The following is a 57671-nucleotide window of genomic DNA, read 5'->3' as shown; positions in this document are numbered from 1 at the left end:
AACCCGACTACTGTCTCTCCTACAGTCATCCCCAGATGCGGCCAAAGACTGCCGCTGACCATGTCATCCCAAATTTGCCGGAACACTTTCGTCGGGTAGCTGAAGAGCAGTTCATCAATCCAGCCCAGCCTGGCCCCCGCTTCCCAGAGCACAAAGAACAGGATCAGGATACTGCTTCTTACGATCAGAACCTGAGTCTTGCGGCGCAGCTTCTTCTTCCTGTAGTCCGCATGCTTTTGTTCCAGCCAAAGTGCACGGGAGGCCGCCACTTCTGCGGGCAATTCCGTCTTCACACGCCTTCCCTCCCTGCCAGCTCCATTTCCTTCCACACTTCATGAAAAAGCTCCGCGAATCCGGGCAAGTCCCGCGCATACAGCGGCGGGGTACTGCGGATGGCTTCCGGAACCTGAAAAATCCTGCGGATCCTTCCCGGATTCCGCTGGAGCAGAATGACCCGGCTGCTGACGGCGATTGCCTCAGACAGGTCGTGAGTAACCAGAATGGCCGTTGTTCCCCGGCGCATCAGCGTCTCCGAGACCAGATCCTCCAGCTGCAGCTTAATCTGGTAATCCAGCGCGGAGAACGGTTCATCCAGCAGCAGCAGGCTGGGATCTGTCGCCAGCGTCCGCACCAGAGCGACGCGCTGGCGCATTCCGCCCGAGAGCTGAGCCGGAAAGGCAAGCTCCTTGCCCGCAAGCCCCATATCGGCCAGCAGCTGCAGGGTTTTGCTGCGCGACGCTTCATCCAGCCTTCCGGTCAGCTCCAGGCCAAGCAGTGCATTATCCTGAATGCTCCTCCAGGGAAACAGATAATCCTGCTGCAGCATATAGCCTACTTCAGGAGACGGCCCAGCCGCAGAGCGTCCGCTGAGCAGAACTTCGCCCCGCGAGGGCCGCAGCAGCCCGGCAATGATCGACAGCAGCGTCGTCTTGCCGCAGCCGCTGGGCCCGACGAGGCTGACGAACTCACCCTGGCCCACGCTGAGATTGAAATCCTCGATCGCAAGCGAAGCCTCGCGGTCTCCCAGATAGGCGTGCGTGATTTCCTTCAACTCCACTACTGGAAGCATATCAGCCCTCCTAAAAGTTTTGCGTAAAAATCACATCTTCGATTCTTCTTTGCAGCAAAACTCGCTTCGGAAGCATCAACTTAGTTTGTGAGCATTACTTCTCACGATTCTGCATCGAACAAACTAGCTTCGTAAGCATCACAACCCTACTTAATGCTGCTCTCCGCTTTTTCAGCAAAAGTGTTATCAACAATCTTACCCGAAGGGACACGTTCCTTCAGCTCACCGGCGTTGTCGATCACATCAAGCAGATTGTTCCATTCTTTATCATCAATAACCGGGTTTACCGCATAAGTGTCCTGTTCTTTATAGCGGCTGATGGCGGAGACGACAATATTACGGTCCGTTTTATCAAAATAAGGCATAACCGCATCAGCGATTTCTTCCGCGCTATGATCCTTCACCCACAATTGTGCACGCTGGATGGCATTGGTGAATTTCTGCACTGTGTCTTTGTTTTTGCTGATGTAGCTCTCCTTGGACATGAACACGGTATACGGGAGATAACCGCTCTCTACGCCAAATGAAGCGACAACCTGGCCCCTTCCTTCACTCTCGAAGATCGATGCCTGCGGTTCAAACAGCTGTACATAATCCCCTGTCCCGGAAGCAAAAGCACCGGCAATATTGGCAAAATCAATATTCTGAATCAGCGTCAGATCACTGGCAGTATCAATCCCCTTGTTCAGGAGGGTAAATGCGCCGGCCATTTGCGGCATGCCGCCTTGCCTTTGACCCAGGAAAGTTGACCCTTTGACTTTGTCCCATGTGAAAGTACTGTCCGGTGTACGTGCAAATAAGAATGTTCCATCCCGCTGCGTGAGCTGGGCAAAATTAATCACAGGGTCATCCGCCCCCTGCTGATACACATAAATCGAAGTTTCCGAACCGACAAGCGCTACATCTATAGCTCCGGAGAGCAGTGCCGTCATCGTTTTATCCCCGCCCGGTATGGTCTGCAGCTCCACATCCAGCCCTTCATCCTTGAAGAAATTCTGGGACAACGCCACATACTCCGGCGCATAGAACACGGAGCGGGTAACCTCACCGATCTTCACCTTCACTACAGCCGAATCACCGCCACACCCGGCGAGTACTGTGAAACACGTGACAATCATCATGAGCGACAATGACAGTTTTTTCTTGAGATTCATCTTCATTCTCCTTTCTTCCCGGGTCTTTCGCCCTTGCTCTATGCATATGCGGTTGCCCGCCGAAAGGTTAAAGACCTGTATTGCTATCGTTTGCACAAAAAATCCGCGTTATCTAAAGCGATTTGAATATTTTTTCGGCAGTTTTTTCGGATAAGGATTAATCCAATGCTCATATCAGACAATAAAACAGACTAAATCAAAGCATTTAAGCGATAAATCCAGATTTCTATGGTCAAAACCGATCCTATGGATGTTTATCACAATATTCAGCTTGTGCAAACGTTTTACCAAAAGTGGAATTTCCAATAAGATGTAACAATAAAGCGCTTACGAATTTACATATTTTAATGAAGCAAAATATCCTGAATGCCTGAAAGGAGTTTTAATTCTATGTCTCGTTCTTCATCAGTTATGCTAACAACCCGTATACTGCATGCCTTAGCAATCACTGGTCTGGCTGCGGTGCTGCTGGCCGGTTGCAGCAGTACTGAGAGCACAGGCGGAAATCATGCTGCGGGTGTCTCATCGTCACAACCTTCCTCCCCCGTTCACAGTACAGAACCGCAATCAGGGGCAGGGATACAGAACAACAGCGCTGTACAACCTGGCGCTAATCCGAAGGCAGCTGTAGACGAGCAGCCTTCCACCGTATTTTATGAAATATTCGTCCGCTCCTTCTACGATTCAGACGGGGATGGTATCGGTGATCTGCAGGGGATCACGGAGAAACTGGATTATTTGAATGACGGCGACCCGGGGACCCATGAGGATCTCGGTGTAGGAGGAATATGGCTGATGCCGGTTAATCCCTCGCCCAGCTATCACGGTTATGATGTAACCGATTACCGGAGTATTAACCCGGACTATGGAACGCTCGAAGATATGCAGACACTGATCAAGGAGGCACATAAACGGGGCATCAAGGTAATTATGGATCTGGTAGTGAACCATACGTCCAAGGCTCATCCCTGGTTTGTGGATTCAGCCAGGAATCCAGGCAGCCCATACCGCAGCTGGTATATCTGGGCCGAAGATCAGAACCGCCCGGTAAATGGAACCAGTGCTGCCGGCAGCGGCAGTCCGTGGCATGCTCTGCGGGGAAGCCATTATATGGGGACTTTCTGGGAGGGAATGCCGGATCTCAACTTCGATAATCCTGAGGTCCGCCGGGAAATGAAGAGCATCGGTACCTATTGGCTGGAACAAGGCGTCGACGGGTTCCGTCTGGATGCTGCAAAACATATTTATGAGGATCTTCTTTCGGACAAAAGTACGGCGACAACAGCCAAGAATGTAGCCTGGTGGCAGGAATTCCGCACAGCCATGAACGGGGTGAATCCGCAGGCTTATATCGTGGGTGAGGTCTGGGAGAATTCCACTGTATCCGTAGGGGCCTATCTAGATCAGGCCTTCAATTCCGGATTTAACTTCGGGCTTGCTGAAACGCTGGTCCATTCGGCTCAAACGGAGAAGGACAGCGGAGCCGCGTTCACCCTGGAACGGACATACAAACTGTATTCGCAAATCTCAGGCGGTGCTTTCACAGATGCGATTTTCCTGACCAATCATGATCAGAACAGGGTCATGAGCCAGCTTGAGAATCAGCCAGATCATGCCGCAATGGCGGCAGCCATGCTGCTGACCCTGCCGGGTAATCCATTTATCTATTATGGGGAAGAGATCGGACTGCTGGGTGTGAAGCCGGATGAAGGCATCCGCGAGCCCATGAAATGGACGCCGGACGGACTGGATACAGGTCAGACTTCGTGGGAGCCGGGCAGCAATAACGCTGCGAATCCCGGGGCCGATGTAGAGAGCCAGCAAAAGCGCAGGGATTCACTGCTGGTGCGCTACCGCGAGCTTATTCAGCTGCGGGAAGAGGTGCCGGCCCTGCGAGACGGGGACATACGTGATTACCCTTCCGGGAACGGGGGAATTATGGCTTATGAACGGATAACCGCCGGACAGCAGGTCCTTGTTATTCATAACTTAACGGGATCGGCACAGACGATGCAGCTTCATAGCGGAACTGGAGGCATTACATACGCTGGTATCCTCCGGTCAGTTGGCGGCAAGGCTGCACTCGGCAGCGGCAGACTCACACTTCCTGCTTACACAACAGTTATTCTGGAGTAAAAATCGGAGTAGAATGCATGACCCACTCATAAAAGGCGCAGCACAGCTCCGCCTTCGTGAGCGGGGCGGCGATCAGATAGTCCCGCGCGGGCTCGGAGCTCATCCGCAGGAGCCAGCCGCCAGAAGCGTTCTCAAAATATGAAGCCTGCTGAAGGCTCCAGCCGCTGCCGGCACGGGAGCATAACCGCAGTTCTCCGGTCATTTCCGGGCCCAACATAACCTTGGCCAGTTCAGTTGAACTGGCCAAATCACCTGTTTCCTCCCCCAGGTACTCAGCCAGCATACACAAACTGCAGGACCCTGCTTGTTGTTTAATCTCCTCATACCTGCTTCTGGACAGGAAGAGTGCCGGAACAGACACCATGCGGGTCTCTGCATATTCAAAGCAATTAAAAAGATAATAACAGGCCCGCTTCATCTCACTTGGCTCCTTCAATTCATAACCGAAGGGGTCTTCTTCCAGTATACCGGTAACAACTATTTTATCTTTATGTATTTGCATGCATACATCCTGCGAAGATTCGCCTTCCATGTACTTCACCCTGCATATTCCAACTGCACCAGAGACGGTCTGCAGAATATCCGCCACCACTTTCCGCTCTGTTTCACCGGGGAACAGAAACTGTGCTAAACAGATTACATCATGAGTTTTCACATCCATATATCCTTCCCTATTCCCATAAATCTGAAATTTATTGTCAATGAGTGGCTTTCAAAAAACGGTAAAACTATAAAACTTGCAATCTTTATGTTATCATAAGCTAATTTTAAGGTAAAATTAAGAAATGCAGGGTAAGATCAATACCATGAAATACTTTTAGCGAGGTGATTTCAAAATGAGAATGCTCATCACATTTCAGAACAAGCTTGTACCAGTATATTTCACAACAGAAAACAAACAGCCTACCCAAAAAGTACTTCGACTGCTTAACAGCACACTGGAGCTCAAAATTCAAAAGGGAAAAAACGCCCTGCAGAAATGTTTGAATTCTCTGATCAGTATCGAAATTAAAGGCTCAGAAGCTATATTGCACAGTTATAGTGAAAATGATTCACTGGCTTTATCCCTCTATTAATAGAGGGATATTTTTTTGCCGGAATATATGCATGATACAGCCCCGGAGAACACCATACAAAAAAGCACACGCCTGCAGTCCAGGAATGTGCCCTCTTTATATAATGCGTGTTATCTGTATGATCAGGGTATGCTTTGCCTCAGCCAATCCTGAGATTCCGTTTCTCTTCTTTCTCTGCCTTTTGAATCCGCAGCTTGAACAACTTCACCAGGTTGCGCCGGGTATGCTCTTCGTGACAGTTGTCCAATTTCTTAATTATGAAACGGTCAATGGACATGTCAATCGCTCCTTTGGAATGGGATCAGAATCCCGTTGTAGGGAGAGGAAATCATTTCCTTGTCTCCTTGTAACACCTATATAACCGGGTCCCGGATGGCTTAAACCAGCCAATATCACTGCTGCAAACAGCTGCGAAATTAGTCTTACTACATATTGACGGTTCTTCTGCGATTGGATTCCTTCAACAGGAGATATGGTATCTTTGCAAAAAACAGCCTGTTTGTGTCGGCAAAATAAAAATTTTATCCGACGGATATTTACAAACAATTTATTAAATGCTATATTATCTATAGTTAATATTAAATATATATTTAAGGAGAAATCATAATGTCTAATGTCCTGTTTATCAAAGCAAATAACCGCCCAGCCGAGCAATCTGTAAGTGTTCAGCTCTATAATGAGTTCCTGGCGAGCTACAAAGAATCTCATCCGCAGGATGAAGTTACTGAACTGGATTTGTTCGCTGAACAACTGCCTTACTACGATAACACGCTGATCACTGGCGTATACAAAGCAGCACAAGGCTTCGAGGCAACTCCTGAAGAAGCTGCCGGCGCCGCTCTTGTTAAGAAATATCTGGACCAGTTCCTGGCCGCTGACAAAGTGGTATTCGCCTTCCCGCTCTGGAACATGACTGTTCCGGCTGTACTGCACACTTATATCGATTACCTGAACCAGGCCGGCACAACCTTCAAGTACACTGCTGAAGGTCCTGTAGGATTGTTGACAGGCAAAAAAGCAGCTGTACTGAACGCCAGAGGCGGCGTGTACTCCGAAGGCCCGGCAGCAAGTGCTGAAATGGCTGTTAACTTCATCATGGGTAACCTGAACTTCTGGGGCTTCAAGGAAACTACACAAGTTATCGTTGAAGGACACAACCAGAACCCGCAGAAATCCGCTGAAATTATCGCTACCGGTCTGCAACTGGCAAAAACTGCAGCTGCATCGTTCTAATCCGCCAGCGTTAAAAGTCCGGTTTCACCTTTAGAGCTCCGCACTTTTATCAGGCATCTGCTGTAACATCAACCGGACTTTTATTTATATATAGTTCCGCCGGTGCATCCTCCGGGAAACCGCCGGACCCTACAGGAAAAAGCCCTGCAGCTGCTATGGTCAGCTGCAGGGCTTTTTTTGTGCTCCGGAGAGTCTTAATACTCTTCCAATACCCGCTGCCAGCTGTTGCCTTTGGCACGCGGAGGTGTGCTTTTGGAGGAGGCAGCTACGGTTTTGCGCTTCTGCTTCACTTCCTTGCTGTTCTGGAACTGCAGTTCCTTCTGCGTCTTGCGGTAATTGAGCAGCCGTTTCTCATCCAGTACACCGCTTGCTACTGCCTCAAGCACCGCGCAGCCTTCCTCCCGAACATGGCTGCAATCACTGAAGCGGCAATCTGCCGCGAGCGAGCTGATGTCACCGAAGGCCAGATCCAGGCCTCCCTCATCTTCCCACAGCTGCAGCTCACGCATCCCCGGCGTATCGACAATGATGCCGCCGTCCGGCAGGACAAACAGCTCACGGTGTGTAGTCGTATGCCGCCCGCGGCTGTCCCCTTCCCGGATATCCTGGGTTAGCTGCAGATTCTGTCCGCTGAGCCAGTTGACCATCGTTGATTTGCCGCAGCCGGAGGAACCGGTCAGGGCTACGGTCTGACCGCGGCCAATATAAGGCAGCAGCTCCTCCCTCCCATCGCCGAGCAGCGCACTGACCGCATGTACAGCTACCCCGGGAGCCGCCTGCTGCATCTCGGCAATTTTCTCCGCCGCATCGGCACAGAGATCTGCCTTGGTCAGCAGAATCACCGGATTCGCCCCGCTGTTCCAGGCCATAATCAGATACCGCTCCATCCGCCGCACATTGAAATCATCGTTCAAGGCGCTGACCAGGAACAGGGTATCGACGTTGGAGGCAACGATTTGTTCCTCTTGCGTCACCCCTGCCACCTTGCGCGAAATTACGCTGCGGCGGGGCAAGACGCCATGAATCACGGCATGCTCCCCGCCGTCCTGCATGGCCAGAGCCACCCAGTCGCCAACCGCCGGATAATCACCGGACCCTGTCAAGGTATGTCTGAGCTTGCCGGATAACTCTCCCCAGATCTCGCCCGTGCTTGCGATGACCCGGTACTTGCTGCCGAAATCACCGACAATCCGGCCCGGCTCAAGTACCCTGGCCTCGAGCTGCTGCAGCTTCTCTGTCCACTTATTTTTCCATTCTTCATTCCAGCCATACTGTTCTATATTCATTCATTTCCTCCTGGTAATTGTTTATGCTGAATATAAGAGTTAACTTAAAGCTCATTCGTCACTGCGGAGAAGATTTGGGCTTCCGGCCGCTGTTGTCCCCAGATTTCTTGATTTAAACCGCTGTTAGCGGTAGAAATCCGGTGACAAAGGCGGACGCTATCGCTCCTACAGCTCCAAATTTCCCCTCCGATCCTTTGTACTTTTTGTTTTATCTTTTATCCAGCTTGTTTGCTTTGCCTACCCTCTTAATCATTCACGTGTATTTCCGGGAGTTTGTACCCCTTCCAATCCTTTTAGCACAGCAGCATCATTGACAGCATGCAACATATAGTGGCTGCTGTTTCAACAAAAAAACCGACGGAACCCAAAGGTTCCGGCGGCGGAATCCAAACAAAAAGCTGAAGCACTCCCCTCGTACAAAGAGAGCTGCCTCAGGTTTCTGTGCGTGCCGCAGACCAGGATATATTCAAGCGCATGAATATACATCTGGCTATGCACGCAAAAAAGCCGCCGGAACCGATACGGTTCCCGGCGGCTCTAAAAGGCATGTTAGAGCTTACCTGCTAAGCTGGGAATCTTATTCCACAGCCGCTGTTCCCGGAAGACACGTATCCACAACAGTTGCAACTGATCCTGATAACACGGTATAAACTGTCATTTGACATCGTCTCCTTCCGAACTAATATGCTGTTATGATAAACGCGCTGCCAGCTGTTTGTCAACAGGCACTCTTGAATTTTTTAACAAAATCTAATTAAATAATGCCTTCAAGCTCATTCAGCTCATGAATGGTGGCAATCGGCTGCACGTTCAGCGACTCATCCCAGGCATGGTTACGCTTCAGCCAGATGGTATCCATTCCGGCCCGGACTGCCCCCCAGATATCATTCACCGGATGGTCTCCTATGAACAGGGTCTGGTCAGCGGTTGAACCCAGGCGTTCCAAGGCCAGCCGGTAAATCTGCGGGTCCGGTTTGCTGATTCCGACTTCACCGGAAATTACGATGGTACGGAAATAGGGGCGCAGGCCGAGCAGATCAATTTTGCCATATTGAATATCCCTGCTGCCATTCGTTACCAGTCCCAGCGGATAGCCGCGGCCTTGGCAATATTCCAGTGTCTCCACTGCATGCTTCATGATTGCCCCGTGGTGTATATAGGTTTCGTCGTAGTATTTCCGGATGTCCTCTGCCGACCGCACTGTCTGCCAAGGGAGAACCTCGCTTAGTTCTGCAAAAAAGCCATCCTTATCACGGTAGCCGTCAGCATCTCTGATTATCATATCTTCAACCACCCGGCCGGCTTCATCCTCATTCAGGTGTCCGAGAAAATCCTGTACAAATTTCATACTGAAGCTGCGGAAGGTCTGATCACGGTCCATCAGCGTATTGTCGAGGTCAAACAGTAAGGCTTGTACTTCCTTCATTCTTTCGTTCCCCTTATTTCATCAATTTCAATGATTCCCACACCAGAAATTCATTGTACTATGCACCGGGGAACAAAGAAAAGACCATTCTGTTAAGAAGAACAAACGCTTCTTTCACAGGATGGCCTCTATTTTCAGATCAGGTCCGGGACGCTTAAGATTCAAAATGCTCTGCGCGATGCGTAAGCATCATTTCCTCTTCCGTAATGTAAAGCGGGAACGGCGGCGTTTCCTTGAGATAACGTTCCGTGGAGAGCAGCCGGTAATGAACTTCTGGCAGCCAGGCATCTTCAAGCAGCGGGAGCTTGCCCGTGTCACTGATATAGTTATCTACAGCCGACTGCACCATGTCGAGATAATACGGTACCAGCTTGTCAGCTTCCTCAAAGATTTCAAAGGTTTCGCGGGACATATAGAACTTCTGTTGCGGGACCCCGCCCAAATATCGTTTAAGCCGGTTTAGATCAATACTTTTATCTTCCATAATCAGAGCAGTGCGGTTAATCGGCGCAGGCATATCTTCTTCAAATTGCCTAACAGCCTGCTTGATCTGCGGCAAGGTAACGGTGAGATGAACAGACGGCATATTTTTTTTGGCGCGTTTGAATATCATACTGAAAGTCTCCTTTCGAAGTTTATGTCAGATAACGCTTACAATTCCATTTTATTCGTTATTCAAACATTTAATCAGCAGATTCGAACTTGTCACACAAAATCCCCATTTATTAGATCATTATTTGACATTTTCCCAGTGAGTCCACAACTCCGGCGGATTCAGCTCATACTTCTCGTTCTCCCGGTACATGAATTGATGCATAATGAACTCCCGGCGGATCGTCGCATAATCCTCGTGAAACGGCTTGATGAATTCATTGATCTCTTTTTCGGAATAGACTACACCCGGCTCCAGCTTCTCCACCATATACTGCAGGGCGATCAGCTTCTTCTTATACTGTGCGGGAATCTGCCGCAGGCGTCCGTCCTTGGCAAAAAAATTACGCAGCACCGATTCCTTCAGGCTGCTCTCAGGCGACTCTTCCTCCATCTCTTCCACCCCCTTCGCAAAAATAAATTTCAGCGAGGCCTCTGAGCCCGCCTGAATAAACTCAGGATTCAGCTTGAAATATACGGTATTCTTGTCTCTGCGCTCCATGATCAGCGCAGCTTCGCGCAGTTTGGCGGCATGATGGGTAACGGTGGGCTGTGACAGGTTCAGCTTCTCGGCCAGCGCATGCCCGTGAACCTCGCCTTTGGACAAAAGCAGCAGAATCCGCAGCCGGGTCGGATCGGACAACGCTTTATGGTAAGCAACAATTTTATCTAACTGCATCGGAACACACTCCTATAGACATTTGAACATTCATAAACTCTGTTGTATGAAAATACATACCTTATCTGCTGCATTGCGTTTAGATATATATCTAATTATATACCTTTTTCAACGTTTGAGCAATGCTCTTGTTACTGGAAACACCGGGGAATGGCAAAAATCTAAAATATAAGGTACCATTTACTGAAAAGAATACTTACCCGAAAGGATGCAGCTATTATGAAAGACGTAATTATTATCGGTGCGGGTCCCTGCGGACTGTCTGCAGCTATAGAATGCCAGCGCCAGGGGCTCTCCAGTCTGATCATTGAAAAGAACTTTATTGTCCATTCTATCTACCTGTATCCGACGAATATGCAGTTCTTCAGTACAACCCCGCTGCTTGAAATCGGAGATGTGCCCTTCACCTCCCCGAACGACAAGCCATACCGCCATGAAGCCCTGGTCTATTACCGCCGCGCTGCCGCGCAGCATGGCCTCGATATCGCCGCCTATGAGGAGGCACTGTCCGTTCTGCCGCAGGAGGATGGCAGCTTCATCGTACATACACGCAACAAGCGCGGAGAAGAGCAGCACCATAGCGCCGCGAATGTAGTCATTTCAACCGGTTATTTCGACCAGCCGAATATGATCGGGATTCCCGGGGAAGAGCTATCCAAAGTAACCCATTATTTCGGTGAAGCCCATCCGTATTCCGGCATGAAGGTTGCCGTCATCGGGGGAAGCAACTCGGCGGTTGATGCCGCTCTGGAGCTCATCCGGGTCGGTGCCAAGGTGGATATGGTCTACCGTGGAAGCAGTATTTCGGAGAATATTAAGCCATGGGTGCGTCCGATTTTTGAGAGCATGGTCCAGAAAGGGAATATTACTCTTCATCTGGAGTCACGGGTAACGGAAATCACCCCGTCTTCTGCAGTGGTCACGGCAGGCAGCGGGGAGACACGCATCCTTGATAATGACTTCGTCCTTGCCATGACCGGCTTCCGTCCGAGCAGAACCCTTTTATCCTCGGCAGGTGTGCTAATGGACGATTCCCTCGATAAACCTGCCTTCAACCCTTCTACGATGGAGAGCAATATTCCCGGTATCTATGTCGCTGGCGTTATCGCCTCCGGACGGAATGCCAATGAGGTATTCATCGAGAGCGGTCGGGGGCACGGCAAACTGATTGCCGATCATATTATGAGCAAAAGGCTTTCTTAGAGAAGGAGTGCTTCTAAGCTATGGATATGACCTCGTTACTGCTGCTGGGTCTGGCCGCACTGGGGGTTATCAGCAGCAATTCTCCGGTCACGATTGCCATGGTCGTTCTGCTGCTGATCCGGGTGCTGGGCCTGCAGCAGGCTTTTCCCTGGCTGGAGAAATACGGGCTTACCGTTGGCATCATCATCCTCACCATCGGAGTGATGACACCGCTGGCCAGCGGTAAAATCTCGCTGCAGACGATCGGGCAATCGTTCCTGCACTGGAAATCGCTGGCCGCAATCGGCATCGGGATTCTCGTCGCCTATCTCGGCGGACGCGGCGCAGTGCTTATGGGCAGCCAGCCGACCATTGTGGCCGGGCTGCTGATTGGCACCGTCATCGGCGTCGCTTTTTTCAAAGGTGTGCCGGTAGGCCCGCTGATAGCGGCCGGCATCCTGTCGCTGCTGATTGGACGGATCTGAACCCCGCCGCAAAGATGAAACAGGCTGCATCTTCACCTAATCGGGTGAGTATGCAGCCTGTTTGTTGTCCTGCCTAATAAGTTGACGCCCTGCTGGCGCTTGGAGACCCTGTTAACCATCCAGCCGCTGCACATTGAACAGGCGGGCGTAGCTGCCCTCCACCGCCATCAGCTGTTCATGGGTTCCGCGTTCAGTAACGGCCCCGTTCTCCAGCACAACAATCTGATCGGCATAGGTTATGGTAGACAGTCTGTGCGCCACAATCAGTGTGGTCCGTTCTGAGGAGAGGGCCTGCAGCGACTGCTGAATCAGATGCTCTGATTCAAGATCCAGCGCCGAGGTGGCTTCGTCCAGAATCAGCACTTTGGGGTCCTTCAGGAATACCCGCGCTATCGCCACTCTCTGCTTCTGGCCTCCGGACAGCTTCACTCCGCGCTCTCCCACCTCCGTATCATAGCCTTCCGGCAGCTGCATGATGAAATCATGCGCATTAGCTGACACCGCCGCTGCAATGACCTCCTGCTCCCCTGCCTGCGGATTGCCGAACAGAATATTATCCCGCACGGAGCCGCTGAACAGGAAGTTATCCTGCAGCACCATGCCCACTGCCTTGCGCAGACTCTCCTGGGTCAGCCCTCTGATATCCTGCCCGTCCATCCGCAGGCTGCCTTCACTGATATCGTAGAACCGCGGAATCAGGCTTATCAGCGAGGACTTGCCGCCTCCGCTCATCCCGACAAAAGCCACCGTCTGCCCCGGAGCAATACGCAGATTGATATTGCGCAGCACCCACTCGTTCTCATCGTTATACTTGAACCATACTCCGCTGAATTCAATCTCTCCTGCGGGTGCCAGCAGCGGCTTCGCCCCCGGGGCGTCTACGATATCATAAGGCTCGTTCATCAGCTCCATCACCCGCTCCAGCGAAGCAGAAGCCTGGGTCAGCACAGTCGAGGAATTAATCAGCCGGCGAAGCGGTGCATACATGCGGTCCAGGTATCCGAAGAAGGCTACGAAGGTTCCCAGAGTCAGATTACCCTGGATCACCTGATATCCCCCATATCCAATGACGAGCAGCGGCGCGATATCCGTCAAGGTGTTGATAATCGCGAAGGTAAAAGCGTTCCAGCGCGTTTGCGCCATCGCTTTTTCCAGAAATCGGCCGTTAATGTCCTTGAACTGCTGCTGGTCCACCCGTTCCATGGTGAAGCTGCGGATCACCGCAATCCCCTGAATCCGTTCATGCAGATAGCCCTGAATGACCGCGAGCGCCTGGGACCGGTCCTTGGTGAGCACCTTAAGCCGCTTATAGAGGGTATTCACAGCAATGCCGTACAACGGCAGAATCGCAATCGAGACCAGCGCCAGCACCGGATTCAGGTAGAACATGAACCCGAGTGCAAAAAGCAGCGTGAACATGTCCAGCCAGACATTCATCATTCCGACCTCAACCAGATTCTTCGACTGCTCCACATCGTTAATAAATCTGGAGATCGCCTCGCCCACTTTGGTATTCTGGTAATAACGCAGCGACAGGCGCTGCATATGTCCATACAGCTTATTGCGCATATCGAAGAGGATCTTACTTGTAATCAGCTGGGCAAAATACTGGCGGTAATACTCTACCGGACCTCTGATAATCACGAACAGCACAAATGCGCCGCTGAGCACGATCATCAGCTTGGACACCCGGTCAGCAATGGTTAACGCAGGATTGCCCAGCAGATCATCTACTACATACTTCAAAATCATCGGCAGCGTCAGCGGAATACTGAATTTGATCATCCCGATAATTAATGTGAGCACAATCCATTTCATGTAAGGCCGTACGAAGGTATAATAAGATTTCCATTGTTTCACAGCCTTTTACGCCCTTTCCCGTTAATTGGTTTATCCGGACACTGTTGACATTTGCGCTCCGCAGTGTTTTTATAATTTTATTAGTTACGATCGCAGTACCTGAAATCCAGGAGGATAATGATGCCCAGACAATTTGTGACGGAAGCCGTCATGATGGCGATTTACGGCCAGCTTCTCGCACCGCGGAGCCCTGTAGAATATATAGTGCCTTACACTACTATTATGGAATTGTACGAACTACGGGACAGTGATGAGCCGGTGATGAGCCACGCTGACGATGACCAGCATGTGAAGCTGAGAATCCGCGAGCTGATCAACTATTTCGAGGAACCGCTCAATTCCAAGAAGATCAACCGCTGCCTCAATGTCCCGTGGGCCAAAAGCTCCGGCATTCTGCTCGGCGGACAGGCGCAGATTACCATCATCAACAGCCTCGACAACGCTTCCTACGGGGAAACCTTTGATCCGATCGAGACGGAGCTGCTGCTGGCCTCCCAGCGTGAGCAGGTACCGATTCTCACCGACCAGTTCGAGCTGATTCAGCGTATCATCGAAGGCGGAGTGCCGGTACAGGTGTTTGATATTGATGATTTCGAGTTCGCGATGGAAGAAGAAACATTCCGCAGCTCACCCTGAAGCCGCAGCAGCTGATGTAGGCAGAATGCCTAGCCGCTATGCGTTCTCACGTAAAATCCCTTGCCACTTGGCAAGGGATTTTGACATCTTTCACCGTAACGGGGCCTGCACCAATTCCTCACTTCCGGGTTATTCCTTTACCCCTCCGGCGACCGGCACAGGCTCATACTTATACTCGATATCATCCTCAGCCTCCGAATAGACAATCGACAGGCTATACCCCTCCATGTACCACAGATCCTGCTCTTCCATATAGAAAATAAGGCTTCCCTGCTCGAACTGAACAGCGGGACGGCCCGGCGGTTCTGTAGCTATTCCCAGCGAGAATCCGGGATGCAGACCGCCCCCTGAGCTATACCGGGGAAACAAACGGACATACGCTCCATTCTGGAGGCTCAGCTCTCTCTTGAACCAGGCGGCAGCTTCCGGGCTAATTAACATGTTCATCTCTCCACTCCTCCCGCATATCTCAAGTCTACTGACAAAACACAATACTCCAAATGACTTAAGTATATTTTATCATACAGCTTATTCGCAATTTGTTCAAAATTACATTTGACAATCCTTGAAGGGGGATGATAAACTCGGAACATAACGAAGCGTCTTCAAGTTATTACCAAATCAAAGAAAGGGTGAGCGCGGTGTTTACTATTGTTCCAGCATATTTCCTAACTATTGTCGGCAAATCCACACAACTGAATACCGAAGCAGCCCGAGTAATGGATAATTCCTGAGTATCATGCGTGTTACGCGTACCGTATGAATTCAGGCTAAGCAATTCTCTTCCATGTCTCTGTGCTGCGACAAGCACCGTGGACATGATAGTCGTAAATGACAGGCGTATCATCCGTTTTCGGATGGTACGCTTTTTTGCATGCTTTGAGAGAGTTATCCATTGTCCTGAAGCTCCACAATTTCCTTACCAAGCCGGCAAACAACATTCTCAACACGAAAGGAAGGGATTTCCCTTGTTCTCCGTTCTCCGCGATCTCGGCTGGTTCTTCCGCCGGGAAAAAAGGCGCTATGCTATAGGCCTTATACTGCTAATTGTGGTAGGTGTGCTTGAATTGCTGCCTCCCCGTCTCCTCGGTAACGCCATCGACGATATTGTCAGCGGCGCCATTACTGCAGGTTCACTAATGAAATATATAGGCATGATCGTGCTCATGCTGCTGGTAATTTACTGGATCACCTACATATGGATGCACAAGCTGTTCGGAGGTTCAAACCTGGTGGAGCGCCTGCTGCGCTCGCGCTTCATGAATCATCTCATGACGATGACACCGGCCTTCTTCGAGCGCAACCGCACCGGTGATCTGATGGCCCGGGCCACCAATGATATCCGTGCGGTATCAGCTACCGTAGGCTTTGGTATGCTGACCCTCGTCGATTCGACAGTCTATCTGACAGTAGTGCTGTTCGCCATGGGGTTCCTGGTCAGCTGGAAGCTGACACTTGCCGCAGTTATCCCGCTTCCGCTGATCGCGATAGCTATGGTCTTTTACGGCAAAGCCATTCACGACCGCTACAGTCTGGCGCAGGATGCTTTCGGTGACATGAACGATCAGGTGCTCGAATCCGTATCCGGTATCCGCGTTATCCGTGCCTATGTGCAGGAACGCCAGGATGAGAAGCGTTTCTCTGATATCACCGAAGATGTATACCGCAAGAATATGGCCGTAGCCCGGGTCGATGCTTTCTTCGAGCCGACGATCCGCTTTTGCGTAGGCCTCAGTTATATTATTGCACTGACCTACGGAATCTATCTGGTTTTCCGCAATCAGATCACACTTGGAGATCTTGTCTCCTTCAATATGTATCTCGGCATGATTGTCTGGCCGATGTTCGCCATCGGCGAGCTGATTAACATTATGCAGCGCGGCGGCGCCTCGCTGGAGCGGATCGATGAGACACTGCATGCCAAACCTGATGTGCAGGATGTTCCTCATCCCACCCCGGTAGAACATCCGTCATCTATTGAACTGAAGGATGTGACCTTCCGGTATCCTACCTCAACCATCGACAACCTGAGCGGAGTCAGCCTTTCCTTGTCGCAGGGCCAGACACTCGGGGTGGTTGGACGGACCGGCAGCGGCAAATCGACCCTGCTGAAACAGCTGCTGCATGAATATCCGACCGGCCAGGGTGAGATATTGATCTCAGGTGTTCCGATCGGGCAGATTGCCCTGGATCAGCTGCACAGCTGGATGGGCTATGTGCCGCAGGAGCAGATTCTGTTCTCCAAATCGGTACGCGAGAACATCCAGTTCGGCCATTCGGGAGCCGGCGATGAGCTCATTATGCAGGCTATAACGGCTGCAGCATTCCAAAATGATCTCGGCACCTTGTCCGACGGGCTCGACACGATGGTTGGCGAACGCGGTGTTTCCCTGTCCGGAGGACAGAAGCAGCGGGTCTCAATCTCCAGAGCCTTCATCTCTAATCCGGATATTCTGATTCTGGATGATGCACTGTCTGCTGTTGACGCGCGGACAGAAGCCAAGATCATCGAGAACATCCGTGAAGAGCGCAGCGGTAAAACCACGCTCATCTCCACCCACCGCCTCTCGGCTATTGAACACGCCGATCTGATCGTGGTGCTTGACGGAGGACATATTACGGAGCGGGGTACCCACCAGGAGCTGCTTGAACTGAACGGCTGGTACCGTGAGCAGTTCGACCGTCAGCAGGTTGAGAATAACCTGACGAATGAATAACCCGAAAATAAGTTACAACGTGCATATATCCATTATAATGTTCTGAAATATAGGAGGTGTCACCGTTGACACAGAGTACAGGCAAACGTCTGCTGCAGTACGCACTGACTGCCAAAAAAACATTCATAGCAGCCCTTCTGCTCCTCACCATCGGGGTAGCGGCTGAGCTGGCGGGGCCTTTCATCGCCAAGAGTATGATTGACAATCACCTGCTCGCGATTGAGAAGCCTTATTTCGAGACTGCTTCGCCTGAAGATGCTGCTGAATATAACAACAACTATTACAAGCGCGGTGACCGGTTTGCCGCAGATGAAGTCAAAGGCCAGGAAATCCGCCTGCTTCAGGCTGGCAGAAGCTTCTATTTCATTAATGAAGCTGTAGCCCAGACTGAAGGCGAACGGAGTTTCTCGGACGGGAACCTGCGCATCCAATATGGCGACCAGGCGACGGTCTATCCGGCCGTCAGACTGTCGGCTGATGACCTGTTTTCATTTTACAAACCAGAGTTCCCCGGGATTTATAAACTGGTCGCTCTATACGCCATGTTCCTGGTCATCTCCATAATTGCGGAGTTCGGCAAAACCTACTGGCTGCAATCATCAGCTAACCAGGTCATCCGCAAGCTGCGGACGGACGTGTATGCGCATATCCAGCGCCTCCCGGTGCATTTCTTCGATAATCTGCCTGCGGGCAAGGTGGTGTCCCGGGTCACCAATGATACGGAAGCGGTCAAGGATCTGTTCATTGCTGTATTGTCCAACTTCGCAACAGGGATTATTAATATTACAGGTGTATATGTTGCCCTCTTCCTATTGGACGTGAAGCTGGGTCTTGTCAGCTTGTTCATCGTGCCGATTATCATTGTCTGGATTGTGCTCTACCGCAAGATTGCAACGAAATACAATACGATCATCCGCTCACGCCTTAGCGAGATCAATGCCATTATCAATGAATCCATTCAAGGGATGTCCATAATCCGGATCTTCCGCCGCCAGAAGCAGAGTAGTGCGGAATTCGAACAGCTGAATGATGATTATCTGAAATACCAGAACAAAATGCTTAACCTGAATGCCTTCACGTCCCACAACCTGGTGAACTCCCTGCGCAGTCTCTCCTTCGTGCTCGTGCTGTGGTATTTCGGCTTCGGCAGTCTTGACGGTTCAACCTTCGTCTCCCTGGGCGTCCTTTACGCCTTCGTCGATGTACTGGGACGGATGTTCCAGCCGATTACAGGGATGGTCAACCAGCTGGCGAACCTCGACAGCTCGATGGTATCCGCAGGGCGCGTCTTCACGCTGATGGATGAGCCTGGAGAGCCGGTAACCGACGGTTCGATGCCGCGTTATAAAGGTGATGTTGTCTTCAAGGATGTATCCTTCGCCTACAAAAAAGACTTCGTCCTGCGCGATATCTCCTTCGAGGCGCGTCCGGGCGAGACTGTCGCTCTGGTCGGTCATACCGGCTCGGGCAAAAGCTCGATCATCAATCTGCTGTTCCGCTTCTATGATCCGCAAGCCGGAAGCATCACTATTGACGGCCAGGAGGTTAAGGATCTGCCGAAACAGTGGCTGCGCAGCCATATGGGCATTGTGCTGCAGGACCCTTACCTCTTCACCGGAACGATTGCCTCGAATGTCAGTCTCGGGGATGAGCGCATCAGCCGGGAACGTGTAGAGCGTGCCTTGCGTGAAGTAGGGGCTGACAAATTGCTGTCCCATCTGCCGCAAGGCTTCGACGAACCGGTAATTGAGAAAGGCAGCACATTGTCCGCCGGCCAGCGGCAGCTGATCTCCTTCGCCAGAGCGTTATCGTTCGATCCGGCGATCCTGATTCTGGATGAAGCGACCTCCAACATCGATACCGAAACGGAGAGCATCATCCAGCAGGCGCTGGAGGTGCTGAAGAAGGGCCGGACTACATTCATCATTGCCCACCGGCTGTCCACCATCCGCAGCGCAGACCAGATTCTGGTGCTGCACCGGGGTGAGATTGTTGAACGGGGCAGCCATGATGAGCTGATGGCACTTGGCGGACGTTACTTCCGCATGTATCAGCTTCAGCTGGGTGCCGGTGCCGGTAACGGTGCGGAGGCACCGGCCTCAGGCGCTGTCTCCTCTTCTACTTCCGCTGCCGGACTGCGTCCGTCACTGGAGCAGATTTAATCTTTGAGGATCAGCCAGCCTCTCTGCTGTTCACAAGCCCTCCTGATGCTGTAGAAGCTTCAGGGGGGTTCTTTCGCTTGAGTTCAGAACATTTGTTCCGTATAATGGAAAGCAATACATACGGATGGGGTGAAGGACTTGATGACCTATAGTCTGAGCAAGCGGCAAGCCCGGCTGTTCCTGCTGCGTCACCAGCGGCTGGTCACGGGAGGACTGAAGGAGGGCAAGATGAGCATCCACGAGTTCGTCCGCCACGTGGGCTGTATCCAATATGATCCGCTCAGCATCGCCGGACATAATCATGAGCTTGTGCTACAGGCCAGACTCCCGGGATTCCGGCCGGAAATGGCCACGGAGCTGCTCTATAAGGACAGGCTGCTGATTGACGGCTGGGACAAGAATATGTCGATCTACTGCACAGAGGACTGGCCTTATTTCCAGAGGCGCAGAGAAGCCGCCGCCAGGCATCAGGACAATGAAGCTATGGCTCCCATGGTCACCCATGTCCGTGAGGAGCTGAACTCGCGGGGTCCGCTCTCTTCGCTCGATCTGGAGAGCAAAGAGAAGATCGACTGGTCCTGGGCTCCGGCGAGACTATCCCGGGCAGCGATGGAGAGCATGTATTTCTGGGGAGAGCTATCCATTCACCACCGGGTGCATACCCGCCGTTATTATGATTATACGGCTAAGCTGCTGCCGGCCGGACTGCTCAGTGCAAGCGATCCGAATGTAACTATGGATCAGCACTATGACTGGTATGTGCTGCGACGGATCGGCAGCATCGGGCTGCAATGGAACAAATCCGGGGACGGCTGGCTCGGAATCTCCGGCCTGAAGAGCAAGGAGCGGACAGCAGCCGTGCAGCGCCTGCTGCTAAGCGATAAGCTCCGGGAGGTACGGGTCAAGGGCATCAAGCTCCCGCTGTATATGCGGACAATAGATGCCCCGGAGCTGGAAGCGGTACTGCGGCTGGATGACGCCGCTGATACAGGCACTGGCACACAAGAGATTACATTCGCAGCGGCGCTGGCTCCGCTCGACAACCTGCTGTGGGACAGAGAGCTGATCCGCCAGCTGTTCGGCTTCCATTACCGCTGGGAGGTATACAAGCCGGTGCTTGAGCGGGAATACGGTTATTACGTACTTCCCCTTCTATATGGCGACCGCTTTATCGCCCGGCTTGAACCGGTGATGGATAAGAAGAGCGGAATTCTTACCATTGTCCGCTGGTGGTGGGAAACCGGAGAATCGCTTGTTCCGGGCATGCTTCCCGCGCTCGTCAAGGCTCTTACTTCACTTGCCCGATCAACCGGAGCGTCCGCTATCCGGTTTGCGCCGGAAACTGTCCAGTCCTGCGGGCTGCAGGAGCTGGAATCCGCGCTGTCCTCTCCACAATAACCGCACAACATAAAGAGACTCCTCTTATCCGCAGGGTTTTTCTGCGTAAAGAGTGAGTCTCTTTGGTATGAACTGATAGGATGGCGTTACTTGATATGCTCTTCTTCAAGACCCAGCTTGCTGTACATCTCTGTACAATAGCCCTGCAGCTTAATCTCCAGTCTGCTTGCCTTGTTCTTAAACCGTTTCAATTCGCGGATCATATGGGCCCGTCCCGCCGGAGTGAACGTTTCCTGAATCCGTTCCTTGAAATAATCATGGACAATGTGGTTGCGTTCTTTCCATACTGCCTGAAGCTGGCTCGTTTCTTCCTCCGAGAATGGAAAGTGATGCTGGATTTCTTTGATGAGCTGGCCGAGTGAATTGCTAAGCTTGCGTTGATACAATTCTGATATCTCTGCGTCGGTTGGCGTTTTGCCCTGTGACAGCTTGGTCAGCAGCAGCAGATTAGTCAATTGCTGCTCCAGCGCCTGGCAATAATATACAGCCAGCCCGAAATAAGCAAATAGCTCTTTGGATTGTTCACTCTCCGGTACTTGTGTATCCTTCATCTTTCCTCCCGTTCCTGATCTGTTTATTAGCTCATGTTATTTTGTTATAGTCCATGCGGCCGGAGCGGTAAATGTAGAATCCGGTCAGCAATATTATGTATACCAGCGCGTGGGCATAGGCGCCAAGCAGGGTCGGCACCGGCAGCGTATCCGCATTCATCATTGCATCCATCACCGGAAATACAGGCGGCAGCAGCACCGGAACAACGGGTCCGGGCACCAGCTCAGCAACCTTGCTGGCGCTGATGGACAGAATGATGGTGATCAGCATCAAGCCGGCGGCGTAGCTGGTTCTGGACACCCACGAGGACTGCAGGTACAGGGAGACCGCAATACCCAACATACCAAGTAGAGCATGTCCGGTAAAAGCAAGCAGGATCCGGTCCAGCCCGGCCGGTTCATTGAAACTCCCGGTCAACACCGGATAGATGACAATGAAGAGGTCCAGCAGCAAGGTGAGCAGACCCAATGTAAGTATACCGCCGATACTGTAGCGGCGGGTACTGCGGAGCTGGACGATAACCACCTGTTTCTGTACCGCATGCTCATGATTCAGAAAGCTTAACCCCAGCCAGCAGCAGGCTACAAATAGAAAGACTGCTGTAGCGGAGTAGCTGTTCATTACAGGATTAGGCTTATAGGAATACAAAATTAACACGGCTATAATAATGCCGGCAACCGGACCGAAATACCGCTGGGAGACACTGTAGCTGCGCAAAAAATATCCGATGAGAGCCTTCACCCGCGTCCACTCCCGTTCTCTTCCTTCGGGTCCATCCACTCTGTTATACCGCTTAAGCCCCCGAGACGTTCAACCGAAACAATTGAACCGCCTGCTGCAAGAATCTGCTGCAGGCAAGTATCCGACATCTTCTGGTCTACAGTCAATCCTGTACAGGCTGCACCTGCAGAATCCGGCACTGACAGCATATGGAGCACTCCAGGCAACGCCTTCACCGCCTGTTGTTCCACTGACGGAAGGTCTGTGTATACGATATGTACTGACGGCACCGCCCGCAGGCTCTCTGCTCCATGGATTGTCCGGATGATCCGCCCTTCCTGCAGCACATACACGGCATCCGCCAGAGCTTCAACGGTCTGGGGCTCGTGTACGGAGAAGACCAGTCCCGTCCCTTCCGACTTCAGCTCCTGCAGCAGTTCGGTCAGAGTATGCTGTGCCGGAAGATCCAGCCCAGACATAGGCTCGTCCAGGAGCAGAAGCTGCGGGCGGATCAGCAGGCTCTGGATCAGATTGACCTTCTGCAGCATGCCCTTGGAGAAGCCTGCCAAGGGGTGGCTGCGGGACGCTCCCAGCTTAAAGATATCCAGAAGTTCGCTCACCCGCGATACCGCTGCCGCCCGGGAGAGCCCGGCAATACGGCCCATGTCGTGCAGATAATCTTCTGCTGTTAATTTCAGTCCCGGAAACGCTTCGGGCGCATAACCCGTAGTCAGCCCTTGACGGCCGTATGTAAGTTCACCGGAGGACAGCCTCAGCAGTCCCGCGAGAATGGAGAGCAGTGTACTCTTGCCGGAGCCGTTCCGGCCGATGAGCGCCGTGGCCGTGCCAGGGCGGACAATCATCGATATTTCATGAAGAACCGGGCGGCCTCCATACCGCTTGGCTCCCCTTGTGAGTGTAATAAGCGGCGGTGCATCCGCATCTTCCGGCATACGAATTCTGTCTGTACTCTGAAGGAACATTCGCTTAAAGCCTCCTTCAATTTACGCTAGGGCAAAGGCCGCATGGAATTGCAGCCAAAGTTCTTTATTTACTACATTCGCCGGAAGCCTCCTTTTCTCCTTTTGGATTTCGCAGATTACTGAATATCGGATACAAAAAAGCCAGAACCGTGCAGAATGATTCCCGCACTTGTCTGGCCCCTGCTTTTATATAAGGAAGTGCTTAAATCTGTATTATGCGTATACCTCAACAGCTCCGCTTACCAGTCTGCAGGCCATTGCCGCACTGCGGCAGGCATCGATGCATTTCTGGCAGTGTATATGCTCATGTCTGCTGCTCGCATCCGCACAGCGCTCACAGATATCAGCACATAACCGGAGAATCTCCACCACGAACGGGCTCTGCCGGGTCATTGCCTGGATGGCGAAAGAACACATGTCAGCACATTCGCGGTCAAGCTGGATGGTCTCCCTTAGTGCTGCCAAATCATATTCTTTCAGGCTTGAGACATAGCTATAGTTACAGGCATCCATACATTTCATACAAGCATCAATGCATTCCTGATATTGAATTCGGGTCATAGCCTTAAACCTCCTGCAATTATTATAGGGTATGCCTATGTATTAACCTGCAAGAAAAGGAACGAACCAATCCCCCGGCTTCAGGGGAAGGTATTACAGGCTTCTTTTGACGGCAGCCGGTCTTGCCAGCAGACGTTTCTCCAACCGCAGAAGTTCCGTGCGCAGTTCGCTGGAGGAGAAATGTTCACCGATAAATACGGCAACATCAGGCACTTCGCCCTGGGGGGTGATTTTCATGAAATCCGCTTCCCTGTAGGCATATTGAAACAGAAACCGGCTGGAGGTATCGTTAAAGGATACAATTCCCTTAGCCCGGTACACATCACGCGGCAAGTCCTTAACAAACCGTTCGAAGGCCTCGCTGTTCACGGAATTCTTGAAATAATGCGTGTACGCCATCACATGATCATGCGAAGCATGCATCTGCCTGGCATCTCCATCCTGTTCACTATGCTCATTCTCTTCTGTTACACCACGTTCTTCCGAATAGACTCCACCGATATTGCCGAGCAGGGCTTCCGGCTCCAGCTCACAGCGTACAGCGGGCATTATCTCTGCATACGCATTCCATTTGCGCAGCACAACCGTGATCTCTTCAGCCTCTTCTGCACTGATCCGGTCTGTCTTATTCAGAATAAGCACGGATGCGCAGCGGATCTGCTCCTGCATGAGGCGGTAGGTAGCCCCCTGCTGGGAACGGTACAGCTCCAGGAGATGGGCGGCATCGACCACAGTAATCAGGCCTTTAAGCTCTACCTGCTGATACAGTGAGGTTTCAGTAACCGCATCGACAATCTCCAGCGGATTAGCTGCGCCTGTCGCTTCAATGACGACTACATCCGGTGATTCTTTTTTGACCAGAGTGGTCAGTTCTGTACTTAAATCGCCCCTGCTTGTGCAGCAGATACACCCGCCCAGCATCTCGGCCATCGGCACAGACTGCTCTACCAGCAGACCATCCAGATTAACCTCGCCAAGCTCGTTCATGATGACCGCTGGCCGGAGTCCTTGCATCTTCCAGTGCTCCAGCAGCCGTTGCAGTAATGTAGTCTTGCCGCTGCCGAGAAATCCCGACAATATATAAACTGGTAATGACTGTTCCAAGTTTAATCGCTCCCCGCAAAAATCAGTTATGGTAGCGAGTGTACTACAATGACCGCCTCTGTGCAAGACACAGGCCCCTTCCGGCGCTTCTGCCTGTCCGGCACGAACTTGTCTTTGCTTCCTTCATCCCCTATCATGGGGGTTATAAAGCGTTCATTACAGACAAAAGGAGCTGGTTCGCATGACATCCGTAGAAGAACACCGGCGTGAAGCCCCCGATTCAGTAGCTTGTTATATCATTACGGTCTCAGACACCCGGACCCTGGAGACGGACACCGGCGGCCCGCTGATCCAGAATATGCTGGAGGAAGCGGGATACACCGTTACCGGCCGTACGATCGTCAAGGATGATTATGAGGATATCCGCGAACTGGTCTACAAAAGCTCCGTCCATTCCGGCATTGAAGCCGTACTGCTGACTGGAGGGACAGGCATTTCGCCCCGTGATACAACTTATGAGGCGGTTGCTTCACTGCTCGACAAATCGCTTCCGGGTTTCGGGGAGATTTTCCGGCTGCTTAGCTTCACAGAGGATATCGGCTCTGCCGCCATGCTTAGCCGGGCTATTGCCGGCACGATCGGCAGTACGGCAGTATTCTCGATGCCAGGCTCCACTGGTGCAATCAGGCTTGCCATGGAACGGCTGATCCTTCCCGAACTGCGCCATGTCATGCGTGAAATCTACAAACGTTCCTGATCTAGTGTACCGGATAGTCATACGCCCATTTATCGGGAATATGGACAAATGAACAAGCAGGCCCTTGTACAGCGCGTATACTGGCATAAGTCCAACCGCGAAGGAGCTGAATGTAATGAGAAATTGTCCGAAATGCCCTGTCCAGACGGTTACTGACCCTACTGAGGTTGTCTATGAAGATTACTATCATCCGCAGGTAGTCCAGGTTATCCATCATGTCGAAGTCGTCAGACGCCACCACTGTGTTCCGGTTCCTCAGCATATCTACACTTATTCCGTCCGGGATGAAATGTGCGGTATTTCCGGAATTATGCGCGGCAGAAGAAGATAGAACTCTCATACTATAACGTTAACTGTAAAAGGCAGACCTGCCCACCGCGTTTCTATTTGAAGCGCGCGGGCTGGTCTGCCTTTTTTGAGCTGGTCCTGAATGGCCTACGGTGAACGGATGCCTATCTTTTTAATGGGCGTGTGTACCCAGGTGCTCCAGAAGTCCGCTAAACAGGTCCTTTACCTTCTTCGAATACTTCCCCTTCTCTTTACCCATGGAGGTATACACCAGAGAAGTATTGTCCTTGTTATAGACCTCTGTTCTCGCCCCGGACGTCTCCGCCAGCTCTATACCGCCGTACCAATCCGTAATCCGGCTCACCCGCTCAGGGCGGCTGGTGAATACATGCAGCGTGATATTCTGCGCGGGCTGGTTGTTGATCAGGTACTGATAGCTTGTATTTCCGCGGTTGTCTTCGGTGAACTTCTCATCGGTCAGCGCAAGCTGTTCATTGGCAAAAGCCCGCCGCATCGCCTTGCGGAACCGGCCGTCCAGCCCTTTTCCCTGCGAGTAAGCCAGCATTGACCCGTCCTGATACGCTTGCATCGTATAGCTTCCCGCTTCCTTCTTGTTCTGCTCCCCGGAGCAGCCTGCGAGCAGTGTTCCTGCAGTCAATACCGCAGCCAGCATACCTGCTAATCGGCGCTTCATAACTATTCCCCCTTCACAAACACTCAGATTCTTCCTGTTGGGTATAGGATGGCTGAGTACGTGAAAAGTATGCAAAGAGCCGATTGTCTTACCGCAAATTGCTGGAATGATTCCGTGCACCGGGAGATCAACGAACTGGCGGGTCCGTATGCACATCGGTATCAGGAGCTGAAGCAGCCCACCGTGTGAAGGTTACCTGAAATCCGGGCCGGGTTGGAGCACACAGGAAGGGTCCTGCCTGCTTACCGGTCACATACGGAAAACGGGCGACCCGGATCGTCCTCCAGGGATGATTCTCCGTTCTGGCTCTGAGGATTACGGCATCCTTCATCCGCGAAGCCCGGAGGGTGATCACCTCACCCGTCCATTCCGGAACAGGTGACAACGACCAGTCGGAGTAGCCATCGGTCACAACGGCGCCCACATGCGGAATACCATCATTCAGCTCAATGCCGGCTTTGATCCAGACTTCCTCACTATGCCACAGCATAATGCCTGCCTGATCATATAGCTCTGTGAACCCGTCCAGCGAAAAGCTGACCTCCATAGCTTCCGCATCCTCCCAGGGTGCGAGCAAGGCGTGCCCGTTGTCATGCTGGAAGCCGTACATCGTTTTTTGCCAATAATCACTGCCTTCTGCAGCTTCCGCCACAAGTGCTCCTGCTACTACTTTGCTGGACACAGGCTCATTACTCCATACTCCATCCTGCCACGCTACTATTCTCATTACAGGCTCACCTCTTCTTTCCGTTTTTTCATCATACTGTTGATCTGCTCAGAGCTTAGAATCATAACAATAATATACCCGATCATCACCAGCGGAAGAATCATAAAGCTGCTGCGCGCCGCCACCCAGCCCAGAAGCGGGGGCAGAAAAGCTCCGCCGGTGTAGGCCAGAGCCATCTGATAGCCCATAATCTTCTGGGAGTTCGCTTGTCCGAACCGGGCCGGTGTCTCATGCAGCATACAGGGAAAGATCGGTGCCGACCCCAGTCCAATCAGGATAAATGCAACCAGTGAAAAGACCGCCGGAAGCGGTAAAGCCAGCACCAGCGCACCCAGCATGGATATTGCCAGGCCGCCGCGGATGAGCTCCTTGTTGCTGAACCGGAAGGTAATAAACCCGGTAATCAGCCGCCCGGCCGTAATTCCGCCGTAATACAATGACACCCAACCAGCTGCAGTTGCTGCTGAAACATCCTTGACATTAACCAGGTAGCTGCTGCCCCAGAGTCCTACCGTGGCTTCCACTCCACAATAGAACAGGAAGGTAATCATCGCCAGCTTCACGCCTTTGATCCGCAGCACATTGCCGGAAGCAGCCTCCGCTGCCATTACCGTCTCTGGCTCGTCCCGGACGTTCTCAGCCTGCGGACTGCTGCTCTTGCCTGCCCTTTTCCATAGCGGCAGACTGGTGAACAGCAGCACCACAAGCGCAAACTGGATCATGCTGACAGTGAAGTATCCCGTTCTCCAGGAATCACCGCCTGCGATATAACGCGACATAATGATCGGTCCGAGCATCGCCCCGATGCCCCAGAAGCAGTGCAGCCAGCTCATATGATGCGCCTTATAGTGGGTAGCCACATAATTGTTCAGCCCTGTATCGATAGAACCTGCACCCAGCCCCAGCGGCAAGGCCAGCACAGCCAGCCAAATTACAGAAGAAGAGTAAGAGAAGCCGAGCAAGGCCAGCGCCGTCACAGCCACGCTGATAAAAGTAACCATCCCCGTACCCAGCCGTTTCAGCACGGCACTGCTGGCTAAACTAGAAATAATCGTCCCCGCAACTACAATCATGGAGAGCAGCCCCGCCGTCTCAACCGGAGCGCCATAATCCAACCTCATGATCGGCCAGGCCGCTCCCAGCATGGAGTCCGGCAGACCTAAGCTGATAAATGCCATATAAATAATGATCAAGAATACCGTTGCCATCTCTTCCCCGCCTAACCTTCTATTTTAGTCAAATACAGTCTTTGTTCCAAAGTGCCCAGCGTCTGCACAATCATGCCCTGAATATAGTCAGCAGCGAAATCGTCTGACATTCTCACCCTTGGAATTGCAGGATAAGGCAGCGAGGCGCCGCATTTCTTCTCCACGGATTGAAGATGCTCCTCCTTCAGGAAGCTGCCGTACAGCACAACAACATCCGGATTCAGCACACTGCTAACAGCAGCTGACAGTTTGGCAATCGCATCCGTAAGTGCCTCAAAGGAAGCAATCAGTCCGCCGTCTCCCCAGGCAATACCGAGCGGAATGTTGGCTACCTCTCCGGCGAAGCCGCGTTTCCCCTTATACAGCTTGCCTCCTATAAATATACCGGCTCCCGGAGCGAAGCGATCCGGAAAATACAAATAGACAACTGAAGCTGTCTCCTCCTTCATCCTTCGGCAATAGCCAATCACGGCAGCGTTGACATCGTTCTCGATCACTACAGGTTTGCCGTACCGCTGCCGGAAATGCTCTGCCACCGGAACACCGCGCAAGGCTTCGTAATCGGATACAACCATTAGGCCTTCTACTTCCGCACCCGGCAGGCCCAGACCGATAGCCTGTATCAGGGGATACATCTGCAGCGAGCTGTCAATCACCGCTTCAAAGGCCGCCAGATCGACGCCTGAGACCGCTGTATTATCCTCAAACAGTGTACGTCCGGTCAGCGTAACAACCGTTCTGTGAATGTAGATCACATCCTGCTCTTCATGCGTGAACAGAATCAGTGCCAAGGCATACTCGTCATTGTATATGTATTGCTGTGCAGGCCTCCCTCCGCTGGAGGACACCTGTGCTCCAGCCAGCACCTCATTCTGCGCTTCCAATAGCTGCAGCACAGTGCCCACTGTAACGACACTAAGGCCGCTAACTCCGGCAATCTGCCGTTTGGTTGCCTGCCCGTGTTCCTTCAGCACCTGCCGCACCAGGTTCATATTCACTTCGCGAATGACTAACGCATTGCCGCCAATCTTCTGCATCTGCTTTCACCTCGTTATAATAATACTTTAATAAAGAGTTTTAATAAATAGTTATTTTGAAAAAAATTATTGAAATGTTGAAATAGCCCGGCAGAGAATCTCTGCCGGGCGGGAATGAATGATGGCTAATTATAGTGGTGCTTAGGTTAAGGCTTACAAATCAGGATGCTCATGTTTCGCTTTGAGACGGCTCCAGCGGCGCTGTACTTCATTCTCGAAGCTGCGCAGCGCAGGTTCGTTCTCCGGCTTCAGCAGATGGCGGGTTTTGCCCATAGTCTTCAGCCAGGCGGAGACTTCGATCCGTTTCTCCTTGTCTTCCGGGTTATACGTAATGTTGGTCATGCCCTGCTCTACTTCATAGAGCGGGAAGAAGCAGGACTCAACAGCCAGGGAGACGATATCTGTTCCGTCTTTGTCTTCACTCATCCAGTTGAGCGGGCAGGCGATCAGGATCTTGCCGTAGACGAGACCTTCATTCTGAGCATACCACTGAGCCTTCGCAGCCTTCTTCAGCAGATCCTGAGGATAAGCTTCACAGCCGGTGAAGACATAAGGAATATTAGTCGCAGCCATAATCTGCGCAGTATCCTTATGCTGGGTCAGCTTGCCCTGCTGGGTTTTGCCGATGCTCGAAGTTGAAGTACGGTGTCCAAGCGGTGTGGAATAAGACTGCTGTGCACCTGTATTCATATAGCCTTCGTTATCGTATTCCACGATGATCATCTTGTGGCCGCGCAGTGCAGCGCCGATCGCCGGACCCATACCAATGTCCATACCGCCGTCACCCGTTACCATAACGAAGGTAAAGTCATCCTGCAGGCCCAGGCCGTCCAGCTCGCCGCGGCGTTTGCGTTCCCAGAACATTTCGACCACGCCGGACAGCGTAGCTGCACCATTCTGGAAGAGGTTGTGGATGAACGTTGATTTATGTGACGAATACGGATAGCCGGTAGTTGTAACCATGGCACAGCCGGTGTGATACAGCGCTACGATATCCCCTTCAATCCCTTTGAAGAACAGCTCAAGGCCGGAGAAAATACCACAGCCCGGACATGCGCCATGTCCCGGAGACAAGCGTCTTGGCTTCTTCATCAGGGAGCGGATCGGCGGAATCTTCACGGCCAGCTTACCTGTTTCTTCATTCTTGTTCACCGTAATCAGGCCGGTCTTCAGCAGATCAAAGTTCATCGGCTTCAGCAGGCGCTTCGGCGCATTCTCCGGCGCTCCCGGATTGTGGCCGTAGTAATCAAACGGCACTTCTACGCGGTCTGCTACCACTGCATCCATTGCGAGCTGGAAGAAATGATGGCCGTCTTCAGCATAGAAGTCTTTACCGCCCAGTCCGTAGATGCGGCTGATTACCTTAGTGGTCGTGTTGCCATATGTGAACAGTGCAGCCTTGATTTCGTTAACCATGTTGCCGCCGTGGCCGCCGACGGAATCCGCACGGTCACCGACAGTGATGGCTTTGACGTTCTTCAGCACTTCAGCAATCTGCTTCTGCGGGAACGGGCGGATCATGTTCGGGGAGATGGCACCCGCTTTGATTCCTTGCAGACGCAGCTGGTCGACCACATCCTTGATAATCTCCGAAGCGGAGTTCATCAGGAATACGGCCACATCGGCATCCTCCATCCGGTACTGCTCGATCATCGGATAATGCCGACCTGTCAGTGCAGCGAATTCCGCTGCGATCTCTTCAAACACTTCACCGGCATTGTACATGGCTACCGACTGCTGATAACGGTTGTTGATATAATCCGGTTCGTTCATATAAGGACCTACAGTAACAGGGTTATTGCGGTCCAGCGTATCTGTGAAGCCAACTGGCGGCTGCTCGCCTACGAACTTGTGAACATCCTCGCGGTGGGCAAAAGCCTGCACACGGCGCTTCTGGTGGGACGTGAAATAACCGTCAGAAGCAACCATTACCGGAAGGCGTACCTTGGCATGCTCCGCAAGCTTCAATGCCATCAGGTTCATATCATATACGGACTGCGGATCACGGCACATCAGAATCGGCCAGCCGGTGTTCAGGGCGAAATACAAATCGGAATGGTCACCGTGAATATTCAGCGGGCCTGAGATCGAACGGCAGATCAGGTTCATGACCATAGGCATCCGCGTACCTGCTTGTACAGGCAGCTGCTCCAGCATGAACATATACCCTTGCGCGCTGGTAGCATTGAACACGCGGCCGCCTGCTGTCGAAGCGCCGTAACAGATCCCGGCGGAGCTATGCTCACCATCGGAAGGCACCAGCATAATATCATGCTGTCCGCTGGCTTTCATGGTATCGAGGAACTGGGCAACCTCCGTCGACGGGGAGATCGGGAAATACCCCATAACATGATAGTTAATCTGATGGGCGGCATAAGCAGCCATTTCATTGCCGGATTCATATAGGAATTTCTGCTCCACTTTGGCGGAGCCTACTTCTTTTTCATAATCAATAGCCACAATTCATTCCACCTTTCTTCCGAAATTTAGACTTGAGTAACCAGATCAAACGTATGCTTCACGGTATGGCTGTCTGCATAGCCTTCCTTCTCCCGGGTGCTGGAGAGCGCCGAGGTCGGGCAGGCGCCGATGCATTTCAGGCAGCCTTTGCAGTATTGATAGTCAATGCCGAGCAGGAACATCTGCGAACGGCCCTTGCGGTCCAGCCGCTCTTCCCAGACGAAGCATTGATCCGGACATACCGTGTCACACTGTGCACAATTGATACAGGACTCATTCTCATAGACCGGAAGCATACCGGAACGGGAGATGCTGAGGTTCTTCAGGAAACTGCCGCCCGGGTTCGTGATGGTGCCGCCTATCGGCTGAGTCTCGTAGCCGAGAGCGGAAATATCGGAGCGGACATACACCGGCATGCTGTCGCCGGCAGCGAGCTCGAAATGCATGAATTTCACTTCATTATAACCACGGTCAAAGGTCGTAATGGCCGACTGGACCGCCTGCGGATATTTCTTGCCGAGCGATTTCTCAATAACGCCCTTCATAATATCGGTATCCAGGAACGGACAGAGCCGGAACAGCGCGCCTAGCATCGCCATATTCACGCGGTTCTTCTCTTTCAGTGCGATGCTGGTAGCATCGATTACTGCAATCGTACCGGCCTTCATCTTCAGCAGTTCTTTGAGTTCTTCCGGCGTCTTGGCCGAGTTCACAAGAACGGTACTGTGTTCATGAATTCCGCTGGTTACGTTAACGGTCTTGGCAAGCGCTTCGTGAAAAACACCGACAACATGCGGACGCTCTACCGGGGAGGTATCACGGATATGAGTGTCCATATCGCAGAAACGGATATGAGCTTTAACCGCTGACCCCTTTTTCTCCGAACCATACGATGAAAAACTGACGCCATTGAGTCCTGCGCCGACTACACCCGCTTCCGCGAGCATTTTACCGGCAAGGTTCGCTCCCAGGCCCCCAATAGATTCAAGACGAATCTCAAAGAAGCCGAGCTCATTTACTTTTGGCAATTGTACCACCGACATAACCCCTTTCTTAGTGTCAAGAAGAATAACATCCTTTTGACTTTTTCAACGATTGTAACTTGAAATTGCAAGCCGCGAAGTGACATATCTTGCATTATCCACGCTTTGGGAATCACAATTCTTTATGGATTTCAATGGATTTCTTTATACGCGACAGCGCGGCGTTACTTCAATAGAAGGTAATCTGCCATAAAAACGACAAATTGTGAAAATTGTGTGTAATTCCGCGTTTTCCCAAGGATGATGTGGAACCAATGTCACCCTTAATTTAGCAATAAAATTAAAAATTAAGATGTTAAATTTGTCACAGAAATCATGATAAATGTCACAGGCGCCCATTATGAAAAAAGACGAAACCCGTGATCAGTGATCACCCGGATTTCGTCTTTGGATCATATCAAGAATAAAAATACTTAGTAAGTCCACCAGTTGCCGGACATCACGATCATGGAGAACAGCTTGATGCTGTCTTCATAATAATCCTCTGCCGCGCTGCCTGACGTATGGCTCCAGAGTGAATTCAGCCAGCTCTGGTTCCCTGATGAGGTCATTGCGCTTACGCCGAACGGAGCATAGAACGCGCCGCTGTTGTAGCTGCCGAAGGTGGTTCCGTTGAGCTTGTAACCATCCTTAATGTTACCCGGAGCGCTGCTTACCTTGGTCTTGATCCAGCTGTTCAGCTGATTCAGCTGGGACAAGGCGCGGTTATCGCCTGTGAGCAAATAATCGGTGGTAATCCGCCATGGTGTGCGGCATGAGTTGTAGTTATAATGGCCGTCGTTAGCATCCTCCAGAAAATTCGCTGCGGCCGGTTTGTAGGTATTGCTCGAGTAGACTACGAAATCCGGCAGCAGGCCAGTGGTAGAGCTATAACCGGTATAGAGGCTGTTAATAATCGTATAGGTCTTATCCGTTACATTCTGCCAGCGCGCATCCCCGGTAGCGGACTGGAAGGCCTTCAAATGGCTGAGCATGAAATCGGAAGGACGGGTTGCTGTATTGTATGAACCGCTGTTCGCCCAGTCCCCCAGGCGGATGGTCCACTGGGTCTGATTGATCTCATTATCCATGATTGCATTAATGATGCTGGTTGCTGCCTGCAAATAGTTAACTGATCCCGTGCTTCCCCATTGTCTGTGAGCCAGCAGCAGCGAGTACGCAATATCCATATCACCGTCCGTTGCGGAATCCTCGCCTTCGATATTCTGGAAGCTGCTGTTCTGTTTCCAGGACATCAGATAAGGATTGATGGAGCTTGGATGTGCTGTGTAATAATTGTAGAGTCCGTTATAGTACGTCTGCGCATTGGTGTCGTAACCGGCCATCAGGACAGTGAACAGCATGCCGTAGCCATGCGCTTCGGAGACGGTCTCCCCGTCTGAATTATATTTGACATAATATTTGCCTGTCCCGGCCGGTTTGAGATAAGCGCCTTTCCAGGCATCCCATTTAGTCTTAACCGCATTATCCATAACCGTCTGGGTGACATTATTCGGTTTGATGGTTCCGGCCGTATAAGTCGTATGCTGCGGGAACGGTTTGTTCACTGCGGCGAAAGCGGACCCGGCAGGCAGGATAAAGAGCGCCAGACAAAGAAGCATCAGACTTTTCCAGTGCAGCTTGCGTTTCCCTTGCTTATTCATAACGCATTCACTCCTCATGATTTGGTGGATATGGCTTCGAATCCATTGCAATCACAAACGAACTGCCTTAGGAAAAGTTCACCCCCTCACATAGAGTATCCGCCTAACTGTCGCCGGGCTAAAGTTAAAGCGCTTTAACTTTGGCCCCAAAAAAATATCATTCCTGTGTAAATTGTATTTAAGAACATATTTAATATATTATTCCAGAGACTTCGTGTCAATGAGCATATGGTCCTGCGTATTACGCGTCTATGAAGATATACGCAGGGGCAGGGGTATGAGCCTGCCTGTCTTCTGCCCTCGCCCCGGCAAAAAGCCCTCCCGGTCGTGGATTATCCACCAACTGAGAGGGCTAAGTATTAATAAGTCTATGCTTCTGTTGCGATTAGGCTATTCCACATCCGGCATCATATGCTCCGCAATCAGCTGCTGCTTGCGGTTCCACAGCTGCTCGCTGAGATTCACACGGAATACTTCAGGGTTCAGCTTACGCAGGTACTCCGGCCAGAACAGATCAAGCTGCTCCTGATGGTAGCGGCGGATCTCGCTCAGATCCGGCAGCTGATAGACCTGGAAGCCGTTCACCACAATCGGCTCCAGCATCGGCAGCGCCTCGTAGTGCTCCACATGTTTTCTCATATACGGATGCAGCGGATTGAACAGCTTGAGCCGGACACCGTTACGCGGCGCCTCTTCCCCGGAGAAGCTGATGTAATCCGCCAAAGCTTTGCCGTTCTGCCCGATAATGCGGTAAACGGACTTTTTGCCGGGAGTCGATACCTTCTCGGGATTAGAGGAAATCTTAATCGTTGGAATCATCTCTCCGCTTGGAGATTCAATCTCGACCAGCTTGTAGACTCCGCCTAGAGAAGGCTGATCGGAAGCTGTAATTAGCTGGGTTCCAACCCCCCACGTATCAATAGCCGCGCCTTGTGACTTCAAGTTCATGATCGTGTTCTCATCCAGGTCATTGGAGGCAACGATCTTCACATATTGCAGGCCGGCTTCATCAAGCATTTGCCGGGCTTTGCGGGACAGGTAGGCCAAGTCACCGCTGTCGAGCCGGATGCCGTTCATCCGTTTGCCCTGCGCCTCCAGCTTCTTGGCAGTATTTATTGCATTCGGCACACCGCTGCGCAGGGTATCGAAGGTATCGACGAGCAGGGTAACGCCGTCCGGCATGACTCTGGCGTAAGCGTCGAAGGCTTCCTGTTCGCTCGGGAAGCTCTGCACCCAGGAATGGGCATGGGTGCCCTTCGTAGGAATGCCGAACATTTTGCCGGCCAGCATGTTGGAGGTCGCATGGAAGCCACCCACATACGCTGCCCGGGCTCCCCATACGGCCGCATCTGCTTCCTGCGCACGCCGCGTCCCGAACTCAAGCAGCGTATCATTCGGAGCCACCTGCTTGATCCGGGAGGCCTTAGTCGCGATCAGCGTCTGGTAGTTCATGAAGTTCAGGATGGCTGTCTCCACCAGCTGAGCCTCCATAATCGTGCCTTCCACGCGGATCAGCGGCTCATCCGGGAAGACAAGCGCGCCTTCCTTCATCGAATGAATGCTGCCCTGGAAATGGAACTGCAGCAGCTCCTCCAGAAACGCCGGGGCATAATTCTCCTCCTGCTCCGACAAGTAGCGGATATCATCCTCTGTAAACCGCAGTTCAGCGATATACTGGGCGATCCTCTCCAGGCCTGCAAATACCGCGAACCCGTTGCCGAACGGCAGCTTGCGGAAATAAGCTTCAAACACAGCCCGGCGTTTGTGTGTGCCGTTAACCCAATGGGCGTACATCATATTAATCTGATATTTGTCTGTATGTAGAGCAAGTTCTCTCCTCAAGTCCTCATCTCCTAATAGTTGCACTGCTGTAGCGGGATCTGCAGTTGCTGTTGTGTTGGTTATCTATGCGGATGTAACAACCTTCGCTCCGAGGCTGCCCCGGAAATGTCCCAGCGCCCAAGTGTGGCCGTCCGGGTTGAAGCTGGCTACCGCATCCTCGTGTATAATAATGCTGAATCCCAGATTGTACGCATCCACTGCCGTATGCAGCACACAGATATCCGTACATACTCCGATCAGGTGCAGCTCGGTAATGCCGCGTTCACGCAGCTTCAGCGCCAGATCCGTGCCGCTAAAAGCGCTGTAACGGGTTTTGTCCATCCAATAGATGGCTTCGCGGTTCGCTTCGTATACGGCCTTCAGGCTGCCATAGAGCTCACGTCCCTGACTGCCCCGCAGATTATGCGGCGGGAATAACTTACTCTCCGGATGATATGGATCATCTGCTTCATGCAAATCTACAGCCATCACAACATAATCCCCGCTCTGCACGAACTGTTCCGTGAGCTGGCTGACCCGCGGCGCAATGTCGATGCCAGGCTGTCCAACCGGCAGACTTCCGTCAATGAAATCATTGGTGAAATCAATTACGATGAGTGCTCTCATAAGCAGACCGCCTCCTAAAAGTGTTGTGAGCTTAAGCTTTCCTGCTGCTTAGGTATAAATCGATAATAAAGGTTCATGGTCCGTGAACATATAGAGCTGTGCCGGACGCTGGGAGTATTGATTGGAGCTGAGCGGATTGCCCGCTTCATCACTTACTTCCTTTAATATACCCTGCCGGCTGCGTGTTGACGTAATTTTACGGATAAAATTCGGTTCTTTGAATTCAGGCACGACCGTCTGGATTACCTGATACAGCTCACTCAGCGTGAAATGGCGCGGCAGAAACTGCCGTGCAATCGTGGTCTGCAGCATTTGCTGCTGAATCCGCAGATAAGCATCGGTAATAATATCATGGTGGTCAAAAGCCAGCTCCAGCTCCTCCAGCGCTTCCTGCAGGGTGAACAGGCCAACCTCTCCTGCATCATCAGAGGCCTGACGCTGCTCCAGCATCCACTCCTCGACCAGTGCAAAAAACGCATGGCTGATGATCCAGCCGCGCGGATCGCGCCCCGGCTTGCTGTAGACACCGAGATATTCCAAATGGCCGCCGTCCACGCCGGTCTCTTCCTTCAGCTCGCGCGTAGCCGCATCATAGATCGATTCATCTTCCTGGCAAAAGCCGCCCGGCAAAGCCCACATACCTGCATAGGGCCATTTTTTGCGCCGGATCAGCATAACTTTCAGCTCCCGCAGCGGGAGTGTCTTCGTGACCGTCTTCCGTTCGCGTTTGGTCAGCGTAAACATGACAATATCCGCCGGAACGCCGTCCGGAGTGCGGTATTTTTTGGCGTTATAGGTTTGTTCCACGTTCTCGCTCACTTTAGATCATCCTTTGCCGCAGCTATATTTGCTGTTCGTATCTTTTAATGTACCAAACCTGTCCTCTTAAAATCAACCGCAGTTCGCGCTATATATGAAAAAGGGACGGATTCTCATCCGCCCCGGGGGTATTCAATTAGTCACCGCAAGTGGATGGAGGCGCTTCTGTGCCTGCTTCCACATTGATTTTGTCCGAGACGGTGTCCCTGATCACGGAGATGACCAGCTGCAGCAGGTAGTTAATGTCGCTCTGGCTCTGCTGGAACTCATTCACGACCGGAATACTGTCGATTTCATCCTGCAGCACTTCGATTTCCTGTTCAATCTTGGCGACCATCGCCTGATTCTTGAAGCTCTCAAAGGCCACAATCTCCTTCTGCTTCTTCTTAATGGTAGCAATCAGCCCCTGCACACGATCGTGATTCAGAATTTTCTGCTCGGCCTGCTGGAAATGCCGGACCTCTTCACTGGTGGAGATGAGTGTAGCCAGCTCCTTCGCTTTGCCCATAATATCCTCTCTTACGATTAAATCACGGGTGTTGTGGGTCTGCATGCCGTATTCATTCAAACGCGCTTCTTCCTGGCTCATTCTTCTCGCCCCATTTCTCTATAATTAGAGGACTGCTGCGGCTTCCGCCAGATAGTCCCCTTTGATGTACCATGTCTTCGTACTGGTAATTCTCACCTGCACCATCGTGCCGATCAGTGACGGCGGGCCTTCGAAATGCACCAGCTTGCTGTCGCGGGTACGTCCGGCGAGTACATTGATGTTGTTCTTGCTCTCGCCTTCCACCAGTACCTCGACCAGCTTGCCGAGCATCCGCTCATTCCCCAGCCGGCTCTGCTCTTTGATCAGATCGTTCAGACGCTGCAGGCGTGCGCTCTTGACCTCTGCCGGAACGTTGTCTTCCATAGCAGCAGCCGGAGTACCTTCACGCGGAGAATAAATGAAGGTATATGCCATATCATACCCTACTTCGCGCACCAGCGACAGTGTCTCCTCGAACTGCGCTTCGGTTTCACCCGGGAAACCGACGATAATATCGGTAGTCAGTACCGCATCCGGCACGCCTGCTTTGATCTTGCGGACCAGCTCCAGATAAGCTTCACGGGTGTACTTGCGGCTCATCCGCTTCAGGACAGCTGTACTTCCCGACTGCACGGGCAGATGGATATGCTCCACCAGATTGCCGCCCTTGCCGAGCACATGAATCAATTTATCGTCAAAATCACGGGGATGCGACGTCATGAAGCGGATACGCGGAATATCGATCCCCCGCATGTCGTCCATCAGGTCCCCGAATGTATAGTCTATGTCCGTAAAATCCTTCCCGTAGGCGTTTACATTCTGCCCCAGCAGCGTAACTTCCTTGAAGCCCTGGCGGGCCAGCTCGCGCACTTCGGCAATGACATCTTCAGGACGCCGGCTGCGCTCTTTGCCCCGTGTGAACGGTACAATGCAGTATGTACAGAACTTGTCACAGCCGTACATAATATTCACCCAGGCGCGCAAACCCTCTCTTTTCTTCGGCAGATTCTCAATAATGTCGCCTTCCTTGGACCAGACCTCGATCACAAGCTCCCTGCTGAACACCGCTTCCTTAATCAGCTCCGGCAGCCGGTGGATATTATGCGTACCAAAAATCATATCCACGAAACCATACCGGTTCATGATCCGGTTAACAACGCCTTCTTCCTGGGACATGCAGCCGCAGATTCCGAGCAGCAGCCCCGGCTTCTCCAGCTTGAGCGATTTGAGATGACCCAGCTCTCCGAACACCTTATCTTCCGCATTCTCGCGGATTGCACATGTATTTAATAGAATAAGATCAGCATCTCTGCGGTCATCAGCCGCACGGTAACCCAGTTGCTCCAGCATACCCTTCATCGTTTCGGTATCATGCTCATTCATTTGGCAGCCGTAGGTGGTGATATGATAGGTTTTGCCTTGGCCGAAATCCTCCATCTCCGGCGGAATCTCGAAATGGTAGAGCACCTCGATCTCTTCCTTGCCGCGGCGCTTGCCTTCCCTGTAATCGGGCTGGCTGTTTATCTGAACGTTTCTTCCTTTTATGCGATAGGTGGTCTTGCCCTCTTGCTCACTTATCACTTTAGCATCGGTAAAATCAAAATACTTGGAGTAATCCTTGCCCTTGGTGGAGTTGAAGTCCGCTGAGTTCCGGTTCTCCTTCGTCATCAGATTTACACTTCCTTTATAAGTAATTCATGAATTCAGATACACCCGCAATCAATACAAAATTATATCACAGATAAGGATAATCTAACCATCTAATCCATTGATCCGATTCAGCCTTATGTACAACAATTCCGGATTTGAGGCGGCAGGATTATATAAAAGTTACCGGAGCTCTGCGAAAAAATTTCCTGAATGACAAAAAAAAGCCCGCAACAAGGCGGAGCTTCTCCTGAATCTTACGTTTAATGATGTGGCATAAGCTCTTGGATACTGTACTTCTCCACACCATTTCCTGTTTGCACCAGAACCTGAATATCCGGCGCATAACGTACCAGCATCTCCCGGCAATTGCCGCATGGAGGAAGCAGAATCCCTCCTTCGCTTTGCGTTCTGGTAGCAACGATAGTCTCGAACTCCCGTTCCCCTGCCGTAATTGCAGCACCGATGGCAATAAACTCTGCACAGGAGCCATGAATCGAGTACAAGTTGACTCCGGTATAGATTTTACCATTCTTACAGCGCACCGCTGCCCCTACCGTATGACGTTCATTCACTTCATCGTAGTTGCGGTCTATTACCTTAATGGCTTCCTGGATCAGTTCCAGATCTCTCTGTTCAACCTTCATATGTAATCTCTCAATCCCTTTTTTTATGTTTTTTTCTCTGTGATATAAACAAACCTGTTAACGTTAGTACAATACCAAATACGGAGGCTCCTGTCATTTTTTCCTGAAGGACAATAACAGAGGTAACTACGGTAATTACGGGAACCATGTAAATGTATATACTCGTTTTTATGGCGCCCAATATTTTAACCGCAGAATTCCACGTTACAAAGCAAAGCGCTGATGCTGCCAACCCCAGAAACAGGATGTTAAACAGATAGGCTGGTGTCAGCAGTTCATTCAGGGTTGGCTTAAATCCGAAAATGAATAAGGACGGAACCATAAATACCAATCCATATAAGAAAATTCTCCGTGTTGCCTGAATCGTATTATATTGAAACCCGCTGATTTTCTTCGTCAGAATAGAATAGACGGCCCATACCACGGCAGCCAAAACGGCCAAAATATCCCCCAATGGATGTATTTGCAGGTTATTGCCTCCTTGAAGGCTAATAAAAAGAATGCCGATAACTGCAATTAAAAACCCTATAAAAAACCGAGTTTTCAATTTCTCTCCGTCTAAAAACCGGTGTGCAAGAATAGCAGTAAAAAACGGAGCAATAGAAATGATAACACCTACATTGGAAACAAGTGTATAGGTTAATGCAATATTTTCAAGCAGATAGTATAGCGTAACGCCACACAAACCCGCTCCGGCAATATATAGCTCGTGCCTGAATTCCTTGACTTTGAGCCTATTCGGATTTATAAGGAGTAACACAAGAAAACCAATGGCAAACCTCAGAAATAATATTTCAATAGGAGTTAGTACATCTAACAGTATCTTGGTGGATATAAAAGTCGTGCCCCATATAAAAATCGTAATAAATGCCAACAGATGTCCCTGAATCTCTTTGTTTCTATCCATGATAACCCTCTCTATAACCAAAGTCAGCTTTGCGCATCCTTGAAAATGTTCATATACTGTTTTGGTGTCAGCCCTATAAATTTTTTGAAAAAGTTGGAGAAATGGCTTTGGTCGGTAAATCCGGTCTGTATCGCAACATCAATAGGCTTCATACCCTGCTCCAGCATTTTCTTTGCCCTGTCAATCCGGATGGTTTCCAGATAGCTGTAGGGCGATATGCCTTTTTGCTTGGTAAAGGAACGGAGCAGGTAGTACTTACTCAGCCCCGTCAAATTGCACAGGTCAGCCAGCGAGATATTATCCATGTAGTGCTTCTCTAAGAATTCACCGACCGCCTTTACTTCTGCGCTTTGCCTTGTATTCTCCGCCGGCACTGCCTGCTCTGTATAGTCTTCAATCAGCTGCTCCAGTAGGAAGAAAAAGCTCTCCTCTTTTCTAAAGTCTCTTTCTTCCTCCATCAGCATTTGATGCAGCTCCCGGAGTACAGGAACCCATTCGCTGTGAAAAATAACCTGAGGCGTAAAATAGGGCAGATACTCTTTTCCTGTTATATCTAAGACTGCCTTACTCATAATTTCCGGTTGAATATTGATGCAGCGATAATCCAGCGTTCGGCCATCAATCTGTTCGCAAGCGTGATTATCGCGGGGGTTAAAGAGAAGGAGATCACCCGGCTCTATAGTGTATTCTTTATTTTTGCAGGACAAAAACCGCTGACCTTGTTCGATATATCCAATCACATAATACTCATGAAAATGGTTAGGAAATTTCTGCATGATTCCTTGAAAGTGGTAGGCTTCAACTTTTAATTCAGCGTTGTATTTTACGGTCCGCATTTCCTGTTTCATCATTCGTCTTCCCTTCCTACTTGTTTCATGCTCAGTATACTATAGGTGATGATAGTGTTCTTGTATGATATTGCTCTTCCAATGCTGCAACTTCGGCGTGCCGTGGCCATTCAGGAGTATATCCCGCCGCAAAAAAAACCCGGCCTAAGAGTAAGGCTCCGGGCTTATTCATTAAACTTTGCTTGCCATAACCGGGCTCAGCCCCCAAGCCTATAGATCAGAATCGATGCATTGGAGTTGATCTGTGTTCCTCCAGCTAAGGTCTGCAATGTGACTGCCGCGGCACTGGAATGGTTCCTTAACGTGATTACATCGCCAGTGACTGCAGAGATAATCACCATTCCCGGATTAGGCTGGGTTCCCGCTCCTGAACCGTAGACGCTGCCTCCTACTGGAGCACCATTCAGATACAAAGTGAACTGATTCGCTTCAACTGCATTAACAATGAAGATTACCGCATAATCTCCGGAATTCTCCACGTTAATAGCGGCTGTATTAGGGGTATGGCTGAAGCCGACAAGACTCTCATTACTGTCAAAAGTAACATCCGCTTCGGTCGCGACACTCTGGGCACCTGTGTTGAAAATATAGGCATAGGACGATGAAACGCTGCCTGTGGCTCCAGTAGCACCCGGTAATCCCGTCGCGCCTGTACCCCCTGTCAACCCTGTAGCACCCGTCAACCCCGTAGCACCGATAGTCCCTGGCAATCCTGTAGCTCCTGTAGCTCCTGTAGCACCCGTAAACCCTGTAGCACCCGTAGCTCCTGTAGCTCCCGGTAATCCCGTAGCACCCGTGAACCCCGTGGCTCCGGTTGCGCCAGTGATCCCTCCCCCGGTTTCACCCAGTAACTCCTGAGATACCAGCCGGTGTGCGGTCACCAGCTGTCCTGCAGAATTTTTGCCCCATACGGACACCTGGGCTTCGGGCTCTGCGATTCCTGTTGTGCTGAACACAAACTCGAATGCGTCCAGATCCGCAAAGTAATCCCTGGTGATCACCTGAAACGGTCCGACACTTAATTCTTCTTGCACATACAAGGTGCGGAATCCAATCAGGCTATAGCCCAAGATAAGAACATCGAATTCTTCGGTGGTATTGCGGCCGTCTATTTTGACTGTTACCGATTGAGTCGGACGGATGCCTGTGCTGATTACCACATTGTTCTCGATAGGTCCCGTTGATAGAATCGCCATATCTCACTCTCCTTCTTCTGAATTTACAAAGGTCCTCCTTATAGCAATATTCGAGAGAAAGGTAAGGGTGCTCGGACAATGGCATTATTTCAGGAAATTGGACAGTAGTACAGAGTAATGGGGCTGGTGTGCGCAAAAAACACCCGATGCGGATGGACATTAGCGGATAAACACGAGGTTCGCCGCAATTCCCAATACATCAGGTGTTCTAGTTCAAACTATATTAGTTAGTATTCTTAGTATAATGTCTTGGTTGCGTCGGAGGTGAAATGAATGATCTCACCAATTCTGCCAGCCTGCACTTTAGCAGCCCACGCCGGATCGCTGATCAGAGCTCTGCCTACCGCAACAAGATCGAACTCTGCCTTGTCCAGCCGCTCCAGCAGAAGGTCAATATTATCTTCCTGATTCTTCTCGGTTACCGGGCTGGGAAAAGCACTGTCAAGTCCCACAGAGCCTACCGTGATCGTCGGTTTGCCGGTGATCTTCTTCGTCCAGCCTGCCAGATTAAGATCAGACCCTTCGAACTCCGGCTGCCAGAAACGCCGGGTGGAGCAGTGAAAGATATCCACACCCGCATTGCTGAGCGGTGTCAGGAAGCGGGCCAGATCTTCAGGCGTCTCCACAAGTCTGGCGTCATAATGGCCGCCCTTCCACTGCGAGAAGCGGAGCACAATCGGGAAGTCCGGTCCTACCGCACGGCGGCAGGCATCGATCACTTCAACCGCGAAGGTGGTCCGTGCCTCAAGATCACCGCCATATTCATCGGTACGGCGGTTGGTCTTCTCCCAGAAGAACTGGTCGATCAGATAACCGTGGGCCCCGTGTAATTCAATGCCGTCGAAGCCAATGGCCTTGGCATCTTTGGCCGCCTTGGCAAAGGCGCTGACAATCCCCTGAATTTCATTCTTGGTCATCGGCTCGGTAACTTGCTCTCCGGCCAGATTAAGCCCTGAAGGACCGATAGGAAGCGCTGAAGCATTAGGCAATTCACCGATGCTCCGGGCCATACCGACATGCCACAGCTGCGGAATAATCTTGCCTCCGGCAGCATGCACTTCCTTGACTACCTGCGCCCATCCCTCCAGAGAGGCTTCGCCGTGGATATTCGGAATATCCTGGTGGCTGACCGCCGCCGGATGATCGATAGCTGTTCCTTCAGTAATGATCAGACCAACGCCGCCTTCCGCCCGGCGGCGGTAATAAGCCGCTACCTCCGGACTAGCCACGCCTCCTGGAGACTGCACCCGTGTCATCGGTGCCATTACTACACGGTTGGTCAGGGACAGGCCCCCTCCCTCAAAGGGTTCAAACAATTTATCGGTATTCATGATCGGCCTCCATTTCATACTTTGATTACTTTAAGTAAGTATAGTATGACTGTTCTCAGCGGCAAATGCAAATGAATGAGCACCGGGAATATGCCAAAAAACCGGAAACTAGCAGCCATGCTGCATTGTCCGGCTTTCGTAGCATTCTCAAGACTTCATGATCCTAATTAACCTACAGCTCCAGAACGCCGGCTTTCGGAGTTACCCGGAAGGCTGCGGCCAGATCAGCCAGCTGCTGATCCGTGATTTTCTGTTTGATTTCACGTCCGCCGATCAGGTTGTAGACAATTGCCGCTTTTTCAATGGTTTCTACCAGACCGAAGGTAGCATCCATGGTAGCGCCCGTAACAAAGATACCGTGCTGCGGCCAAATCACCACACGATAGTCTTTCATTTTATCCGCAGTAGCCCGGCCGATATCACTGCTGCCCGGAACCATCCAAGGAATGACGCTGACGCCATCCGGGAAGACAACCAGACATTCTGTGCACATTTCCCACAGGGTCTTGGTGAACTTCAGTTCATCCAGATCATGGGTGAAGGTCATGGCAATCACATTCGTTGCATGGGTATGCAGCACGATGCGGTGCGAAGGATCTACCTTCAGCCGTTCAATATGGCTCATGAAGTGGGAAGCAAGCTCACTGGTCGGTACAGCGCCGTTCCGCAGACCCCACAGAACCTCTACACTCTCCCCGCTGTCACTGACACGCAGCACACCTAGGTTGGCTTCCGGGTCCTTAATGACATTACGGAAGTACTTGCCGGAGCCGGTTACGATGAAGTATTTGCCGGACAGCTCAGTTACAGGGAAGGTAAGGGCGATTGTACGCAGCGGCTCGCGGATGTTAATGTATTTGGCAACGTCTTCTTCATCCAGCAGATAACTGACGTTGCCTCCGTTCAGCTCATCCCAGCCCAGGGACCACATGTGGTGGGTAATTTCGGACATTTCCCGGATAAACGGCGCTTCAACGCCGGCGATATAACCTTTGGATTCTACTACTGAAGTACTCATATGTTATCTCTCCTCTATATGCACGTATAAGTGCGTGGATACTTGTCATTCGGTAATTACAAAAGTGCTAATCTATCTTGCAGCCAGTACTTCCTGCTCGTAGCTCTTCACTTCAGCCAGCCATTGCTCACGGACCGGAGTGCCCTGTGATGCGCAGTAGTAATCCCAGACTGCGCCGAACGGATAGGACTTGAATTCTTCTACCAGCGCGAGGCGTGAAGTATAGTCTCCTGCCAGCTCAATGGCGCGAAGCTCTTCAACCGGCTCCAGCATAGCGCGCAGCAAAGCCTTAATGGTGTTGCGTGTACCGATTACCCAAGCTGCGAGATGATTGATGCTGCCGTCGAAGAAATCAAGGCCGATGTTCGTGCGCGGCAGCAAATCTCCGCGAACCAGTTCACGGGCGATTTCCAGCAGCTCATCGTCCATGGTGACGACATGATCGCTGTCCCAGCGTACCGGTCTGCTGACATGCAGCAGCAGCTGTTCTGTGAACATCAGGATCGAGCTGAGTTTATTGGAGATGACTTCCGTCGGATGGAAATGTCCGGCATCCAGACAGATCGCCTTGCCGCGGGTCAGTCCATAACCCATGTAGAATTCATGTGATCCGACAACATAGCTCTCAGAACCAATCCCGAACAGCTTGCTCTCAAGTGCATCAATATTGTACTGCGGATCAATTTCCTCACTGAAAATTTCATCCAGGGATTCCTTAAGACGCACACGCGGTGCCAGGCGGTCAACCGGAGTATCCTTGTAGCCGTCCGGTACCCAGAAATTCGTTACACAGGGCTGTCCCAGCTCGCGGCCGAAATACTCAGCAATCCGGCGGGAAGCCTTACAGTGCTTGATCCAGAAATTACGGATTTCATCATCTGCGTGACTCAGTGTGAAGCCGTCTTCCGCTTTGGGGTGCGCAAAGCAGGTCGGATTGAAATCCAGTCCCAGTCCTTGCTCTTTAGCCCACTCTACCCAGTTCGCGAAGTGGCGCGGTTCCAGCTCATCCAGATCCACCTGCTCGTCGGTATCAGCATAGATCGCATGCAGATTGACTTTATGTTTACCCGGAATCAGCGACAGGGCTTTCTCCAAATCCTTGCGCAGCTCATCCGGTGTGCCGGCACGTCCGGGATAGCTGCCGGTTACAGCAATCCCGCCGCTAAGCTCTTTGTCTTTGAACAAGAAACCTTGAACATCATCGCCTTGCCAGCAATGTACAGAAATTTTGATCTTCGCAAGCTTCTCCAGAACCTCATCTACGTTAATTCCATGGGCTGCGTATAGTTTCTTCGCTTCGTTATAGCTGTTTGTGATGCTCTGATCCATGCTGTTGCCTCCTAAAAGTTTTATATATTCTCATTCGCACTTGTCGCAGAATGGAGCTCATCCCAGCGGGCCAGCAGCTGATCCAGCTGAGGAACCGGCCGCGGCAGATACGACTTGATTGCAAAGGAAGTGCCGATGACGTCCCGGGCTTCATGGATGTCGGCCATACGGCCTGATTGAATCATCTGCACGGCCAGGTTGCCCAGTGCCGTTGATTCTGTCGGGCCTGCCAGTACTTCTCTGCCGATAATATCGGCGGTCAGCTGACACAGCAGTTCATTATTGGCGCCGCCGCCGACGATCTGCAGAACTTCAGTTCCTTGGCCTGTAAGGCCTTCCAGCTCGGCCAGATAGCTGCGGTAGGACAGTGCCAGACTGTCAAAGATACAACGGGCTAATTCGCCCGGCGTCTCTGGAACAGGCTGGCCGCTCTCCGCGCAGGCCTGGCGAATCTCTTCTATCATATGGTCCGGGTTCAGGAAACGCGGGTGGTTGCATGGAATCAGGCTGCGGAAGCCTTCGCTGCCCGCGGCCATTGAAGCCAGCTCGGCAAAGCTGTATTTCCCTCCATCCAATCTCCGTACTTCCTGGATCAGCCAAAGGCCCATAATGTTCTTCAGGAAACGGTAGGTGCCGTAAGCTCCCCATTCGTTCGTATAATTGGCTGCCATGGCTCTGCTGTCATTAATCGGATGGTCCAGCTCAACACCGAGCAGTGACCAGGTGCCACTGCTAATGTAAGCTGAGGATCTGCCTTGCTGCGCAGGCACACCGAGCACGGCAGAAGCCGTGTCATGCGTGGCGGCACAGATTAGGCGGCACTGCGGCAGATCATACTGCTGCACCAGTTCCGCCGTGATGAAGCCGAGATCTTCTCCCGGCTCCGTAAGCGGTGCGAACTGCTCTCTGCGGAGATGCAGGAAGGATAGCAACTCCGGATCAAAGTCACGGGTGGCAAGGTTCAGCAGCTGCATCGTGGAGGCGTTGGTCACCTCGTTGATTTTGCGGCCGCTGAGTCTATAGTAGAGATAATCCGGCACCATCAGAATCTGATCTGCTGCTTCCAGCTCTTCCCGGTCATGCGCATACAGCTGATACAGCGTATTGAAGCTCAGCTGCTGAATCCCTGTCTTGGCGTAAACCTTCTCCGGGGAGAGCAGCCGGCCGACTTCCTCCATAACCCCATCAGTGCGGCGGTCACGGTAGGCGTATACTTCCCTGATCCGCTTGCCATCCGCATCCAGCAGTACATAATCCACGGCCCAGGTATCAATACCCAGTGTACATTCGTTAATTCCTGCGGTTTTCGCTTGATGAAGACCGCTGATAATTTCATTAAACAAATAATCAATGTCCCAGAAGCAGGAGCCCTCCTGCTCGGTGAATCCATTGCTGAAACGGTGAAGCTCCTCCAGCTTGAGACTCCCGTCCACGAGGGTTCCGAGTACAAGCCGCCCGCTGGAGGCGCCGATATCGACGGCGATATGATTGTTCATAGGGAATCTCCTTATCTATAGAAGGTAAATTACAGAATTTTGCGGAACAAGGCAATAACTTCTTCTTTGGTAGGAATGAACGGGTTGCCCGGTGCGCAGGCATCCTTCATCGCATTCTCAGCCAGCAGATCCAAATCCACTTCATCTACACCAAGTTCAGACAGTTTGGCTGGAATGCCAACTTCCTTAGACAGGGCCTTGATCGAATCGATGACGAAATCCGCGCATTCCTTGTCGCTTTTGCCTTGTACCTGCAGTCCGATCGCTTTGGCAATCGCTCTGAATTTCTCAGGCACATATTTGGCATTCTCTTCTTCCACATATGGCAGCAGCATCGCATTACAGACGCCATGCGGCAGATCATACACGCCGCCGAGCTGATGCGCCATGGCATGCACATAACCAAGTCCGGCATTGTTGAAGGCCAGGCCTCCCAGGAAGATCGCATACACCATCTGCTCACGAGCTTCGATATCATGTCCGTCTGTTACGGTACGGGCCAGGTTGCCAAAGATCAGTTCAACAGCCGCCAGTGCAGTAGCGTCGGTTACAGGGTAAGCGCCTGGTGTAACCAGTGCTTCAATTGCATGCGTCAGTGCATCCATACCTGTAGCGGCTGTAAGCGCAGCAGGCTTGTCGACCATCAGTTCAGGATCATTCACCGAAATGGTGGCGATACTGTTCTTGTCGACCATTACCATCTTGATCTTGCGTTCTTCATCTGTAATTACATAGTTAATTGTAACTTCACTTGACGTTCCTGCAGTAGTGTTCACGGCTACAATCGGCAGGGATTTGTTCTTGGACTTGTGCACACCTTCATAATCAGCAATGTATCCGCCGTTGGTTGCTACAATCCCGATTGCCTTCGCTGTATCCTGCGGCGATCCGCCGCCGATAGAGATCAGATAGTCGCATTCATGATCATTCAGGAAATCAACGCCGTCATGGACATTTTTGCAGGTCGGGTTCGGTTTCACTTCATCATATACCACATAGTTAATTCCCGCTTCATCCAGCACAGCCAGCAGCTTGCCGGCGATTCCGCTCTTCGTCAGGAACTTATCCGTAACCACGAGCGCTTTCTTCAGATTCAGTTCTTGAATATAGGGAGCAATTTCCTTCAGACAGCCCTTACCCATAATGTTGATAGACGGAACATAATAGACATAAGTACTCATTGCTTGACCAGCCTCCCAGGCAAATTAGTATAGAACGATTACAGAAAGCTAAGTATCTCCACTGATAGTAGGATGTACATTCTGGCTGTGACGCCTCAGGCTGGTCACTGAGGTTAAGCAGCAGACCGGCTCCGGCGCTTCCGTTGGGAACCGGCATACGCTTTCAAAGAGATTATTAGCATCCTCATCGTATCGCCGTTAATCTTTGTTGTCAACAAATAAAATATTAATTATGTTGTTTTTATTTGTTTAATGTCTGTTTTGCAAAGATTATTATAGAATAAATGTTGTTTCTCTTAAATTCATTGTACAACACAGAAATATCGGTCTATATTTAAATATAAGAAGCTACCGGAAAGGTGATACCTATGCTTGCTGCCGAAAGACGCAAAAAAATAATAGATCTTGTCCATCAGGATAAACGTGTGCTTGTGTCCGATTTGAGCCGGATGTTCGAGGTTACAGAGGAAACGATACGCAGAGATCTGGAGAAGCTGGAGAAGGACGGAATTGTCAGCCGCACCTACGGCGGAGCCATGCTGAACAGACATACCAATGAAGATCTGCCGTTCCTGACCCGGGGGGCGCTCAATACGGATATCAAACGCAATATCGCGATCAAAGCACTCAATCTGATTAACGACGGGGATACACTTATGGTGGACCCCAGTTCCACCTCGTTTGAATTCCTTAAGCTGCTGGGCAATAAAAGCAATCTGACAATCATCACGAATTCGATCAACATTCTGCATGAATTCGCGAATTCCAGCCTGAACATTATTTCCACCGGGGGTTCGCTGCGCCACCGCTCCCTGTCGCTGGTCGGCCCTGTAGCTCACGACACCACCCAGCGCTATAATGTGGACATCGCAGTGATCAGCTGTAAAGGCATTGATATGGAGCACGGAGTAACCGATTCCAATGAACCGGAATGCGAGCTGAAGAAATACATGCTGCGCCAGGCGGAAAAGGTAGTGCTGCTGGCCGATCATACCAAGTTTGACAAAACCGCCTTCGCCAAGCTGGTCGAGCTGAGCCGGATCGATGTGCTGATTACGGACCGCAAACCTTCGGATACATGGCTTAAGCTGCTGTCAGGGAAGAATGTGGAAGTGTTATATTAAGTAGACCTGGCGCAGGAATCAACTGGCCAGTCCCCTATATAAGTGTATAAAAGCAAAAGGCAAACCCTCTCTTCCCGGATTCGGGATCAGAAGCTTTGCCTTTTTGCATACTCTCCGTTACATTGCAGTCTATTCCTGACTCTATTGGAATTCACTTCCCCTATATGATAAACTTGCAGAAATTATCTGCTATTCATAAAGGAGCGGAAAAATGCTATGGGGAAAAAGAAGCAAACCTTACCCGCCGATTTTGGCGAGCGGGTCAAAACGAATGATATTGCAGCGCTTAAGACCATCTTTGAGGAGTGCGAATGTGATGCCCGCGGGGGTAACAGCAAAGGAACCGCGCTCAGCTTCCGGCAGATCCCGGATGAGCTGGTCCGCTGGCTTGTAGAGCAGGGTGCCGACATCAACGCCCGGGACAAATATGAGCACACCCCGCTGCACTCCCAGGCCGCAACCTGGTCCGGAAATATCCCGTTACTGCTGGAATTAGGCGCGGACCCGGATGCCCTGGATTATCAGAATGAGACACCGCTGCACGCAGCGGCAGGTTATTACCGTACCCGGGCCATACAGGACCTGGTCGCCCATGGTGCAAACATCCATGCGGAGAATAAACGGAAACAAACACCGCTTGCTAAGGGATTATCCCAATGCCGGAATATCGATATTGCCCACATGGTGGAAATCTCAAAAATCCTGCTGGATGCCGGAGCCGCAATCACACCGGAGATGAAGGATTCCGTGCAGCGGATCGGCAAGGATCTGGAATTCGTCAGAGCCAGCCACAGTAACGATGAGCTGGATCAAAAAGCATCCGCACTGCTGGAGCTGTACCGGCTATTCGATGTCGAGCCTGTAGCGAAACAGGTGAAGCACGATGGAACCTCCCCCATCAAGGCTGCCACAGCGGCATGGTCCGCCCAGCATCAGGAGCTCTGGGATTACCTTGTCCCTGCTTCAGGGCACGCGCAAACTGTACAGGGAGAGGTTATCCGCATCACCGGACGGGTCTCTCATGAAATCCTGGATAACGGAGGAGGCAACTGGGATGACAATTTCCGTAAAATGCTGGATGCCCTTATCCGGCATCTGGGCACAGGTACACCTTTATCTCCTGCCCTCCTCCGGGAGGCAGCTTCATTAACCAATAGGCTGCGTAAGGGTTCCGGCTACGATGAACCGGCAAGATTAAGTGAACTGGCAGTGCAGTGGGTACTGGCCAATCCTCAGCCTGTCTCTATGGAACAACCGGATTATACCCGTTAAGTCTAATATATACGGACGTATTACGATACCGCTCCTTTGGAGAGCATAATGTTCAGGATGGCCTGGTCGGTTGCCGCAAGCCCTTCCTGGACCAGTGTCTCCATATTCTTGATTGTATCTTCAACCTTCTCAAAGATTACCCCGTCATTCAGACTGGCTGAAATGTCGTTCATCGCCAGTGTTGCGGATTGGATTGCCGCGTTCGTGGCGGTTGAGATTTTGAGCGCGCAGGTCGGTTTCGCACCATCGCAGATCATTCCGGAAGTAGAAGCAATAGTGTTCTGGATGGAGCGCTTGATCTGCTCCAGCGTGCCGCCCATCAGGTAGACAATACCGCTCCCTGCCCCTACTCCGCCGGCAATTCCCGATCCGCACAGCGGGGACAGACGGCCGATATAATGCTTGACATGAATGGTAATCAGATTGCTGAGCGCCATCGCTCTTGCCAGTGTCTCCTCATCTTTGCCGAGGAGCTCTGCAAGGGCAATTACCGGCATCGTGCAGGCAATGCCCTGATTTCCGCTTCCCGCAGTGGTCATGACAGGCATGGCGCTGCCGTCCATCCGCGCATCGGAGGCCGCTGCCGTCGCGGCAATAATCCGGTTCGCCACATCATTACCGAACAGATTGACAGCCGACTGCTGGCTCATCTTCCTGCCCACCTGCAGGCCATACTCCCCGCGCAGCCCCTCGTCCGAAATCGCCTTATTCATCCGCGCTCCTTCCAGCAGAAACCGCAGCTCAGAGAAATCCGCAGTCTGGATGAACTCATATATTTCTTCTAATGAAACCGAATATACCTCCGGGTCCAGCGTGTCTGACTCCTCGCAATCCGCCTTGTCTATCCCCTGCTCCAGCTTAACGCCGTCTTTGGACAGGAATACTACATTCGTATGCTCTTTAGCTACAATTGCAGTCGCTGTATGATTCAAGCTGCTTACCCTGGCTTCAATATACAATTTCTCAGGGGTATCCTTCAGTTCCACATAGAGCAGCTTCTGCTCGATCATCGCATTAGCCTTCGCCAGCTCTTCGGGAGTAAGTCCGGAGAGAATCTCCAGCTTGCGGTGAGAACGGCGGATCACTGCGCCCAAGGCTGCCGCTATCGGCAGACCGGTCTGCCCGGTGCCCGGAATCCCTACACCCATCGCATTCTTCACAATATTCCCGCTGAGGAACAGCTGAATCGAAGTAATCTCTCCCTCAACCTGTTCAGCCGCCAAAGAGACTGCATAGGCAACCGCAATCGGCTCGGTGCAGCCTTCTGCCGGAACAATTTCTTTTATCAATACTTCCAGTAGGTTAACCATACGCGAATCACCATTCCTCTATCTCTCTCTATATAACTATTCCTATATAGTACCTCAGATTGATAGCCTGGGGGAATCCCCGTTATTAACCAGCGTTCCTGGAATTGTTGCCGTGTAAGCATGCAAATGTCAAAAAAACAGCAAGTTCCTTGAAGGAACCTGCTGGTAATTGCAATCATATCAAGGCCAGTACCGTTTCAGGCAAGTATGCCAGTTATTAACATAATATCCCTCCATTGGTACAGTTAAAAAATAATACAGGCAATGACAAAATGATGATTAGCGTCCTAAGCTTGTGAACAATCCGCACATACAAACAGGGGGTGAGAACATTCCGTTTCGATCCCCCCCTGCTGCATAGCTTCAGTCCACTGCGTGCCTGCTTAGTTACCGTTCAGATTGTACTCCGCCAGTACCCCTTCAGGGGTGAGCACATTGTTGTAAACTTTCAGTTCGTCGATCAGGCCCCTGTATGGTGTATCCCAGTAATTCACACCCAGCGTGAAGATTCCATTGTTATTCGTAAAAGTAGCCGGGAAATCGGTGCCCGAAAACTCCTCTGCGCCATTGATATACAGCTTAACCGTTCCGTTATGGACTGTAAAAACAACATGTGTCCACTGTTTTACAGGGATTACGAATCCGGCAGTTGCTCTATAGGCCGCATTCGCCCATACCAGTGTTTCCTTCTCAGCGAGCTGAGGTACGAGGCTGATCCAGCTGCTGGTCGAGCTTGCTCCAAAAAAGGCTGTCGTATAATTCGTCAGCTCCTCGGGATTCAGCCATACAGAGACTGAATAGCTATTGCTGTTGATTAACCCATCAGGCAGGCGGATGCCGGACAAGCCGTTAAACAGTGCAGCTTGACCCGAAACACCGTCCCCATAGGTGATGCTGCCTACAGTGGTGCTGTCGATTAGTGCACCCGTCACTTTACCTTCTACGGCGAATTGAAGTGAATCCTTCAGGTTTCCGTCAAAAGAGTACACGGCGACAAGTCCATCCGTTACATTTACCGTATAGCTGCCGGTCACGCCGCTGCCATCTGTGGAGACGCCGGTAATTACCGCTTCGCCTACTGCCTTCGCTGTCACCAATCCCGTAGCCGGATCTACCCCGGCAATTTCAGGAGCGCCTGATGTCCAGGCCAGAACCCGGTTTCCGGCATTGCCAGGAAGTACGGAAGGCTGCGGGGTAAAGGTATTGCCTGTGGCTACACTTGTCTTCACATCGGCAAAAGAAATGGAAGTTACCTTGACATTAGCATCTGGTTCACCGTTAATGATCCAGCCAATGGTCTCCGTACCCAGCGCTTTCTCATAGACCCGGAACTGATCAATGAGCCCCTTGTAAGGGACATCCCAATAGTTGACGCCAAGAGTAAACACGCTGTCCGTTCCCTTAAATACATCTGTAAAGGAGCTGCCCGAATATTTCTGCACTCCGTTCACATATAGCTTGACTGCACCGGCATCATACGTGAAGGCGATATGCGACCACTTGCCGGTCGGAATCTGCAAGCCGGCGTCTGCGTCCAGCCAGGTATCACTGCCGAACCACATCCGCGTCGTATTTCCTTCGTTGCCGTATGGCAGCAAGCTTATCCAGTTGTTCGAGGACTTAGCTCCAAAAAATGCCGGCGTAAACGCCGTCAACTGCTCCGGATTCAGCCACAGGCTTACTGTATACGCATTGCTGCTGATCAGTCCATCCGGCAGGCGGATACCAGAGCTGCCATCCAGCTTCACTGCCTTGCCATCTTGCCCGTCTGTATAGCTGACACTTCCGCCATTGGTATTAATCAGCCCGCCTGTAACCGTACCAGCATCCAAGCGGTCACCACTTTCCGCCAGATTGCCTTCAAAATCATACGCTGCAACGAGTCCGTCTTCCAGTGGATCACTGCTGCGCTGCACCACTACCACTGTAAAGGTCTTCGTTTGTGTCGCATTGCCAAGCTTAATAGTAGCAGTCAGCTCAACCGCAGCATTTCCGCTGCCGGCTTCCGGTCTGTTCACTTGGCCGTCTGTTGCAACAATAGCTTCGTTCGAGGAAGCCCAAGTAATTACAGCGCCGTGTATGCCGGAAGTTGGCAGTACCAGACTTTTGTAGACCTTGCTGGTATCGCCCAGAGTAAGGCCATTCGTGACATTGACGGCCAGCTCTTCATCGCTGAGCAGTTCAATGGCGCTGCCCCAGACCGCTGTGCCTTGGTCAGACATTGCCGTAAAGACCATTACTTTCGCATTCCGGGTTGAATCCCATTGCTTCACAAATACGCCTTTGTAAAGTCTCTGCACCGTGTTGCCATTGTCGTTCTCATTAATCAGGAGATGGACGTAGTAATCGCCGGTAAGTTCCCAAGTACCGCTTACCGCACCGGCAAGCGTGCCGTCTTCCATCAGTTCAATTTCAACTGTAGGCTTAATTGCGGCCGATGTATCCTTGCCGTGATTGACGAATTGATAAGCGCCTGTCACATCGGCCTGCTGCACTTTGCCGAGAGTCTCACCGGAATAACGGTGCGGTGCAACAACCGGCCAGGCATCTTCATTCATGAACATTTGATGCACCCGCACCTCATGGGTTTCGCCGCGCAGCGGGAATCTCGTATGGAAGAAATTAAAGAGCTTGTTGTCTTCTTGGTCGTAATAGACCGAGTTATGTCCTGAGGATACATAACCGTAGGTCGGGAAATCTGCTGCCCCGTTCAGATTGCTGAACAGGAAGTTCCCCAGCAGCTTATTGCCAATATCCGAATTTTCTTCATCATCCGTCAGCACCGCATCATGTCCTGCGGCATCCTTGAAAGGACCGTCCGGATTCACGGAACGGAACAGCCGCATATTGTAGCCCCCGTCAGCAGCCAGGCCGCCGTAGGTTACATACAGATAGTAATAGCCGGTATTCCGGTCATAGACCACATACGGGCCTTCGCCGGATTTATAATTTCCGCCGGAAATTTTTGTTCCGAAATAACGGTCAATCAGTCTGCCGTCTGCTGTAGTTCCGTCTACTCCCGGATACTCCGGCTTGCCGGTGGCCGGATCAACCTCCAGCGCGAAAACACCACCCGACCATGATCCGTAAGTCATCCACAGCTTTCCATCCTTGTCATAGAACAAGTTGGGGTCAATAGCATTAGTATACACATTGTTGTTATACGTACCGTTTGTATTGAACCAGGACGGATTTATGTCTTCCAGCGTCCCGTTGTCAATCAGCGCTTGAATGTTGGTGTTGGTCCACTTCTTGTTGATATTGCTGTTCGCATCATACTGCGCATCCTTGGTGAACCCTGAATAAACAACAGTTCCCCCATAAATATACGGACCTTCAATGTTCTGTGAGACCGCAAATCCGATTGCCGAACGGATATAGGTGGAGGAAGTGCAATAATAGATCATATAAGTGCCTTTAGTGCCATCCGCATTCACATAATCTGCATTCCAGAACACATCCGGTGCCCAGACGGAGAATCCGCCTTTGCTGTCAGCATCGTTCTCCCCGGCCCAAGCGAAGGATTCCGCCAGATTTGCGGACAGATCCCCGTAGAGCGCGTTATCCGGCGTTGTGTAGCCGTTAGCAAAGCTGCTCCAGTTCATCAGATCCTGAGATTTGGCTGCAGCAATATGCGAACCGAAGACATAATAGGTGTCGCTGTCCTTCACAACTGAAGGGTCATGCACGGATACGTTGCTG

General features: G+C 51.4%; 51 protein-coding genes and 2 pseudogenes (2 of these 53 running past the window's edge). 13 read left to right on the top strand and 40 right to left on the bottom strand.

All coding sequences use genetic code 11. The annotated features are described in order from the left end of the window. From NSQ73_RS12920 to NSQ73_RS12910, 3 genes are all read right to left on the bottom strand, one after another. Positions 1-209, bottom strand: partial view of an ABC transporter permease gene (locus tag NSQ73_RS12920; RefSeq protein WP_373604804.1) — the 5' end (the start) only. It extends 544 nt beyond the left edge of the window; only the first 209 of its 753 coding nucleotides appear in the window; it begins with the start codon at positions 207-209; the stop codon falls past the left edge of the window. A gap of 80 nt (positions 210-289) precedes the next feature. Further along, complete coding sequence (locus tag NSQ73_RS12915; RefSeq protein ID WP_340986731.1) at positions 290-1069, bottom strand: ABC transporter ATP-binding protein; 780 nt, start codon at positions 1067-1069, stop codon at positions 290-292. Positions 1070-1215: 146 nt separating this feature from the next. Next, positions 1216-2223: an ABC transporter substrate-binding protein gene (locus NSQ73_RS12910; protein ID WP_340986730.1), complete on the bottom strand. Its 1008-nt coding sequence runs from the start codon at positions 2221-2223 to the stop codon at positions 1216-1218. A gap of 390 nt (positions 2224-2613) precedes the next feature. On the opposite strand from NSQ73_RS12910, the gene NSQ73_RS12905 reads away from it, so the two are divergent. Then, positions 2614-4359 (top strand): alpha-amylase family glycosyl hydrolase, encoded by a 1746-nt coding sequence (locus NSQ73_RS12905; protein ID WP_340986728.1) that lies wholly within the window; start codon positions 2614-2616, stop codon positions 4357-4359. Here NSQ73_RS12905 and NSQ73_RS12900 read toward each other — a convergent pair. Further along, positions 4346-5020 (bottom strand): hypothetical protein, encoded by a 675-nt coding sequence (locus tag NSQ73_RS12900; protein WP_340986727.1) that lies wholly within the window; start codon positions 5018-5020, stop codon positions 4346-4348. The genes NSQ73_RS12905 and NSQ73_RS12900 overlap by 14 nt on opposite strands. Before the next feature lie 175 nt (positions 5021-5195). Between NSQ73_RS12900 and NSQ73_RS12895 the strand changes: the two genes are divergently transcribed. Further along, positions 5196-5435, top strand: a complete 240-nt coding sequence (locus NSQ73_RS12895) for a hypothetical protein (protein WP_039310083.1) — start codon at positions 5196-5198, stop codon at positions 5433-5435. A gap of 139 nt (positions 5436-5574) precedes the next feature. Here NSQ73_RS12895 and NSQ73_RS12890 read toward each other — a convergent pair whose 3' ends face one another. After that, the gene (locus NSQ73_RS12890) at positions 5575-5712 is read right to left on the bottom strand and encodes a hypothetical protein (protein WP_171715981.1); all 138 of its coding nucleotides are present in this window, start codon (positions 5710-5712) and stop codon (positions 5575-5577) included. A 329-nt stretch (positions 5713-6041) separates the two neighbouring features. On the opposite strand from NSQ73_RS12890, the gene NSQ73_RS12885 reads away from it, so the two are divergent. Continuing rightward, the gene (locus NSQ73_RS12885) at positions 6042-6668 is read left to right on the top strand and encodes an FMN-dependent NADH-azoreductase (RefSeq protein ID WP_039310081.1); all 627 of its coding nucleotides are present in this window, start codon (positions 6042-6044) and stop codon (positions 6666-6668) included. Positions 6669-6862: 194 nt separating this feature from the next. On the opposite strand, the gene rsgA is transcribed toward NSQ73_RS12885, so the two are convergent. The 4 genes from rsgA to NSQ73_RS12865 all read right to left on the bottom strand — a co-directional run bounded on the left by rsgA (position 6863) and on the right by NSQ73_RS12865 (position 10710). Then, positions 6863-7954 carry a ribosome small subunit-dependent GTPase A gene (gene rsgA / locus NSQ73_RS12880; RefSeq protein ID WP_340986726.1) on the bottom strand — a complete coding sequence of 364 codons (1092 nt, stop codon included), beginning with the start codon at positions 7952-7954 and terminating at the stop codon, positions 6863-6865. Positions 7955-8708: 754 nt separating this feature from the next. After that, a complete protein-coding gene (locus NSQ73_RS12875; RefSeq protein ID WP_039304635.1) occupies positions 8709-9380 on the bottom strand; it encodes an HAD family hydrolase in 672 nt (223 codons plus the stop codon). Between the two features lie 154 nt (positions 9381-9534). Continuing rightward, on the bottom strand, positions 9535-9993 hold the full coding sequence (locus NSQ73_RS12870; protein WP_039304638.1) for a DUF3939 domain-containing protein: 459 nt from the start codon (positions 9991-9993) through the stop codon (positions 9535-9537). A gap of 120 nt (positions 9994-10113) precedes the next feature. After that, positions 10114-10710 carry a DUF2087 domain-containing protein gene (locus NSQ73_RS12865; protein WP_039304641.1) on the bottom strand — a complete coding sequence of 199 codons (597 nt, stop codon included), beginning with the start codon at positions 10708-10710 and terminating at the stop codon, positions 10114-10116. A 219-nt stretch (positions 10711-10929) separates the two neighbouring features. Here NSQ73_RS12865 and NSQ73_RS12860 point away from each other — a divergent pair, with 219 nt between their 5' ends. Continuing rightward, positions 10930-11913, top strand: coding sequence for a YpdA family putative bacillithiol disulfide reductase (locus tag NSQ73_RS12860; protein WP_039304643.1), 984 nt, complete (start codon positions 10930-10932; stop codon positions 11911-11913). A gap of 20 nt (positions 11914-11933) precedes the next feature. Beyond that, complete coding sequence (locus tag NSQ73_RS12855; RefSeq protein WP_039304646.1) at positions 11934-12377, top strand: DUF441 domain-containing protein; 444 nt, start codon at positions 11934-11936, stop codon at positions 12375-12377. Positions 12378-12488: 111 nt separating this feature from the next. Here NSQ73_RS12855 and NSQ73_RS12850 read toward each other — a convergent pair whose 3' ends face one another. Beyond that, positions 12489-14237, bottom strand: a complete 1749-nt coding sequence (locus NSQ73_RS12850; protein ID WP_340986723.1) for an ABC transporter ATP-binding protein — start codon at positions 14235-14237, stop codon at positions 12489-12491. Between the two features lie 120 nt (positions 14238-14357). Between NSQ73_RS12850 and NSQ73_RS12845 the strand changes: the two genes are divergently transcribed. Next, positions 14358-14873 carry a hypothetical protein gene (locus NSQ73_RS12845; RefSeq protein WP_039304650.1) on the top strand — a complete coding sequence of 172 codons (516 nt, stop codon included), beginning with the start codon at positions 14358-14360 and terminating at the stop codon, positions 14871-14873. 129 nt (positions 14874-15002) lie between these two features. Here the strand turns inward: NSQ73_RS12845 and NSQ73_RS12840 are convergent, their stop codons facing one another. After that, positions 15003-15320 (bottom strand): HesB/YadR/YfhF family protein, encoded by a 318-nt coding sequence (locus NSQ73_RS12840; RefSeq protein ID WP_039304653.1) that lies wholly within the window; start codon positions 15318-15320, stop codon positions 15003-15005. 521 nt (positions 15321-15841) lie between these two features. Here NSQ73_RS12840 and NSQ73_RS12835 point away from each other — a divergent pair. From NSQ73_RS12835 to NSQ73_RS12825, 3 genes are all read left to right on the top strand, one after another. Further along, on the top strand, positions 15842-17590 hold the full coding sequence (locus tag NSQ73_RS12835) for an ABC transporter ATP-binding protein (protein ID WP_340986721.1): 1749 nt from the start codon (positions 15842-15844) through the stop codon (positions 17588-17590). A 65-nt stretch (positions 17591-17655) separates the two neighbouring features. Further along, positions 17656-19752, top strand: a complete 2097-nt coding sequence (locus tag NSQ73_RS12830; RefSeq protein ID WP_144026004.1) for an ABC transporter ATP-binding protein — start codon at positions 17656-17658, stop codon at positions 19750-19752. 141 nt (positions 19753-19893) lie between these two features. After that, positions 19894-21150: a winged helix DNA-binding domain-containing protein gene (locus NSQ73_RS12825; protein WP_340986720.1), complete on the top strand. Its 1257-nt coding sequence runs from the start codon at positions 19894-19896 to the stop codon at positions 21148-21150. A gap of 86 nt (positions 21151-21236) precedes the next feature. Here the strand turns inward: NSQ73_RS12825 and NSQ73_RS12820 are convergent, their stop codons facing one another. The 5 genes from NSQ73_RS12820 to NSQ73_RS12800 form a co-directional block, all read right to left on the bottom strand. Further along, the gene (locus tag NSQ73_RS12820) at positions 21237-21701 is read right to left on the bottom strand and encodes a hypothetical protein (protein ID WP_042137943.1); all 465 of its coding nucleotides are present in this window, start codon (positions 21699-21701) and stop codon (positions 21237-21239) included. A gap of 31 nt (positions 21702-21732) precedes the next feature. Next, positions 21733-22443, bottom strand: a complete 711-nt coding sequence (locus tag NSQ73_RS12815; RefSeq protein ID WP_340986719.1) for a hypothetical protein — start codon at positions 22441-22443, stop codon at positions 21733-21735. Further along, positions 22440-23405, bottom strand: a complete 966-nt coding sequence (locus NSQ73_RS12810) for an ABC transporter ATP-binding protein (protein WP_340986717.1) — start codon at positions 23403-23405, stop codon at positions 22440-22442. Before NSQ73_RS12810 ends, NSQ73_RS12815 begins: the two co-directional genes overlap by 4 nt. A 213-nt stretch (positions 23406-23618) precedes the next feature. Then, entirely contained in the window at positions 23619-23966 is a 348-nt protein-coding gene (locus NSQ73_RS12805; protein WP_039304665.1) for a four-helix bundle copper-binding protein, read from the bottom strand. Positions 23967-24059: 93 nt separating this feature from the next. After that, on the bottom strand, positions 24060-25070 hold the full coding sequence (locus NSQ73_RS12800) for a CobW family GTP-binding protein (RefSeq protein WP_340986716.1): 1011 nt from the start codon (positions 25068-25070) through the stop codon (positions 24060-24062). Between the two features lie 181 nt (positions 25071-25251). On the opposite strand from NSQ73_RS12800, the gene NSQ73_RS12795 reads away from it, so the two are divergent. Both NSQ73_RS12795 and NSQ73_RS12790 read left to right on the top strand, forming a co-directional pair. Next, positions 25252-25767 (top strand): MogA/MoaB family molybdenum cofactor biosynthesis protein, encoded by a 516-nt coding sequence (locus NSQ73_RS12795; RefSeq protein WP_042137947.1) that lies wholly within the window; start codon positions 25252-25254, stop codon positions 25765-25767. Between the two features lie 115 nt (positions 25768-25882). Next, complete coding sequence (locus tag NSQ73_RS12790; protein ID WP_340986715.1) at positions 25883-26098, top strand: hypothetical protein; 216 nt, start codon at positions 25883-25885, stop codon at positions 26096-26098. A gap of 129 nt (positions 26099-26227) precedes the next feature. Here NSQ73_RS12790 and NSQ73_RS12785 read toward each other — a convergent pair whose 3' ends face one another. From NSQ73_RS12785 to NSQ73_RS12685, 21 genes are all read right to left on the bottom strand, one after another. Next, complete coding sequence (locus NSQ73_RS12785) at positions 26228-26749, bottom strand: hypothetical protein (protein WP_340986714.1); 522 nt, start codon at positions 26747-26749, stop codon at positions 26228-26230. Positions 26750-26876: 127 nt separating this feature from the next. After that, positions 26877-27476, bottom strand: coding sequence for a DUF1349 domain-containing protein (locus NSQ73_RS12780; protein WP_340986713.1), 600 nt, complete (start codon positions 27474-27476; stop codon positions 26877-26879). Next, the gene (locus NSQ73_RS12775) at positions 27476-28684 is read right to left on the bottom strand and encodes an MFS transporter (RefSeq protein ID WP_340986711.1); all 1209 of its coding nucleotides are present in this window, start codon (positions 28682-28684) and stop codon (positions 27476-27478) included. Before NSQ73_RS12775 ends, NSQ73_RS12780 begins: the two co-directional genes overlap by 1 nt. A gap of 11 nt (positions 28685-28695) precedes the next feature. Next, positions 28696-29721: an ROK family protein gene (locus tag NSQ73_RS12770; protein ID WP_340986710.1), complete on the bottom strand. Its 1026-nt coding sequence runs from the start codon at positions 29719-29721 to the stop codon at positions 28696-28698. Between the two features lie 153 nt (positions 29722-29874). Then, entirely contained in the window at positions 29875-32181 is a 2307-nt protein-coding gene (locus tag NSQ73_RS12765; protein WP_340986709.1) for a thiamine pyrophosphate-dependent enzyme, read from the bottom strand. A gap of 26 nt (positions 32182-32207) precedes the next feature. Next, positions 32208-33218, bottom strand: a complete 1011-nt coding sequence (locus NSQ73_RS12760; protein ID WP_042137960.1) for a 2-oxoacid:acceptor oxidoreductase family protein — start codon at positions 33216-33218, stop codon at positions 32208-32210. Between the two features lie 419 nt (positions 33219-33637). Continuing rightward, positions 33638-34867 (bottom strand): glycosyl hydrolase family 8, encoded by a 1230-nt coding sequence (locus tag NSQ73_RS12755; protein ID WP_340986708.1) that lies wholly within the window; start codon positions 34865-34867, stop codon positions 33638-33640. A gap of 390 nt (positions 34868-35257) precedes the next feature. Beyond that, positions 35258-36709: a nicotinate phosphoribosyltransferase gene (locus NSQ73_RS12750; RefSeq protein WP_340986707.1), complete on the bottom strand. Its 1452-nt coding sequence runs from the start codon at positions 36707-36709 to the stop codon at positions 35258-35260. Between the two features lie 63 nt (positions 36710-36772). Further along, the gene (locus NSQ73_RS12745) at positions 36773-37315 is read right to left on the bottom strand and encodes a cysteine hydrolase family protein (RefSeq protein WP_340986705.1); all 543 of its coding nucleotides are present in this window, start codon (positions 37313-37315) and stop codon (positions 36773-36775) included. A 48-nt stretch (positions 37316-37363) separates the two neighbouring features. Continuing rightward, the gene (locus tag NSQ73_RS12740; RefSeq protein WP_039304691.1) at positions 37364-38134 is read right to left on the bottom strand and encodes an NUDIX domain-containing protein; all 771 of its coding nucleotides are present in this window, start codon (positions 38132-38134) and stop codon (positions 37364-37366) included. Positions 38135-38270: 136 nt separating this feature from the next. Next, positions 38271-38723, bottom strand: coding sequence for a RicAFT regulatory complex protein RicA family protein (locus NSQ73_RS12735; RefSeq protein WP_039304693.1), 453 nt, complete (start codon positions 38721-38723; stop codon positions 38271-38273). 24 nt (positions 38724-38747) lie between these two features. Beyond that, positions 38748-40331, bottom strand: a complete 1584-nt coding sequence (miaB, locus tag NSQ73_RS12730; RefSeq protein ID WP_039304695.1) for a tRNA (N6-isopentenyl adenosine(37)-C2)-methylthiotransferase MiaB — start codon at positions 40329-40331, stop codon at positions 38748-38750. Positions 40332-40573: 242 nt separating this feature from the next. After that, positions 40574-40957, bottom strand: a complete 384-nt coding sequence (locus tag NSQ73_RS12725) for a hypothetical protein (RefSeq protein WP_340986703.1) — start codon at positions 40955-40957, stop codon at positions 40574-40576. 10 nt (positions 40958-40967) lie between these two features. Continuing rightward, a complete protein-coding gene (locus NSQ73_RS12720) occupies positions 40968-41864 on the bottom strand; it encodes a DMT family transporter (RefSeq protein ID WP_340986702.1) in 897 nt (298 codons plus the stop codon). A gap of 23 nt (positions 41865-41887) precedes the next feature. Further along, entirely contained in the window at positions 41888-42712 is an 825-nt protein-coding gene (locus tag NSQ73_RS12715) for an AraC family transcriptional regulator (protein WP_340989263.1), read from the bottom strand. Positions 42713-42909: 197 nt separating this feature from the next. Further along, the gene (locus tag NSQ73_RS12710; RefSeq protein WP_340986701.1) at positions 42910-43908 is read right to left on the bottom strand and encodes a BclA C-terminal domain-containing protein; all 999 of its coding nucleotides are present in this window, start codon (positions 43906-43908) and stop codon (positions 42910-42912) included. 236 nt (positions 43909-44144) lie between these two features. Next, complete coding sequence (locus NSQ73_RS12705; RefSeq protein WP_171716007.1) at positions 44145-45239, bottom strand: NADH:flavin oxidoreductase; 1095 nt, start codon at positions 45237-45239, stop codon at positions 44145-44147. Between the two features lie 172 nt (positions 45240-45411). Next, positions 45412-46257, bottom strand: a complete 846-nt coding sequence (gene rhaD / locus NSQ73_RS12700) for a rhamnulose-1-phosphate aldolase (protein WP_340986700.1) — start codon at positions 46255-46257, stop codon at positions 45412-45414. 72 nt (positions 46258-46329) lie between these two features. Next, positions 46330-47586, bottom strand: a complete 1257-nt coding sequence (gene rhaA / locus NSQ73_RS12695; protein ID WP_340986699.1) for an L-rhamnose isomerase — start codon at positions 47584-47586, stop codon at positions 46330-46332. 20 nt (positions 47587-47606) lie between these two features. Next, positions 47607-49082, bottom strand: coding sequence for a rhamnulokinase (rhaB, locus tag NSQ73_RS12690; protein ID WP_340986698.1), 1476 nt, complete (start codon positions 49080-49082; stop codon positions 47607-47609). Between the two features lie 29 nt (positions 49083-49111). Next, positions 49112-50263 (bottom strand): iron-containing alcohol dehydrogenase, encoded by a 1152-nt coding sequence (locus NSQ73_RS12685; protein ID WP_340986697.1) that lies wholly within the window; start codon positions 50261-50263, stop codon positions 49112-49114. 368 nt (positions 50264-50631) lie between these two features. On the opposite strand from NSQ73_RS12685, the gene NSQ73_RS12680 reads away from it, so the two are divergent. Together NSQ73_RS12680 and NSQ73_RS12675 are read left to right on the top strand one after the other, a co-directional pair. Next, positions 50632-51387: a DeoR/GlpR family DNA-binding transcription regulator gene (locus tag NSQ73_RS12680; protein WP_042137981.1), complete on the top strand. Its 756-nt coding sequence runs from the start codon at positions 50632-50634 to the stop codon at positions 51385-51387. A 216-nt stretch (positions 51388-51603) separates the two neighbouring features. Then, complete coding sequence (locus tag NSQ73_RS12675) at positions 51604-52659, top strand: ankyrin repeat domain-containing protein (protein ID WP_340986695.1); 1056 nt, start codon at positions 51604-51606, stop codon at positions 52657-52659. A gap of 20 nt (positions 52660-52679) precedes the next feature. Here NSQ73_RS12675 and NSQ73_RS12670 read toward each other — a convergent pair whose 3' ends face one another. From NSQ73_RS12670 to NSQ73_RS34955, 3 genes and pseudogenes are all read right to left on the bottom strand, one after another. Continuing rightward, entirely contained in the window at positions 52680-53969 is a 1290-nt protein-coding gene (locus tag NSQ73_RS12670) for an L-cysteine desulfidase family protein (protein WP_340986694.1), read from the bottom strand. 383 nt (positions 53970-54352) lie between these two features. Continuing rightward, positions 54353-55210: pseudogene (locus NSQ73_RS34960) on the bottom strand (LamG-like jellyroll fold domain-containing protein); the annotation flags it as partial. Between the two features lie 63 nt (positions 55211-55273). Beyond that, positions 55274-57671 (bottom strand): annotated as a pseudogene (locus NSQ73_RS34955) (LamG-like jellyroll fold domain-containing protein) (its annotated part continues 215 nt past the right edge of the window); the annotation flags it as partial.

Origin of the sequence: Paenibacillus sp. FSL R10-2736, from assembly GCF_038000245.1 — a bacterium.
GTDB lineage: Bacteria > Bacillota > Bacilli > Paenibacillales > Paenibacillaceae > Paenibacillus_AQ > Paenibacillus_AQ phytohabitans.
The sequence above is the reverse complement of the archived record's forward strand: the minus strand, read 5'-3'. Positions and strand labels throughout refer to the sequence as shown.

Coding starts and splice junctions, on each gene's coding strand:
- NSQ73_RS12915 (WP_340986731.1), bottom strand. CDS start 1,069: ATGCTTCCAGTAGTGGAGTTGAAGGAAATCACGCACGCCTATCTGGGA.
- NSQ73_RS12910 (WP_340986730.1), bottom strand. CDS start 2,223: ATGAATCTCAAGAAAAAACTGTCATTGTCGCTCATGATGATTGTCACG.
- NSQ73_RS12905 (WP_340986728.1), top strand. CDS start 2,614: ATGTCTCGTTCTTCATCAGTTATGCTAACAACCCGTATACTGCATGCC.
- NSQ73_RS12900 (WP_340986727.1), bottom strand. CDS start 5,020: ATGGATGTGAAAACTCATGATGTAATCTGTTTAGCACAGTTTCTGTTC.
- NSQ73_RS12895 (WP_039310083.1), top strand. CDS start 5,196: ATGAGAATGCTCATCACATTTCAGAACAAGCTTGTACCAGTATATTTC.
- NSQ73_RS12890 (WP_171715981.1), bottom strand. CDS start 5,712: ATGTCCATTGACCGTTTCATAATTAAGAAATTGGACAACTGTCACGAA.
- NSQ73_RS12885 (WP_039310081.1), top strand. CDS start 6,042: ATGTCTAATGTCCTGTTTATCAAAGCAAATAACCGCCCAGCCGAGCAA.
- rsgA (WP_340986726.1), bottom strand. CDS start 7,954: ATGAATATAGAACAGTATGGCTGGAATGAAGAATGGAAAAATAAGTGG.
- NSQ73_RS12875 (WP_039304635.1), bottom strand. CDS start 9,380: ATGAAGGAAGTACAAGCCTTACTGTTTGACCTCGACAATACGCTGATG.
- NSQ73_RS12870 (WP_039304638.1), bottom strand. CDS start 9,993: ATGATATTCAAACGCGCCAAAAAAAATATGCCGTCTGTTCATCTCACC.
- NSQ73_RS12865 (WP_039304641.1), bottom strand. CDS start 10,710: ATGCAGTTAGATAAAATTGTTGCTTACCATAAAGCGTTGTCCGATCCG.
- NSQ73_RS12860 (WP_039304643.1), top strand. CDS start 10,930: ATGAAAGACGTAATTATTATCGGTGCGGGTCCCTGCGGACTGTCTGCA.
- NSQ73_RS12855 (WP_039304646.1), top strand. CDS start 11,934: ATGGATATGACCTCGTTACTGCTGCTGGGTCTGGCCGCACTGGGGGTT.
- NSQ73_RS12845 (WP_039304650.1), top strand. CDS start 14,358: ATGCCCAGACAATTTGTGACGGAAGCCGTCATGATGGCGATTTACGGC.
- NSQ73_RS12840 (WP_039304653.1), bottom strand. CDS start 15,320: ATGAACATGTTAATTAGCCCGGAAGCTGCCGCCTGGTTCAAGAGAGAG.
- NSQ73_RS12825 (WP_340986720.1), top strand. CDS start 19,894: ATGACCTATAGTCTGAGCAAGCGGCAAGCCCGGCTGTTCCTGCTGCGT.
- NSQ73_RS12820 (WP_042137943.1), bottom strand. CDS start 21,701: ATGAAGGATACACAAGTACCGGAGAGTGAACAATCCAAAGAGCTATTT.
- NSQ73_RS12810 (WP_340986717.1), bottom strand. CDS start 23,405: ATGTTCCTTCAGAGTACAGACAGAATTCGTATGCCGGAAGATGCGGAT.
- NSQ73_RS12805 (WP_039304665.1), bottom strand. CDS start 23,966: ATGACCCGAATTCAATATCAGGAATGCATTGATGCTTGTATGAAATGT.
- NSQ73_RS12795 (WP_042137947.1), top strand. CDS start 25,252: ATGACATCCGTAGAAGAACACCGGCGTGAAGCCCCCGATTCAGTAGCT.
- NSQ73_RS12790 (WP_340986715.1), top strand. CDS start 25,883: ATGAGAAATTGTCCGAAATGCCCTGTCCAGACGGTTACTGACCCTACT.
- NSQ73_RS12785 (WP_340986714.1), bottom strand. CDS start 26,749: ATGAAGCGCCGATTAGCAGGTATGCTGGCTGCGGTATTGACTGCAGGA.
- NSQ73_RS12780 (WP_340986713.1), bottom strand. CDS start 27,476: ATGAGAATAGTAGCGTGGCAGGATGGAGTATGGAGTAATGAGCCTGTG.
- NSQ73_RS12775 (WP_340986711.1), bottom strand. CDS start 28,684: ATGGCAACGGTATTCTTGATCATTATTTATATGGCATTTATCAGCTTA.
- NSQ73_RS12770 (WP_340986710.1), bottom strand. CDS start 29,721: ATGCAGAAGATTGGCGGCAATGCGTTAGTCATTCGCGAAGTGAATATG.
- NSQ73_RS12755 (WP_340986708.1), bottom strand. CDS start 34,867: ATGAATAAGCAAGGGAAACGCAAGCTGCACTGGAAAAGTCTGATGCTT.
- NSQ73_RS12745 (WP_340986705.1), bottom strand. CDS start 37,315: ATGAGAGCACTCATCGTAATTGATTTCACCAATGATTTCATTGACGGA.
- NSQ73_RS12735 (WP_039304693.1), bottom strand. CDS start 38,723: ATGAGCCAGGAAGAAGCGCGTTTGAATGAATACGGCATGCAGACCCAC.
- miaB (WP_039304695.1), bottom strand. CDS start 40,331: ATGACGAAGGAGAACCGGAACTCAGCGGACTTCAACTCCACCAAGGGC.
- NSQ73_RS12725 (WP_340986703.1), bottom strand. CDS start 40,957: ATGAAGGTTGAACAGAGAGATCTGGAACTGATCCAGGAAGCCATTAAG.
- NSQ73_RS12720 (WP_340986702.1), bottom strand. CDS start 41,864: ATGGATAGAAACAAAGAGATTCAGGGACATCTGTTGGCATTTATTACG.
- NSQ73_RS12715 (WP_340989263.1), bottom strand. CDS start 42,712: ATGAAACAGGAAATGCGGACCGTAAAATACAACGCTGAATTAAAAGTT.
- NSQ73_RS12710 (WP_340986701.1), bottom strand. CDS start 43,908: ATGGCGATTCTATCAACGGGACCTATCGAGAACAATGTGGTAATCAGC.
- NSQ73_RS12705 (WP_171716007.1), bottom strand. CDS start 45,239: ATGAATACCGATAAATTGTTTGAACCCTTTGAGGGAGGGGGCCTGTCC.
- rhaD (WP_340986700.1), bottom strand. CDS start 46,257: ATGAGTACTTCAGTAGTAGAATCCAAAGGTTATATCGCCGGCGTTGAA.
- rhaA (WP_340986699.1), bottom strand. CDS start 47,586: ATGGATCAGAGCATCACAAACAGCTATAACGAAGCGAAGAAACTATAC.
- rhaB (WP_340986698.1), bottom strand. CDS start 49,082: ATGAACAATCATATCGCCGTCGATATCGGCGCCTCCAGCGGGCGGCTT.
- NSQ73_RS12685 (WP_340986697.1), bottom strand. CDS start 50,263: ATGAGTACTTATGTCTATTATGTTCCGTCTATCAACATTATGGGTAAG.
- NSQ73_RS12680 (WP_042137981.1), top strand. CDS start 50,632: ATGCTTGCTGCCGAAAGACGCAAAAAAATAATAGATCTTGTCCATCAG.
- NSQ73_RS12675 (WP_340986695.1), top strand. CDS start 51,604: ATGGGGAAAAAGAAGCAAACCTTACCCGCCGATTTTGGCGAGCGGGTC.
- NSQ73_RS12670 (WP_340986694.1), bottom strand. CDS start 53,969: ATGGTTAACCTACTGGAAGTATTGATAAAAGAAATTGTTCCGGCAGAA.